The following is a 55,672-nucleotide window of genomic DNA, read 5'->3' as shown; positions in this document are numbered from 1 at the left end:
CACCCGCCCCCTCTGGTGCTATCACGGCCTCGAGCGCGACTGCGGCCGGCCCCGCTCGGGCCCGCGCCGCCCTCGCTGTGCGGGCCCCGCTCAGGGAGTTGACCCTGTGGCACCTCCTCCACGAATCGGGAGCCCCCGTCGAGCGGGTGCTCGCTCTCGACATCGACCGCCTCGACCTCCCCGGTCGACGCACCAGGGCGGGCGCGACGGATGATCCTCATCGCCCACGAGCGGACCCATTTCGCAGCTTCCGATAGCCGAACTTACCCATGGCGTCGTCGCAGATCCGCAGCCGACCAAGCTGCTCGTGGCCGTGCCACGCGAACTTCGCGATGACGGGCTCCGAAACCTCAAGCTGCGGCAGGGGCGGTCGACGGCGACGTACCTGGCCTGCGTACCAATGCAACTGCACCGCGCCCTGAACCGGAAGAACGTGTTCGCCGCGCCGTCCGACGGGTGCTCCGATGTCACAAACCGCGGGGCTGTCTCGTCCCAAGTCTCGGAGACGGACTTCGGGATCAGGAAGGTGATGGTCATGCGGGTGTTCGTGGCAGGTGGGACCGGAGTACTGGGGCGGCGGCTGGTGCCGCAGCTTTTGGCTCGTGGGCACCAGGTGACGGCCACGACGACGAGCGCGGCCAAGCTCGGCCTGGTCGAGCAAGTGGGCGCGGACGGCGTGGTGATGGACGGATTGGACGCGATGTCGGTCGGTGAGGCAGTGGCTGCAGCCCGACCGGACGTGATCGTGCACCAGATGACCGGGATCAGCGTCGCTCACGCCGGCAAGCCTGACCTCAAACACTTCGACCGGTGGTCCGTCCCCACCATCAGGTTGCGCACGGAGGGGACGGATCATCTGCTGGCCGCGGCCGAGGCGACCGGCGTCTCGCACTGCGTCGCACAGGGCTACGCCAACTGGAACGGGATCCGCGAGGGCGGATGGGTGAAGACCGAGGAGGACCCGCTGGACCTGCACGAGGGGACGGCTGCGCACGCGGCGATGGCGGCGCTCCGCCATGTCGAGGACGTGGTCGGCAGGGCCGGCGGCGCGGTGATGCGGTACGGCGCGTTCTACGGGCCTGGCGCCACCGACGACCAGCTCGTGCTCGTGCGCAAGCGGCAGTTCCCGCTGGTCGGGGACGGCACCGGCTACGCCTCGTGGGTGCATCTCGACGACGCGGCCAGTGCCACCGTCCTGGCCGTCGAACAGAAGGCGAGGGGTGTGTTCAACATCGTCGACGACGAACCGGCCCCGGAGAGCGAGTGGCTGCCGTATCTGGCCGCCTGCGCGGGGGCGAAGCGGCCGATACGGGTCCCCACGTGGCTGGCCCGGCTGCTCGCCGGGGAGGTGGTGGCAACGATGATGACCGAGGGACGCGGCTTCTCCAACGCCAAGGCCAAGCGGGAGCTCGGCTGGGAATTGCGCTACCCCTCGTGGCGGCAGGGCTTCAAGGAGGGGCTGGCGTGACCCGGGTCGAGGAGTTCGAAGAGCTGCGGCCGCTGCTGTTCTCGATCGCCTACCGGATCCTGGGCAGCGTGAGCGAGGCCGAGGACGCGGTCCAGGAGACCTGGCTGCGCTACGAACTCTCCCCCACCCGGCCCGCGTCGGCCAAGGCGTTCCTGTCGGCCGTGGTCACCCGGGTCTCGATCGACGTGCTGCGCTCGGCCCGCCTGCGGCGGGCGGAGTACGTCGGGCCGTGGTTCCCCGAGCCGCTGCTCACCGACCCCTACGAGGACCCCGAGCGATCGGCGGAGCTGGCCGACTCGCTGTCGATGGCATCCCTGCTGCTGCTGGAGCGGCTCAGTCCGCTCGAGCGGGCGGTCTTCGTGCTGCGGGAGGTGTTCGCCTTCGGCTTCCCGGAGATCGCCTCGGCGGTGGGCAGGTCGGAGGCGGCGTGCCGCCAGCTCGCGGTGCGGGCGCGCCGCCACATGGACGAGGGTCGGCCCCGGTTCGAGGCCGACCGGCGGGAGCGCGAGGAACTCGCCGGGCGGTTCTTCGACGCCTTCCGAGAGGGGAAAGTCGACGGTCTGCGGGAACTGCTCGCCGCCGACGTGTCGTTGGTCGCGGACGGCGGTGGCAAGGCCCCGCAGTTCGCCGGGGGCTTCTTCGGCGCCGACCATGTGTCCCGGCTGCTCGCCGACCTCCTCCCGCCGTTCTTCCGGATCGGCGGCGTTATGGAACCCCACCACGTGAACGGCCGGCCGGGAGCGATCTTCCGCGACCGGGACGGGAAAGTCCTCAACACCTGGACACTCGAGATCCTCGACGGGCGGATCCAGACGATCCGCACGGTGAGCAACCCCGACAAGCTCGCGCACATGGGCCCCGTGGCGGACGCCTGGGCAGTCCTGCGCGAAACGCAGCAGGTTCGCCTGGACGCGGACTGACCCGGAGAGCTCACTGCGCTCCAAACCTGCGGTGCCGGGTCCGCCGGCGGGCCGGGAAATCCACCGCAGGGACAGGGATCTCGGCATCACGTACCTGCGCACCGCGGTCGAGGAAGCAGGCTACGAGCCCACCACGGACAGGAAGTCGCCGCCCACACGCCCCACAAGCCGCCCGGTGAAGCAGCGGCGGACGGCAACAGTTTGCCGTGTCCCAAGCAGGAACCAAGCAACAACAGGTTCATCACACCAGAACCAGGAGAATCAGACATGATCAGGATCGGCATCATCATCGGCAGCACCCGCCCCGGCCGCAACGGCGACCGGGTGGCCCAATCGGTGCGGGACCTGGCGGCTGAACACGTCGGCGCCGCCGCGGAGTTCGCGCTCGTGGACCTGAAGGAATACGCACTGCCGCTCCTCGACGAGCCCGTGCCGGCGCAAATGGCGCCTGGCCGGCGGCCGCACACCCGGCGATGGGCCGAGCGGATCGGCTCGTGCGACGCCTTCATCGTCGTCACGCCCGAATACAACACCGCCCCCCGCCGCCCTGACCAATGCCATCGACTACCTCTACGAGGAGTGGGGCGGCAAGCCGGTCGGTTACGTCGGCTACGGCATCTTCGGCGCGGTCATGGCGGTGCAGAAGCTGCGCGCGCAGGCGGGCCCGTTGCGGATGGCGGACATCGGGCCGCAGGTGGCGCTGTCGCTGCGCGAGGACTTCGTGGACTTTGCCGAATTCCGGCCGCAGGAGCTGCATGTGGCGGAGGTGCACGGGCTGGTCGACGAGCTGCTCGCGTGGGCGCGGGCGCTCGGCCCGCTGCGCGGAGCTTCCCGGGCTGCTGCCTGACCGGCCGAAGGCCCGTCCTCTGCAACGTCAGAGCCGCGGTGCGAAGGGTGCGGTCCACACCTGGTCCCGGGCCGGCGGCGGACCGGGCTGTCGGTCGTCGAGGTGGCCGGCGCTACGGGAGATGAGCGCGATGCTGTGGCCGGCGACCCCGAAGCCTCGGGCGGTCGCCAGCCCCAGGCCGGGGCCGGCGCCGACGAGAGCAAAGGTCGTCACAGTGAGTCCTTCACGGCAACGGTCCACGGGCAGGTGCGGGGCCGGGCCGCAAGGTACCCGGCCCTGGCCCTGCGTCGGGAAGTCAGGGCTTGAGGAGGGCCTTGATGGCGCGGCGCTCGTCCATGGCCTTGTAGCCCTCGGCGACCTGCTCCAGGGGGAGAGTGAGGTCGAAGACCTTGCCCGGGTTGATCCGGCCGCTCACGACGCGGTCGATCAGGTCGGGCAGGTAGCGGCGCACGGGGGCGGGGCCGCCGCGCAGACCGACATGGGAGAAAAAGAGATCCTGGCCGTCAATGGCCACGTCGTGGGGGACGCCGACGAAGCCGACGTTGCCGCCGGGCCGGGCCGCGTGCAGGGCCTGCTGCATGGATTGCGCGGTGCCGACACACTCCAGCACCGCGTCGGCGCCGATCCCGTCGGTGAGGTCCTTGATCCGGGCGACGCCCTCTTCGCCACGCTCGGTGACGATGTCGGTGGCACCGAATTCCAGAGCGAGCTTCTGGCGGGGCTCGTGTCGGCTCATCGCGATGATCCGCTCCGCACCCAATTCCTTCGCCGCGATCACACCGCACAGGCCCACCGCGCCGTCGCCGACCACCACGGCGGTGGAGCCGGGCTTGACCTCGGCGGCGTCGGCGGCGTACCAGCCGGTGCCCATGACGTCGGAGAGCGCCAGCAAGCTGGGCCAGAACTCCTCGCCCGGCACCTCGTCGGTGGCGACCAGCGTGCCTTGGGCGCTGGGGATGCGGACGTACTCGGCCTGGCAGGTGCTCATGAACTCGCGGTTGAGGCAGCTGGACTGCCAGCCATTGCGGCAGTTGGCGCAGGTGTTGTCCGAGGTGGCGAAAGAGCCGATGACGAACTGGCCCGGCTTGACCGAGGTGACCTCGCTCCCGACCTCCTCAACGATGCCTATGTACTCGTGGCCCATCGGGTGCGCCTCGTCGACCGGATCCAGGCCACGGTAGGGCCACAGGTCCGAGCCGCACACGCAGGAGACGGCCGTGCGGATGATCGCGTCGGTCGGCTGGAGGATCTTCGGGTCGTCGAGGGTCTCGAAGCGCACATCGCCGGGGGCGTGGATCACTGCTCCGCGCATGAGAGGGGTTCCTTACGTGCTGAGGGGCGGGCCGCGGGTGCGGTCGGGGCCCCGATGGGCCGCTCTTGCCCGTGTGCAGTTGCCTACCGGGCGCACGAAACGACACCGCTGTCATCGGCGCGCGTCCCGGACGGGCACACCCGACGTGCCGCCTAGCGTCGCGGCCGGGAGTGCCACGTCATCCAGGTAACCGGCTTTCCGCGCGGGCAGCGAGTTACCAGCAAGGGGTGTACTGCCAGTACACCCCTTTCAGGGCCTGCGGCACGTACGGTCGAGGAGTGGACAACCGTGAAGAGGTCCGCGAGTTCCTCACCTCGCGGCGAGCGAAGATCGCCCCGGAACGGGCCGGCCTGCCCGCCGGGGCGCGGCGCCGCGTGCCGGGGCTGCGCAGGAGCGAGGTCGCAGCCCTGGCCGACGTCAGCGTCGAGTACTACGCCAAACTCGAACGCGGCAACCTCGCCGGCGTCTCCCCCGCCGTCCTCGAAGCCGTCGCCCGCGCGCTCCAGCTCGACGACGCCGAGCGCGCACACCTCCTGCACCTGGCCCAGGCCGCCGACGGCTCCGACGTACTCACCCGCCGTCGGCGCCGGGCCACCCGGCAGTGGGCCCCGCACCGCAGTCTGCAGTGGACCCTGGACGCGATCACCGCCGGGCCTGCCTTCGTACGCAACGGCCGCATGGACCTGCTCGCCGCCAACCAGCTCGCCCGCGCCTTCTACACCGACGTCTACGCCGCGGCCCACAATCAGGCGAACCTCGCCCGTTTCAACTTCCTCGATCCCGTCTCCCGGCGCTTCTACCCCGACTGGGACACCTTCGCCGACACCGCGGTGGCCATCTTGCGCACCGAAGCCGGCCGCAACCCCCACGACAAGGACCTGCACGACCTCGTCGGCGAACTGTCCACCCGCAGCGAGGAGTTCCGCACCCGCTGGGGCACCCACAACGTCCGCCACCACGGCACCGGGGTCAAACGGTTCCACCACTCGGCCGTCGGAGAACTCACCCTGGCCTACGAGGGCTTGGAGATGACCGCCGAACCCGGTCTCACCCTCACCATCTACACCGCCGAACCCGGCTCGCCCTCCGAAGAGCGGCTGCGCCTGCTCGCCTCCTGGACCGCCACGCAAGAGGACCACTCGCCCACGCAACCATCCACAACAAGCTGAGGCCACCCTCAACGGCCGGCCCGCAGACGGGGCCACCGAGAGGACATAGCGCTCCCTTCAGCGGTCACCGCGCCCCCGAAGGCAAGGAGACACTTCCATGCGAGGAGCAGTCATGCACGCTACCGGAGCCGGCCGCGTCGGCGACCGGGACAAAGCGATTGTCCGAGCGCCGCTCGGCTTTGCGGCGCCCGCCCCGGCCTCGCGCGTGCGAGAGGTGGTGCGGTCGTGAGCCGGATCCTGGTGACCGGTTCCGCGGACGGCCTTGGACGTGCCGCGGCGGATGCGCTGCTGTCCGCCGGACACGATGTCGTGGTGCACGCCCGGAACCAGGAGCGCGCAGCGGGCCTCGACTCGCTGCTCGACCGCGGGGCAGACATCATCGTGGGTGACTTCACGGAGCGCGACGCCGTCCGGCGCGTCGCCGCCGAGCTGAACGACGCGAAGCCGCTCGACGCGGTCATCCACAACGCCGGCGTATGGAGCGGGCCGGCGGTCATGCCGGTCAACATCGTCGCACCGTACCTGCTCACGGCCCTGCTCCGCGGGCCGCGCCGACTGGTATACCTGAGCAGCAGCTCCCACCTGGGTGGACGCCCCTCGCTCGGCGGGGTCGACTGGCGGGGCGAGAGCGCGGGCTCGTACGCCGACAGCAAGTTGTTCGTCACGACGCTCGCGGCAGCGGTGGCCCGCCTGCGCCCCAACGTGCTGAGCAACGCCGTGGATCCGGGCTGGGTACCGACCAAGATGGGCGGACCGGGCGCACCGGACGATCTCGAGCTCGGCCATCAGACACAGGAGTGGCTCGCCTCCAGCGACGAACCCCAGGCCCTGACCACCGGCGGGTATTGGTACCACCGCCGACGGCTGCAGCCGCACCGCGCAGTCCACGACGAGGCATTCCAAAACCGCCTCCTGCAAGCGTTGGCCGAGCAGACGGGCACCGCGCTCTGACTGACCTCGGCCATGTGCCGCCTGCGCGCGGTGTGCCGCTGACTCTCCCCCGGCCAAGCTCGTCGGCAGCTCGCCGCTGAGCGATCATTCGCGATTCCTCACCGGCACGACGAGACGCAGCCGACCCCCAGCTCCCGTGTGGAGCGACGGGGTCGAAGTGCGCGGCTACCAGGCGTATGCCTCCGGGGCCTCGCCACCGGGGCCGGGCCAGATCTCGTCAAGCTTGCGCAGCGTGTCCTGCGACAAGGTCACGTCGAGGGCACGCCGACTGGTGGCGAGCTGTGCTGCGGTGCGGGGACCGACGATCGTGGCGGTGACAACCGGGTTGTGCAACAGCCAGGCCAGCGCAACGTAGGCAGGCTGTGCGCCGAGCTCGGCACACAGCGCCTCGTAGGCCTCCAGCTGGGGACGGTACCGTTCGACGCGGGCCAGGGCCTGCGGCGTCACACGGCGACCGCCCTCACCCTGCGCCTTGTGCAGCGCGCCGCCGAGCAGCCCGCCGCCCAGCGGGCTCCACGGGATCAGCCCGAGACCGTAGTGCCGCAGCGCCGGGATCACCTCGAGCTCGATGGTGCGCGCGGACAGGTTGTACAAGCTCTGCTCGGACACCAGGCCCAGGAAGTTGCGGGCAGCGGCGGTGGACTGCGCGGTCGCGATGTGCCAGCCCGCGAAGTTGCTGCTGCCGACATAGATCACCTTGCCCTCACGCACCAGCTGCTCCATCGCCTGCCAGATCTCCTCCCACGGGGTCGACCGGTCGATGTGGTGCATCTGGTACAGGTCGATGTGGTCGGTCTGCAGACGCCGCAGGCTGTCCTCCGCGGCCCTGCGGATCCTGTACGCGGACAGGTACTTGTCGTTCGGGCCGGTGCCCATCGGCTGGTACGCCTTGGTCGCCAGCACGATCTGCTTCCGCCGCCCGCCGCCCTGAGCGAGCCAGCGCCCGATGATCTCCTCGGACAGGCCGTACCCCCGCACCATGTCAGGAGACTGCGGCCCACCGTAGACGTCGGCGGTGTCGATGAGGTCGATGCCCGCCAGCGCAGCATCCATGATCTCAAAGCTAGTCGCCTCGTCCGTCACATGCCCGAAGTTCATCGTGCCCAACGCGAGGCGACCGACCTTCAGACCACTGCGGCCCAGGTGTGCGTATTGCATGTTTCGTTGACCTTTCTTGGGGGGGGGGCGCGAACAGATACCCCTCCCGAGAAGAACTGGCGGGTCAGGAGTTCGCTGCCACACTGTCGAGCGGTTTGCTCAAGGCGACGGTGTGCTCCGAGACCCGGGTGTGGTGGCGGATCGCAACGACATAGACGACCGCCGCGAGTGCGGCGGAGGCGACCGTGACCAGCCCGAGCGGGACGGCGGTGCCGGCGCCGCCGAGTCCCACGAGCGGCGCGGCCAGCCCGCCGAACGCGAAGCGCGCCATGCCAAGGAGTGAGGACGCGGTTCCTGCGATCTCGGGGTAGTGCGCCAGGGCGAGCGAAGTGGACGGCGGAGTGGTGGCGGCCACGCCGCTGACCATGGTGAGCAGGGACAGCACCATGGCTGCCAGCGGCAGGTGGAGAGCCGCGGTGACGAGCAGCCCGGTCGCGCCAAGAAGGGTCATGCCGAGGCCCAGGACGAGGGTGCCCTGCTCCGACCATCGTTCCGACAGACGTCCTGCGGCGAAACCGAACAGCATGAAGCCGAGGGAGTTCAGCCCGAACGCGAACGAGTAGCCCTGCGGCGAGAGCCCGTAGATGCCCTGCAGGACATAGGTGGCGCCGCTGAGATAGGCGAACAGGGCGGCGTTGACGAGACCCGTGATCAGGACGGCGCCGAGGAAAAGGCGGTCGGCCAGCAGCCGCCGGAAGTCGCGCCCGCTCTGGGAGAGCCCGCCGCCGGTGCGCTCCTGCGGGGGCAGGGTCTCCCGGAAGACGGCCAGGCACGCGATGAGGATCGCGGCGCCGAGCAGGGCGAGGAAGATGAAGATGCCGCGCCAGTCGGTGAAGGCGGCGAGCTGGCCGCCCGCAACCGGTCCGATGATCGCGGCCAGCCCGCCGATCACGGTCAGGCGGCCGTAGTAGCGGACGAGCTTGCCCCCGGAGTACAGGTCGCGACCTGCGGCCTGGGCGATCACGATGCCCACCGCGCCGGCCAGACCCTGCACGAAGCGGGCGGCAACCAGGGTCTCGACGCTCGGGCTGATCGCACACAGCACCGAGGTGGCGATGTAGGCGACGGCACCCACCAGAAGAGGGCGGCGTCGACCGAACCGGTCCGACAGCGGCCCGGCGATCACCTGGCCGAACGCCAGGCCGAGCAGACAGGCGGTGACGGTCAGCTGCGCGGCCGACGTCGACGCGTGCAGCTCGCCGGTGAGCGCGGGCAGTGCCGGCAGGTAGAGGTCCATCGAGATCGGCCCGAAGACGGTCAGCAGAGCGAGAACGACAGCCAGGGCACGGCTGACCGTCCGCTCGCGCGGCGCGCTCGGGATCACGGGGGTACTCACTTGGCTCCAATCGAAGAAGGACGACAAAGCGCCGCGAGAGGAAGGGGCGCCGAGGGCGCCCGACACGGCGGAAATCTCGCCGTTCTCAAGAAAACCGCCTTCCACGGCGGTCAGGGAGCTTCTCTCGAAGGGTGTACTGGCAGTGCATGTCAGGCCCTGGCACACCGGGCGTAGGGGCGAGACATGGACAATCACCGGGAAGTCCGCCTTCCCTGCGTCGCGGCGAGCCAAGATCACACCCGAACAGGCCGGACAACCCGCCGACACCAAGCGCCGCACCCCTGGACTGCACCGCAGCAAAGTCGCGACGCCCCCCAGACGCCCATCACGAGCAGCAACCGCAGGGGCGGCCGGTGCGGCGGCTGACGACGAACCCGGCCCTCAGGGCGCCCACAACACCTTGCGAGGCCGTGCGGAAGTGTCATGGCCGTGAGACTGAGCGACTGTGTCATCGCCCTGAGACAGCGGAAAAACCACTGGTCAGCAAGCCCGGCCTGGCCACAAGCCGCGAGATCCTACCCAACCTCAGCCGAGGAGCGCCGCGGCAGCATCGCACACGCATGTGACGGACGCAGCCCGGTGGCGCGCCGGCCGGCATGACGATTGGCTGACACTGCCGCTCTGCGCGGATCTGTTTTCTTGTGGCAGCGGCCCGCTCACGGGTGTATTCGGCAAGGGTGGGCAGAGAATTGAAGGGAACCGGCCGGGTATCAGGTCTGACCGCGGAGGCCATGGTGACTGTGAAGGGGAGCGAGCCGGAGCGTACCTTTGGCACGGAGGCTGCGGAGCGTATGGAGGAGCTGGAGGACGAGAACGCTCAGCTTCACGAAGCGATACGCTCGCACGCCGTGGTGGACCAGGCGATCGGCATCGTGCTCGCCACAGGGCAGCTGACGCCCGACCAAGCCTGGGATGTCCTCAAAGAGGTGTCCCAGCGGACGAACATCAAACTGCGGCATGTGGCGGAACTGATCATCGAATGGGCCCGGACGGGAGACTTGGGCGCCGACGTCCACGCAGAGCTGGAGCGGCAAATCGCGCAGCACTCCCCACCCTCGCAAGCCGACACCTGACCGCGCCGAGTCACCCGGTCGACGGAACCCTGGCGTCGGCACAGGCCGAACCTGGTGTTTCAGCCGCGCGCTGACCACACCTCAGGCCCGCCGCCATGCCACTCGATGACAGGCGAGTCAGCCACATCGATCTCGTCGATACCCGCCCAACCCGCATGCTGCAGCATCTCCGCCAGTCCACGCAGACTGCAGGCCGCCCCCACGATCTCCCCATCAATCCGCACCCGCCGGCCCTCGTCCTTGATGGGCGGATAAACGATCACGGAACGCTCGGTCATGCACACAGCTTGACGCGCATCCCCCACTCGGCGCACCTGGAGACCCGCCCACTTGCCTACCGGGGGCCGGACCGCATCCGCCTGTGGTAGGCGTTAGAGCCCTTGCAGTGACCGACAGGCTCCAGCGCCTGGTTTGTACATCGTTTCGCCGTGCTCCCGGCCGGTGCGGTTGACGCAGACCGTGTCCGGCGCAATGTCCCGGTCGATGAGCGCCTGACCGACGGCGTGCGCATCGGGCCAGTGGGGCAGCATGTCGAGCTGCAGGCCCAGGGCGCCCGACGGATGCAGCAGCACGACGTGCGCCTCCAGCTCGGATGGTCAGGACGCGTGCCAAAAGGCGGTGGCCGGGCCGATCGCGCCGGCGCCGTACTTGTCGCGGATGCGGTCCATGGCCGATTCGGCGACCAGACGGGCTTCACGAGCCTGATCGAGACTGATCTGCTGGGCGACCTGGTCGGCGCGGACCACGTCCTCGCCCTTGAGGACGATCCTCGTCAGGCGGCCGCGTTGCAGGCCGGCCGCGTCCATCAGCCGGTAGGCCATCGAGCGCAGGTCGTCGTCGTGTGCCGACGCCTCCGGCAAGCGACGAGTCTTCTCCCATCGGGTGCCGCCGGCGAACGTGAGGGTCAGGGTCACGGCACGGGCCACCTGGTCGCGGCGGCGCAGCAGCCGTCCGAGCTGGACGACGAGCCCGAGCAGCGCGGCGCGAGCTTCGCTCCCATCGAGGGTGTGACGGGGGAAGACGCAGCGGACGCTCGCGGAGGCAGGCAGGGCGCGGGGGACGACGGGGCGCGGGTCGATGCCGCGCGCCCGGTCGGCGGCCAGGCGGCCCGCTTTGCCGCCCAGCAGGCGCTGCACGGTGACCGGTGGGACGGCGGCGAGCAGGCCGACGCTGTGGATGCCGTAGTCGCGCAGAGCCTCGGCCTGGCGGGGGCCGATGCCGTGCAGGGCGCCGACCGGCAGCGGCCCCAGCCACGCGGTGACGTGCTCGGGGTCGATGGCCAGGACACCGCCGGGTGCGGGGAGCTGCGCGGAGGCGGTGGCCGCCACGGTGATCGACGGGCCGATCCCGACCCGCACATCGACACCCAGGCGGGAAAGGGTGCGCACCCGCAGCACCTCCCCCAGGCGGCGAGCATCAACGCCGTGATAGCGCAGCGCGCCCTTGAGTTCCACCAGGGCCGCGGACGGCGGCAGTGCCTGCACCACCGCAGACAGCTCCGCGAGCTGTTCAAGGACCTGCCGGTAGACGTCCTCCGGCAGCCGGTCCGGGCAGCGCACATGCATCACCGTCGACGCCCCCCGCGTCCCCCGCGCCAGCATCGCACCCGTGGTCATCACCGTCACCTCCCACACCCCATGTTATCGAACATAAAATCGAACACGCGAGGAGGTGAAGAGTGGATCACGGGGGTCACGGAGCATCGTTGTCTGCGAGCGGAGCCCCACAGTCTGCGAGCGGGCTCTTGATGCGATCAGATCACGGCGAGTTACGAATACTTTCGGTGATAACCACGGCGCGTACGCGGTGCTGCTCCTGTGGATCCATGGCTGTCCCGACCAAGGCGGTCGTCCGTCCGACTCGTGCGGGCTGGAGATGCTGTTCACGGCGTACGCGGGTGACGAGGCGGTACGGGGCCGGCTGACGCTGTCCGAGGGGTGGCAGCGGCGGTGGATCACGCCGGGCAGGTCGACGGCGGATCGGTGGCCTGGCCGGTGAGTGAGCTCGGTTCGGTGCCTGTCGGCTCGTCGTCACCGGTTCGCGGGTTCACCTGCCGGTCGGGGCACGGGCACCAACCGGGGTTGCCGGTTCATGGTGTCTACCGGTCCCGACCATGGCTTGGAGTCCCTGGAAGAGCAATATCTGCTGCTCGCACTGGACTTCGTGCGGGTCGTTGACGTGCTGGTCCGGCCGTTCGAGCTGGACTTCAAGCACGATGGTGGGCGCGGCCGGTACATCCCGGACTCCTGGATGCCCGGCGAGAGCGGTTCGTTGTTCGAGGTCCGGCCGGAGCGGCTGATGGCGCCTCAGGACGCCCTGAAGTTGCGGCGACCGGGCAGGGGGCCGGGGGTCGCGGTACTCGGCGGTGGCCGGCTGGCGCCCGCACGTCCACAGTGTCCTGGACTTCTTGTCGTCCCAGCGTCGTCCGCTGCAGGAACCGATGCGGCTCCAGGGCGAGTTCCTGGCCGCCGTTCCGGGAGGAAGGGATGCTCACGTTCGGGGAGTTGGTCGAGGCGACGAGGCTTCCGGTCGTCCCCCACGCGCACGCGACGCATCTGCTCTGACGCCGGCAACTGGCCACGGATCTGGGCCGTCCCATGAGCGACGGTTCGCCTGTCCGGGTCGGCTCTGTCCTCCGGCGGCAGCCGCGACTGGCAGGGGCAGGGGCTTCGCGATCTCGCCGTCGGGGCCCGCGTTCTTCTGAACGGGATCAGGTGGACGGTCGAGCCGCAGCTCGGCCGGCTCCGCTTGATCCACTTAATCCACGAGGACGGACGGGTTGAGGAGCAAACGATCCGCCGGCTGATCCAGCACCCGGCCGTCCACCGGGTCAGGGCACCCAGCCCCGCGCAGATACACAATGGGCGCGGTGAGGAGACGTGGCGATGTCTGAGCACATGATTGACACAGACGGTGTGGCACTGTGCACCGAGCCCTTTGGCGATCGGTCGGACCCACCGATCCTGCTCATCATGGGCACCGGCGCTTCGATGCTCTGGTGGGAGGAGGGCTTCTGCCGGATGCTCGCCGAGGGCGGACGGTTCGTGATCCGTTACGACCACCGCGACACCGGTCGATCGGTCACCTCCGAGCTGGGCCGGCCCGGATACACCGGCGCGGATCTGGTCGGTGACGCCGTCGGCGTGCTCGACGCCTATGAGATCCCGGCCGCACACGTGGTGGGTGTCTCGGCTGGAGGGGCGTTCGCGCAGCTGGTCGCGCTCGACCACGCCGATCGAGTCCTCTCACTCGTCCTGATCAGCACGTCCCGCGCAGTGCCTGGCGACCGCGAGCTGCCCTCGCCGACCGAGGAGTTCGTGCGGTTCGTATCGTCCGCACAGGTCGATTGGTCGCAGACCGCCTCGGTGATCGATTACCTGGTCGACTACGCGCGCGTGCTCGCGGGAGGCTGGCGCCTGTTCGATGAGACCGCCGTCCGCGACCTTGTCCGTCGCGACGTTGAGCGTGCGCACAACTTTGCCGCCGTGCGGAACCACGACTCGCTTGAAGACGGACGGCAATCGCGAGAGTCCCTGTCGTCGATCGCCGTGCCCACGCTGGTGATCCATGGGACCGCGGATCCGATGTTCCCGTTCGGGCACGGCGAGGCGCTTGCAGAAGAGATCCCCGCCGCAAGGCTGTTGGCCTTGGAAGGTGCAGGTCATGGGGTCGACCGAGCCGACTGGGAGACGATCGTCCGCGCCGTCATCGCGCACACCGCTGCGGATGAACAGGGTTAGAGCGGTCGCAGTACCAGACAGCAGGCGTACGCCGGCCGGACGGACGCGGGCCGGACTGTGCACCGGTGCCGCGCCCCTCCCCGAGGAGACCCCGCCACGGTTTCCTCGCCGGATCATGTCCGGCGGCGGGGTCCCCGACGGAACCGGGGCGCCCGTATGATCGCGCGATGATCGTGGGGGTCGTCATATTCGCCGTTCTCGGCGCGGGCATGATCGTGGCGCAGATGATCAAGCGCCGGTGGGTTCCATGCCTCGGCCTGGTGCTGAACCTCGTCGGTGTGGAGGCGGGCTACGCCTCGATCATCTGGCATCAGGTCTGGCTGACCGTCTCGGCCACGTTCCTGCTCCTGACGGCATCCGCCGTCATGTGGCGGGACAACCGGCAGATGGCTGCGAGGGCGACCGCGAAGGAACCGGAACCGTCCTAGGGCCCCTGTCGGAAGTGGATCAAGTCGTAGCGGCGAGCTCGACGAGGTGCCGGGCTGCGCCGGCAGGATCGATGATCTGATAGAGGTGTGCGCCGGGCAGGTGTGCCACACGCCAGCCGCGTTCGCGCGCCTCGGCCGCAAGGTCGCCATACGGAGGGCCGAACAGCAAATAGGAGCAGGGATGTTCGTCCCAGCCGTCGGGGACGGGGATGTGCTGTTCGTAGTAGGACAGCGGCAGGGTGGGCTGCCTCAATGACTGTCTCCCGCACCATCGGATCAGAGAACATGGGGGCGACGTCTGCCTCGTCCCACCAGTCGGTCCAGCGCGGCAGCCTGCCGTTCACAGCCATCGGCCGGAGGAACTCCAGCAACTCGGGCGAGGCGACCGGGGTCGGCCCGATCCGGGCCGGCAGCGGGGACGGTTCGGTGGGCCGCCTCTCACGTCGCCGCCTCATCGCGCCACATGCTGTGCTCGCGCGTGATCCCCCATGAACCGAGAAGAAGCGAGAGGGCGGGCGGTACCCACGCGTCCAAGCGTGTTCTAGGCATGGCAAAGCTCCGGGTCGGCGTCAAGGAGGCGACCGGAACCCAGGCGGCCGCAGCACGCTCCCGATCACGTGCAACACGCTACGCGGCGTGATGATCTCGGTCGTCACCTGCGGTGACGACTCCAAAGTTGCGTCGCAGGAGCTACTGTGGGCCCAGCGTGGGCCGTAGGGCGTACGCCTTGAGTGCCCCGTGGGCCGGACAGCGGAAGACCGCCATCCAGGCGCAACCAGCCCGCGAGCCGGACGCGGTAACGGCACCGATCGCTGTCACCGCACTCCAACCGCCAGGCACAGCAGGTCGGCCGGTGCCCGCCAGCCAGCCGGCAGAAGCGGGTGATCACGACAGTTACGGTTCTCGCCATGAGGTGGGCGATCGTTCGATATGGGTCCGGTGCGCAGCGACGACGAAGCCGCAGGGCCCGCCGTGACGGGGGCCTGCGGGGTGGACACGGAGGCCAGTGTGACGCGGATCACTGGCAGGACGGCCGTATTCCGCTTAACGTGTCCGGGCGGCCCCGCCGTCGTTCGCAGCGGCCCTTCGGGGTATGGGGGTAACCTCTCCGGCGGGCCGCACCAAACGACGCACGCCCCCGTAGCCAAACCGGCTGGCGGGGGCGTTCGCATGCCGGGGCTACCGCTGGCTGCGGCCGGGCGCGAGCAGGCTGGTCAGTTCGGCGATGGCTGCCGGGGAGACAGCATGCGGCTCCTGCCACGCCAACTCCAACTCCCAGGTCCGTTGTAGGCAGGCCACCGCGCGTGCTGGATCTGGCGGGTTCCAGTAGCGCCGCACCGTCTTGGGGCCAGTGCAGGCGGTGGGCGATGGCAGTGAGGGACAGTCCCGCGGCGGCCAATTCGTTGACCTCCTGGGGGCGTTGGCGTACCCGTTCCAGAAGGGGAGTCGCCGGTGCACTGGACGGCGGCTCGGCGTCCGTGGCGGCAGGCTGGCGTAGGCTTTCGCGGTGTCGGCGGCACGTGTGGGATGCCGGCAAGCGCCAGTGGGTCCTGCCCCCGCTGGAGACCACCCGTGTTGACGGCCTGGAGGTCACCCGGACCGGGCGTCGCTTCCTGGGGCGGTGGCTGCGGGTGCGCGGGCCGACGTACTGCTCGTCGGTGCCGTGCTCCAGCCAGGCCTCTCGGGCCGGTCGTCGTCAAGCGCAGTTCGTCCCACAGGGCGAGGGGCTGCGTGAATCCGCAACGACGGCAGGCGTTCAGGACTGAGCCTGGGTGGGTGCCTGGAGGTCTTCGGTGGCGGCCCAGGCGGACAGCAGGACCAGCGCGTCATGATCGCGCGTACCCGGTTCGGCGCTGTAGACGGTGAGGGTGAGGCCGGGTTGTGCGGGCAGGTCCATGGCGTCGAAGTCGAGGCGGATTTCGCCGATTTCGGGGTGCCGGAAGGGCTTGCTGCCGGTGTGGTGGAGGCGCACATTGTGCTTGGCCCACGCGGTGCGGAACTCCTCGCTTCGGGTGACCAGTTCGCCGATCAGACCGGTCAGATCGCTGTCGTGCGGGGCACGTCCGGCTTCGGTGCGCAGCAGTGAGACGGTGGTGTTGAGCGAGGTCTCCCAGTCGGGGAAGAAGTCACGCCCGGCGGGCGAGAGCAACTTGAAGCGGGCGATGTTCACCGGGCGCGGCGCGTCGGCTGCGAACAGGGGTGCGTAGAGGGCGCGGCCGAGCCTGTTGGTGGCCAGGATGTCCAGGCGCCCGTTGCGGACGAAGGCCGGAGTGTCGGCCATGGAGTCCAGGACGCGCTGGATGCTGACGGGGATCGGGCCGCGCGGCTTCTTGGCACGGCGGGCGGGTCGCCGGCGCTGAGCGGCCGCCAGGTCGTAGAGGTGGGCACGTTCGGCCTCGTCGAGCTGGAGAGCGTTCGCTACCGCGTCGAGGACTTCCTCGGAGGCTCCGGCGAGGTGCCCGCGCTCCAGGCGGACGTAGTAGTCGATGCTGACACCGGCCAGCAGGGCGACTTCCTCGCGGCGCAGACCCGGCACGCGGCGGTTGCTGCCGAAGGCAGGCAGGCCCGCCTGCTGCGGGGTGATCTTCGCGCGGCGGGTGGCGAGGAATTCGCGGATGTCGTGGGCGGTGTCCATACAGCCAAGCTAAGCGCGAAGCGCGGGGTGTGAGGGGTCCTGTCAGTACCTGTAACGACAGTACCTTCCGCGCGCGTGTGACCTGCGATTTCCTCGATATCGGCGGTGCTCGGACACCCGGCCCGGACCGGTTTCGGAGCTGTCTGCGGCTGCCGAACAGTTCCGCGACACCGAGGGCGGATCTGCCAGGAACATGTTCGAACCATCGCAGGGAGTCATCACATGGCGAAGCAGTCCGCGCCCCAGGAGCTGGCTGGTATCGCGCCGAAACTGGTCGAGGTCACTGACACCGTCCTGTTCGGCGACATCTGGGAGCGCCCCGGCCTGTCGCCGCGGGATCGCAGCCTGGTCACGGTGAGCGTGCTGGCTGCTCTCTACCGCGGCGAGCAGCTGCCCCATCACCTGGGCAAGGCCCTGGAGAACGGGCTGAGCGTCGAGGAATTGTCCGAGGCGATCACGCATCTCGCCTTCTACGCGGGCTGGCCCAACGCCATGACGGCGATCAACCAACTCAAACAGCTCGCCGTCCAGCAGTCGTCCGCCTGACCACCCCTGCGGCCAGATGCCGCGGCCGCCCTGTGCAACCGAGGAGCTTTCCATGGAACTGTTGAAGAAGCAGGCAACGATCAAACTGCCGGCCGACGCCTTCACCGGCGACGCCTGGGCCGATGTCATCTACCGCGGCGAGAACCCGTCGAAGGCGCGTGCCAACGCGGTGCACTTCGCGCCCGGCGCCCGAACCGCCTGGCACTCCCACGGCCTTGGCCAGACCCTCTACATCGTCGAGGGCATCGCCCTGATCCAGTCCCGCGGCGGCGAGATCGTCGAGGCCCACCCCGGTGACGTGATCTGGACGCCACCGGGCGAGGAGCACTGGCACGGCGCCGCCCCCGGTCACTTCATGACGCACCTCGCGCTGTGGGAGACCGACGACGTCACCTGGCTCGAGCACGTCACCGACCACGCATACACCAGTGAGCGGCACAGCACCCGCTGTAGCTGACCGTCCAAGGCACCACGGACAAGGAACACCGTCATGCGCGGAGCCATCCTTCACGCCCCCGGTGACGTCCGCTTCGAAGAGCGCGACGACCCCACGATCCAGAACCCCACCGACGCGATCATCAGGACCGTGGCGACCTGTGTGTGCGGCTCGGACCTGTGGGACCTACCGCGGCATCAACCCGGTCGACCAGCCCACCCCGTGTCGACGATCCGCACTGGCCTGGCTCTTGCCCCAGCGCCCGCGGATCGCGCCCCTTCCCGGAACACGCCGGATCGAGTGCGTCGAAGAGAACGCCGCATCGACCCAACTCGCCCTGCCTGCCGATGAGCTGGCGGACCTCGACGAGCTCGCCGTGCGCATCGGCGGGCAGGGCAATCGCTACAACGAAATGCACATGGGCCTCGTCCGCAAGTAGGCCCACCCTCCCGAGACACCCCCTGGCTTTGTCGCTGGGAGCCGACAGCACATGCAGCTGAGGTCGACAGCACTTCGCGATCGGTCGGCGGAGGAATGCCGGTCAGTCTTGGCAGCACCAAAGCTCCGCCCGGTCTGCTCGCATGGTGCGATCCTCGTGTCTTCGCCGCCCGCCATGGAGTGAGAGGACGAAAAGAAGTGGATGTGTATGAAGCAGTGGACAGTCGCAGAGCCGTGCGGGCGTTCAGCGATGAGCCGGTACCCAAAGACGTACTCGAACGAGTGCTGGCTGCAGCGACGCGGGCTCCGTCGAGTGGGAACCTCCAGCCGTGGCATGTGTATGTCGTGACCGGTGAGCCCTTGGCCGAACTGAAGAGACGCGCGACGGCCCGGGCACTGGCGGGAGACCCTGGTGATGAGCGGGAGTATCCGATGTACCCGGCCGAACTGACCTCACCGTATCTGGATCGTTTTTCCGCCGCGGCCGCCCAGCGGTACAAAGCGCTGGGAATCAAGCGCGACGACCTCGACAGGCCCACGAAGATCGCCGCCTTGAACTCGGAGGCGTTCGGGGCGCCGGTCGTACTGTTCTGCTACCTCGACCGGACGATGGGGCCCGGGCAGTGGGGGGACGCGGGGATGTACTTGCAGACGGTCATGCTGTTGCTGAGGGCGGAAGGGCTGCACAGCTGCCCCCAGGTGATGTGGACGATGTATCGCAAGACCGTCAGCCACATGGTCGGAGCCGATGACGGGCTCGTGCTGTTCTGCGGTGTCGCGGTGGGATTCGAGAAGGACGGCGTGCCACGGCTGCGTACGGGGCGGGCGGACATGGCAGAAACAGTGAGCTTCATCGGAGTGTGACCCGCTGACCGGTGATCCTCACGACTTTGGAGGACTTCGGCGGCATCCATGCCCCCTCGCCACGCAGAGCACTTCGATGCTCCCACCGCAAACACCCAGTTGGTGTCAAAACTCAGCGATACCGCTCCCCGATGAGACCGGGTGGGGTCGTCGCTGACCGACAGGCGGTGTCACTACTCACGCACACAGCCGGCCCCGCTGCGTCTCCCGGCTACCCACGGACAACTCCGGATAACTCATGCGCCGGCGCGAGGAGATGCCATCCCCTCGCGCTGTGTGCTGCGGGCCCCAGGGGGTTCCGTCAGTACCTGGAACAACGGTGCCTTCCGCGCGTGCGTGGTCGGCGGTTTCCTGGAAACCGCCGGGGAAGCCGGCGCCTGCGACCCGGCCGCCGGAGGCAAGGACGCCGCGCAACGCGCCGCCCCGCCTGCCAGCACCTGTTGGTGCTGGACGCCCCTCCCGCTTTCGGAGCTTTGCATCATGTCTCTGTCCCCTGCCACGCCCGACGGCGCCACCACCGGGCGGCGTGGGCACCCGGCTGCCTCCCTGGCAGCCGCGCTGCTGGGCTTCTTCGTGATCACTTTGGACGCGCTGGTCGTCAACGTCGCCCTGCCCGCCATCCGCACCGACCTGGGCGGCGGCATGAGCGGGCTGCAGTGGGTGGTCGACGGCTACACCCTGGCCTTCGCCGCACTGCTGCTGTCGGTCGGCTCCCTCTCCGACCGCATCGGCGCTCGCCGTGCCTTTGGTCTCGGTCTCGTGGTCTTCGTCGCCGCGTCGGCCGCCTGTGGTCTCGCCGCCGGCCTGCCGGTCCTGGTTGGTTCGCGGCTGGTCCAAGGGGCTGGGGCGGCTCTGATGATGCCGACCTCGCTGGCACTGATTCGCGAGGCCTACACCGACACAGCCAAGCGTGCCCGCGCAGTGGCGCTGTGGGCGGTCGGCGGTGCGGTCGCCTCGGCGGCCGGGCCGGTCGCAGGCGGTGCGGCCAGCCTGATCAGCTGGCGGATGATCTTCTTCATCAACCTGCCCGTGGGCATCGTCGCCCTGGCGCTGCTCGCCTTCATCGCCCGTTCCTCGAGCCGGAAGGTGCCGTTCGACCTGGTCGGACAGGTCACCGCCGTGGTCGCGATGGCCGCCCTGACGTTCGCCGCGATCGAGGCCGGGGCACAAGGCTTCGCAGCGCCGCAGGTCTGGGCCGCAGTCGTCCTGATGCTGATGTCCGCCGCCGTGTTCGTGCGGGCGCAGGCCCGCGGGGCCCATCCGATGGTGCCCTTGCGGCTGCTGCGCGAACGGACCGTGGTGATCTCCTGTGGTGCCGGGTTCGCGTTCATGGCCGGCCTCTACGGCGCGGTGTTCCTGTTCAGCATCTACCTCCAGCAGCAGCGGGGCCTTTCAGCCCTGGCCACCGGGCTGGCGTTCGTGCCGATGACCGTGCTCTCGGCGTTCATCAACCCGCTCTCCGCCCGCGTGGCAGAACGCTTCGGCGCGCGGGTGCCGATCTCCTTCGGTATGTTCCTGATGAGCGCCGGGCTGGTCCTCCTCGCGGTCGTACCCGCCGGGCTGCCGGTATGGACTCTGGCACTGCTGTTGCTGCCGGTGGGTCTGGGCGGCCCGCTGGCGATGCCGACCACCACCGCACTGCTGGTCAACAGTGTCCGTGCCCAGCACACCGGCACCGCAAGCGGCATCTTCAACACCAGCCGCCAGCTCGGCGGCGCGCTCGCCGTGGCCGTCTTCGGCGCGCTCATCGCGGACCGAGGCCACTTCATACCCGGGCTGCGCACCAGCCTCATCATCGCCGCCCTGGCCACCCTCACGGCCGCCACCGCCGCCCTCTACCTGCGCATCACACCCACGCTGGCATCCGGGACGGACGCCACCGACGAACAGCCACCCGCCGCGCACGCCCCGTGAAAGAGAGCACCCCATCATGACCGCATGGACACCTGAGGAACTGACCCGCATCGACCACGCCGACGAACTGCGCATCCAGCCCCGGCACGCGAACGGCTCGAGGCGCCGACCGACCACCATCTGGGTGGTCCGCGACGGCGACAGCGTCTTCGTCCGCACCTACAACGGACCCGATGGCGCCTGGTTCCGCACCGCCACAGCCAGCCACCGCGCCCGCATCGACTGCGGCGGCATGGCCACGGACGTCACACTCACAGAGACCGGCGACGACAGTACGCTCAACGACCGCATCGACGCCGCATACCGGTCCAAGTACGCCCGCTACAGCGACTATGTGCCACCCATGACGGCCGAAGGCGCCCGTACCACCACCCTCCAGCTCACCCCCACACGCGACTGAGCTGCCTGCGTCGTCGACAGCCCCGCCCCGGCATGGCACACCGTGCTCGCCGGCCCCGGTCCCCTGCTGTGGACCGGCAGGTGCTGCTCGCCCGGCCCGGCGGCGGGTTCTGGGCCGCCCGCATCGGCCTCGAGGGCGAGCCCGGGCACGGGATCGCCGTGGAAGGGGTCGGCACGGAGACGACGGCCTCCGTCCCGTCCTGGGTGCGGTACGAACTCGCGCGGCCTCGACATCGAAGACCGGGTCTGCGCCGAACTGGAGGAACTGACGATAAAGGCCCGTAGTTCCTGGCGGACGGTGCCCGGCAAGTGGGCGGGGCGAGCAGCACGGGGCGCGTGTGCGTTCCGTGCTCCCCTCATGCGCCCTTGCGAACAACCCGTCATCGCGTCACTCTCTGGTTCCTGACGACGCTTCAGGATTGCCGAGTAGCATGGCGCCCATGACCGAGTTGTTCGCGTTCATCGACGACGCCATGTCCAGCTCGCACGACCCGGAAAAGATCATCGTGGCGGTATGTGAAGATGGCTGGCTGCGCGAGCATCTGACGGCAGCGACAAAGGACAGAGCGCACCTTTCCGACACCCTGTGCTATCGGCATCCCAACGGTTTCTACAAAATGAAGCTGCTTTCTCCGGGCGCCGATTCCTGGGCTCTGCGAGTTCACATCTGGGACGGCCCCGTGCCGCAATCCGATGTGCACGACCACCGATGGGACTTCTCCTCGTACATCCTGTCCGGCCAGTTACTGGAAAAGCAGTTCGCCCTTGACCGCGACACCGGTACGACGCCCGTCTTCGAATTGGCGAAGGGTGCGTCGTCGGGCGAGTACCGGTACATGCCCGACGGAGTGGGACGCCTGAGTGAGACGTCCCGCACCCGGCGCACACCGGGCGAGTCGTACACCCTGGACCACCGTGTCCTGCACCGCGCCGATCCCGCGGGTGGATACCCCGTCATCACGGCCGTTCTGCAGGGCAGAGACGTGCGGCGCACCACCACGGTCGTCCCCGCCGCCGAGCGCACCGAGTCGACCACGGTCACCCGGCTCGGCTCCGAAGACGTCATGGATCTCATGGAATGGGTGGCAGAAAGGCTGGTCGCATGACCACTTCCGCTTCCGGTGGTATCGACGGCGTCCGAATATTCGCCAAGTACGCACGGTTATGGGCCGTCATCGTGATGCTGGCGTCCACCGTGGTGGGAGTTCTCCTCACGATGTGGGGCGTCTTCTTCGACCTGGACGAGGACCTCTCGACCGCTCTCGCCGCGATCGGGGAATCCGTCATCGCCTCGGTCCTCGTCTATGTGATGGTGTCGCTGTTTCTCGATCCCATACGACAGCGACTGCAGGCCCAGGAACTCGCCGGCTATGCCATCGACGTCGCTCACTCACAGTTCCAGGAGCGTTTCGAAGCCTCTTTGCCGAGTGGGGTCTTCGAGTCGGCCGATGTACCGAAACTGGCTTTCCGCGAGGCCTTCGAGGCACTGCTCGTCACGTCCACGCGGTACGACAGCAAGGGCTCGGCCGCCGAGTTCGCCACCTTTCGTCTGGCCCAAGGAAGTCAGAAACGTGTCTTTCGCCGGCTGGAGATCAGACTGTGCATCCTCGATCCGCGCGCCGAGGAATGCCTACGGGCCCATGTGATCATGCGTCAGCGCGAACAACGCGGCACCAGAGCGCCGGATTCCATCGAGGAGGGCATCGAGGCTCTGCGGCGGCAGGTCTTCATCTCACTCACCGCCCTGCACGATCTGCGCGCGTCCCTCCCGACCCACGTCTACCTCCACCGTGACCTGCCGTTCTTCCGGTGCGAGATGTTCGACGGCGGCATGTTCCTCACGTACAACCTCGACGGCACGGAGTACCCCGAGAACCTGCAATTCTCGTCGCAGACCCGCCCCTACCGCGCGTACCACACGAGTCTCGACATGACGCGGTGGTTCACCTCGAAGGAGATCCACTTCGGCTCGCAATCGGCACTCGGCGTCGACTCGGATCCACGCTTCCTCGACCTGCTGGAGGAACTGGGCTGCCAAACACCGCTGGACGAACTGCGCACGGACCGGGACGAGCGATTCCGGCGATTCCGCGCGCAGTTGCGGGAGGCGGGGATCGATGAGGGAGACATTTTCTGACGGCCAGAAGTCGGCTCGGGCTCCAAGAGTTCCGAGGGTCCCCAGGGCTCCGGGTGTTCGCCGTCAGCGCCTATCCCAGGCTCCCGCTTGGGCGGCTGATGCCAAGTGACGAGGTTGCGCATGCGACCGGGATGCGGGACTCCTCGACGCGCGAGCTCACCAGTGTCAGCCCCGGGTAGCCGAAGAGCCCATGGTGCGTCTGGCCTCTGGATTGTGGCACGGAAGCGGGCGGAACCTGGAGCCGATACGTCCCTGGCGACCACGGCCGAACCCAATCCGCCCGGAGATCCACTGGTCATCCCTCCCACCAGGGCTCCTCGCTCTGCATGGCGACGAACTCGTCGAAGTCCATGTCGCCGATCTCGAGGTTGCACGCCATCGATCCGACCTCGCGGCACGGAAGGACTGCGGAATGCCCCGGGGTGTCGTACAGGTCGACGACGGTCAGCGGTCGCCCGGGCTCGGCAAAGGTCCTGGCGTCGACGAGCGCCACCAGCGTGGTGTGCTCCTCGGGCGGGACCAGCGCAGGAACCTGGCCCGGCTCCGCCGCCCGGGACAAGCGCCGGTACGTTGCCGCCGTGCAGGTAGTCCCATCCGCGGCCTTCGATCAGGTGCAACCGCACCTCGCCGCCCCCGATGACGAGCACGTCGCCTTCCCGGCGGCCCCCGATCTCGTCGAGCAGCCCGCCCCACAGGGCCTTGCCGTCCTCGTAACACGTGCAGACCAACAGCATCACCACGCCCAGGCTGGGGAAGCTCGGGAAAGGATGACTCTCCGTCAAAGGACTGACGCGGGCCCACGGCGAGGGTAGTTGCACCGTACGAGATCTCAACGCCTTCGCGGCTGACGCGCGTTCACCCGGTGTGCTGGGCAGTGGCATCGTCCGGGACTGGCCTGCATGTCGGTGACGGGGCGGCTGCACGGCTCTTCCGATGAGTACTCGCGCCGGCATGTCTGATACGTCAACCGTCGAATTGTGTCCACTCGACCTCGGCACCGAGCAAGGGCTGAAGCGCACTGCGGTACGTGGCGCCGGCCCACACGTCGAACCCGTCGTCTTCCCGCGCACCGGATACGCACATGACAGGTCCAGGAGCGACACCGTTCTGGACAGGGTCCGGCCACAGCGTTCTGCGAGGGCCTCGCCGTCCGGGTTGCCCAGCCATGTTCTGGCGATGGCTGCCGGGATCTGGCACAGCATCAGGATCGGTGCACCGGCCACCCGCTCGCTGGTCGCCTACGATCCCTGATCGCCACGGCGGCCCGCGTCAATCATCGGGCCGACATCCCTCCGTGCGGGCCGTTGACCACGATCGGCAGAGACCCTTCAACCAGGTAGGGGTGCTCGGGAAAGTAGTCGATGTGGAGGTGGCCACCGTCCTCGGCAGTGGCCATCCTCTGGAGGTTGGCTGCGAGAATCGCCCTGGCGCCGGGATCGCCGCTGATCACCAGGATCTGCCGCGCGGCGTCCAGTTCGATCAGAACTCCGGGGCCGGAAGCCTTCCTGGCTTCAACCCCTGCCAAGGTGTCACCGTCCAGCGGTGACGTGGAGCCGATGAACCCGGCGCCCTCGGCCCCCGCGCTTGCCAAGCCGGCCAGTTCCTCCAGTGAAGCGGTGAGATCCACTTCGCCGAACACGGGATCGGAAACCAATCGCACAGGTGGAACTCCTTCCGGGTCGGACCTCCATGATGCCGTTGGAGGTCGTCGGCCCTGCGTTCACCCCCTCAAGCCGACCAGACGCGACCAGGCGAACGAGGCTCGGCCGGCGCTCCCCCTCAGGTGCCGACAGCCTCACCTACGACCAGCTCTACGCGGAGGCCCGCCGCCCCAACTTCCGCGGCCGCTCGTCGATGAACTCGGCGGGACTCAAGCCCAAGCTCGGGCGCTGACACCGACGAGCGAACCCCGGCCTCACTCGAGTGGCCGAGCGGCTTGGCGCCAGGACGCACGTGGTCAGAGGGGCTGGAGCCGGGTGTGCAGGAGGCAGAATTCGTTGCCTTCTGGATCGGCCAGGACGTGCCAGCTCTCGGTGCCGGTCTGGCCGACGTCGACGGGCCTGGCGCCGAGAGCGAGCAGCCGCTCCAGCTCGGCGTCCTGGTCGCGGTCGGTGGCGTTGACGTCGATGTGCAGTGGGAGCTTCCCGGTCCGCGGGTCGCTGCTGGGGCTGAGGACGAGGGTGGGCTGCGGCCCGCCGAAGCCGGCGTCGGGCGGCCCGATCTCGATGCTTCCGTCGTCCTCCCGGCCGAGTTCGACGTAGTCGAGTACCTTGCTCCAGAATGCGGCGACCCGGACGGGGTCGGCGCAGTCGATGACGAGCTCACTGATGCGGCATGCCATGCCCGGCAGTGTACGTAGACAACCCGGGAGTCGATCGTCGGCCGCGTGCTGGAGGGCGACGCGCTACGCGGTCCATCTCCCGGTCTGTGATGGTGAAGATGGCGGCCTTGGACACCTCCGCGCCGTAGACCTCCGCGAGGCGGGCGGAGATCTCCCCGTGGGTCAGGCCGTTGGCGGACAGCGAGAGCACCAGGTCAGATCGCCAACAGCCGGCGCTGCCACTCGCGGACGATCTGCGGCTCGAAGGTGCCCTCCCGGTCCCGCGGGACCTCGACCCGGACCGGTCCCACCTCGGTGGCCGGCGTCTTGGCCCGCCGGCCGTTACGGGAGTTCCCGCTGCCTGCCCCGGCACGGTCGTGCCTGGCACAGCCGAGATGGTCGTCCATCTCACCCTCCGAAGCCGCTTCCAGCACCAGCTTCCTCAGGTGCTGCAGCAGACCACCCTTCCCTGTCAGCTTCAACCCCTCCGGCCGGGCAGGGTCGGTAAGCCGGACGATCAACTCCCGGTCCAGTACACCCAGTTGCTGCTGCCCGGCCGGCTCCGCGGCCGCAGCCTCCACAGGCTCAACCGACCCGAGCATGTCTGTCACCGGGTGCTACTTCCTTGATCAGGAGTTACCCCGTTCTTTGTGCAGTCCCGTGCTGGAAGGCGCGGCGATACGCCGTGGGCGTGATGCCGACGGCGTCACGGAATCGAGCGCGCATGTTGGCGCCGCTGCCGAGGCCGCACCTGGTGGCGATCTGTTCCACCTGGAGGTCGGTGGTCTCCAGGAGTTCTCGCGCACGGTTGATGCGGGCGGTCACGAGCCATTGGTGGGGGCTGACGCCGGTCTCCTGGCGCCATAGGCGGGTCAGGGTACGTGGGGAGACGCCGGCATGGTCGGCGAGCTCGGGGATGGTGAGGTCTTCTTCGAGGCCGTGCAGGGCCCACTCACGTGTATCGGCGAGCGTGGTGGCCTGGGGGGCGGGGAGGCTCCTCGTGATGTATTGGGCCTGTCCGCCGTCACGGTGTGGGGCGGCGACGATATCCCTGGCGATGTCGTTCGCGACGGCTGCGCCGAGGTCTTTGCGGACCAGGTGCAGACACAGGTCGATGCCGGCCGTGACGCCCGCCGAGGTCAGGATGGTGTCGTTGTCGATGTAGAGGACGTTCCGGTCGACGCGTAGCCGGGGGTAGAGCTCTTCAAGGTCATCCGCGCTGGCCCAATGGGTGGTAACGGTGCGGCCGTCGAGCAGTCCGGCCGCGGCGACGGCGAAGGCGCCGGTGCAGATGGAAGCGATGCGTATCCCGGCGCGGCCGGCGAGTTTGAGAGCGGCCCTCACCCGTGGGTGCGGAGGGCGCCGGAAGTCCTCGAAGCCCGGGACGATGATCGTGTCCGCTTCGGCGAGCGCTTCGAGTCCCGCGGTCAGTCCGAGGGTGAAACCGGCGCTGGTGGTCACGGCCTCGTCGGTGTCGCCGCACACGGTGAGCTCGTAGGGGGTGTTCGGACGGGCGTTGAAGATCTGCGTGGGGATTCCCAGATCCATGGGCAGCACGCCGTCCACCGCCAGAACTATGACGCGGTGCTTGTTCATGGCCGTAACGTTACGGCCAACACCCATTTCGCAGGGAGAGTCAATAGGCCGCCTCGCCCATCGAATCCAAGGGTTTCCCGGCAAGATTCCCTGTTCAGCCTGCAGTTCGTGTGGCCGGAGAGTATTGGCTCATCCGGACCATCGTGGCCCAAAAAATGCGCATGCTGGCAGATGAGCCGTGGCCCGGAAGGGAGGTTCCGGAGCAGGATCGGATACCGAGCGCGGGGCAACCGGCTCCACACACCGGTGGAGCGGTCAGAGAGCCCCGGCCGTGGACGAGGAACTGACAATGACAGCTCAGAATGTGGTGGGCCGCTTCTTCGACGTGCAGGGCGGCCAGGTGTACGCCCACGTCCGCGAGGGTGACGGCCCGGCGCTGATCTTCCTGCACTACTGGGGAGGCTCACGGCGCACCTGGATCCCGGTGCTGCAGCATCTGGAGCCCGGGTACGGTTTCGTGGCCTACGACCAGCGCGGATGGGGCGACTCCACGAGCGTGCCGAGACCTTATGACCTGGAGCAGCTCGCGGACGACGCGCAGCGGGTCATCTACGCGCTCGGATACTCCCGCTATGTGCTCGTCGGGCACTCCATGGGCGGCAAGGTGACTCAGATGCTGGCCGCACGCAAGCCCGAGGGCCTGACCGGAGTCGTCCTCGTGGCGCCCGCGCCGCCCGCACCGGTCGGGGTGACCGAGCAGGTGCAGGAGACGGTTTCCCATGCCTACGACAACGAGGAGGCGGTTCTTCAGAGCATCGACCTGATGCTGACCCACGGCGGGCTGACTCCCGAGCTGCGCCGGCAGGTGGTCGAGGACAGTCTGCGCGGCGGCGACCAGGCGCGTCTCGCGTGGCCGCGCCAGGGCCTGGTCCAGGACGTGTCGGCCGGCGTCGGAGCCATCGAGGTGCCGGTGCTGGTTCTCGCGGGCAGCCACGACAAGGTCGACCCGCCGGCCGTGCTCACCGACCACCTGCTGCCGCTGATCCCGACCGCCTCGCTGACCCTCCTCAAGGACACCGGCCACCTCTCCCCCCTTGAGGTGCCCGACCAAGTGGCCGCGCACATCGGCGCGTTCGTCGCCCAGCTGTAAGCACAGCACGCCAGCCGCACATCGCCTCGGTGGGGGCGATGGGCCGTCGCTCCACGGCCGTACGGCCGCAACACCAAACACCTGGCACGCATGAGCGCGCCGCCCGACCACCGTACCGATCTGCCCCGGGCCGGGCACCACCCGACGAAAGAGACGCTTCGTGACCACCGACGCGCCCCGTCCGTCTTCGAGCAGCTCGACCTCCCCGACATGAGCCTCACCCGGGACACATACGCCTATGCGAGGGATTCGCCCTGCCCGGCACTGTGATTGCGGACTGCCAGGAGCGCCGCGCCGAGGTCCGCCACTGCCCGCGGATCGGAGAGGGCGCGGCCGGTCAGTTCCTCGATGCGGCGCAGCCGGTAGCGGACGGTGTTGGGGTGGACGAAGAGCGTTCGGGCCGCTTCCGCGGCGGAACCGGCGGCGGCGAACCAGTGTTCCAGGGTCGTCAGCAGCCGGGCACGTTCCGCGGCAGGGAGGTCGAACACCGGCTTGAGGACCACCTCCGTCAGGTGCGCGGCCTCGGCCGGAGCGGCGGCCACGACCATCGCCAGCAGGTTGTCGTCGAACCGCGCGACACCGGGCCCGGTACCCGGCAGGCCGGCCAGGGCCAGCCGGGCGAAGCGCAGGGCCTGCGGAACATCCCGCAGCGAGGGAAAGCCGGGGCTGACACCCACCCGGGCGCGGGCGCGGCGCAGCGTGCGCAGACAGGTGGACTCCGCCGTCGGCGTGGCCAGCGCGACCACACCGATCTGCTGGTCGGGCAACAGGCGCCATGCGGAGGGGAGTTGAGCCTGACGCAGCGCGGCCTCGATACCTGCCAGGGGTTCCTCACCGGGAGCGTCCGCCACCGCCACGGCGACCGCGTAGGGTCCCTGTTCAGGCAGGCCCAGTTCGCGGGCGGCCTCCCACAGCGTGGTGCGATCGGAGATGACGCCGGTGAACAGCGCCTCCACCAGGGCCGAGCGCCGCGCCTCGCGCTGCAGCGTCAACTCGGCCGAGGTCTCCCGGTGAGCTGCTGCCACGGCCTCGGCGTACCGGCCGAACAGCGCCCAGATCTCGGCCGATTGGGACACCAGCTGGGCGTCGGTGACCTCGGGATGAGTGCGCGCCTCCGCGATGAATTCCGACCAGAGCAGTTCGAAGCCGATCCGATAGGCGTGCAGGGTGTCGGCCAACGGCATGCCCTGCTCGGCGCGGATGCGACCGGTCTCCCGGGCCGGGCTCGGTTCCGGGGCGTCCGCGGTGTGGAAGTGGCTCAGTATGAGGTCGGCGTTGGCGGTGCACGAGCGACGCAAGGAGTCGAAGGGGATCAGGGACGCGTCCTGGTAGGCGTCGACTTCGGCGCGGATGCGCTGCGCCATCCGCTCGCCCAGTTCCGGCAGCCGCGCGAGGAGCGCCGAGGCCACGCCCGAGAGGTCCATCATCGCAGCCTATTCCACCCATCTTGTTCCCAGGAACAATTCAGGAGCACAGACGCAGTGCCGCTGCCCATAGGCCGTCGCCACTGATGGCATCACCATGTCGTCCACGTGAACGGCGGATTTCGACGGCGACATTCCTGGAGGCGGACCCATGGCCAATCTGGCGGAGTTCCTGGTGGAGACGGCCGCGCGCCAGCCGCAGCGTCCCGCGCTGCGCCTGGGCGGGCAGATCACCTCCTACGCGGAACTGAACGAGCGCAGTGCCCGCGTCGCGGCGCTGCTGCGGGCCGAGGGGGTGCAGCGCGGTGATCGGGTGGCTCTGATGCTGCCCAACGTCCCCGAGTTCGTCGTCCTGTACTACGGCGTGCTACGCGCAGGCGGGATCGTCATACCGATGAACCCCCTGCTCAAGGCGCGCGAGAGCGAGTACCACCTCGCCGACTCCGGGGCAAGGCTGCTGTTCGAATGGCATCAGGCGCCCGGTGAGGGAACACAGGGCGCGTCCGCGGCCGGGGTGCGGCACCTGGCCGTCGAACCCGCCTCCTTCGCCGCCCTGCTGGCCGGACACGAACCGCTCCCCGAGGTGGCGCAAACAGAGGACGACGAGGTGGCCGTGCTGCTGTACACCTCGGGCACCACCGGCCGGCCCAAGGGCGCCGCGCTCACCCACGGCGGGCTGCGGCACAACACCGAGGTCAACACGGTGCACGTGCAGCAGATGACACCGCAGGACGTGGTCGTCGGCTGCCTTCCGCTGTTCCACATCTTCGGCCAGATCTGCACCATGAGCGTGGCCGTGCGCGCCGGCGCCTCCCTCACCCTCATCCCCCGCTTCGACCCGCAGACCGTGCTGGACGCCATCGCCCGCGACCGGGCCACCGTCTTCGAGGGCGTGCCCACCATGTACGCCGCCCTGCTCCAGCACCCCTCCGAGGCGGACGTGCCGACACTGCGGATGTGCATCTCCGGCGGGGCATCACTGCCGGTGGAGATCCTGCACGGCTTCGAGCGGCGCTTCGGCTGCGCCGTGCTGGAGGGCTTCGGCATGTCGGAGACCAGTCCGGTGGTCACCTTCAACCACCCCGCCCGGCGGCGCAAGGCCGGCTCCATCGGCACCCCGATCCGGGACGTGGAAGTGCGGCTGCTGGACGACAAGGGCCAGGACGTCGCCCCCGGGGAGATCGGGGAGCTGGCGGTGCGCGGCCCGAACGTGATGAAGGGCTACTGGAACCGGCCGGAGGAGACGGCGGCCGCCATCCCGGACGGCTGGCTGCGCTCCGGCGACCTCGCGCGGCAGGACGAGGACGGCTACCTCTACATCGTCGACCGCAAGAAGGACATGATCATCCGCGGCGGCTACAACGTCTACCCGCGCGAGATCGAGGAGGTGCTCCACGAGCACCCGACCGTCGCTCTGGCCGCTGTGGTGGGAGTGGCCGACGCCCACCTGGGCGAGGAGATCGCGGCCGCGGTCGTCCTGCGCCCCGGGGCGCACGCCACCCCCGACGAACTGCGGGAGTTCGTCAAGGACCGAGTGGCGGCGTACAAGTACCCTCGCAGGATTTGGCTCGTGGACAAGCTGCCCACCGGCCCCAGCGGCAAGATCCTCAAGCGGGAGATCACCGCCCCGACAGGATGATTACCCCCTGAGAGACGGCCCAGGACGCCCCCCAAGAGCGCCGGGCCGTCCGGAGTCCTTCGGCGGCCGACGACTTGTGACGGCCGTGACCGAGCGCCTGCCGCGTGCTGATGCCCCCTGCGGGAAGAGGAGACCACGCTGACGATGCTCCGGTCGATCCGGCTGGACCAGCCTCGACCTCGCGCAGCCGGTCGGCTCCACACCGCACCCTCCGGATCCTGCTCAGCCGTCCTGCTCAGTGGCTTCGCCCTGGTGACTGTGCCGTAGCCGGATCGGTGTTCTTCGGCTGGCAGGACTGGCTTCGGTCGGCGTGGGCGTCGGCGCATCCGGCCCAGGCGTGTCAGTTCAGGTAGGCGGGTGCGATGGCGGAGGTCATCAGTCGGCGGGCTGTGCCGGTGCCGTTGGCGGGGACGGTCCACAGGTCTGAGCCGTAGTCGCCGGGAAGGGCGTAGACGAGGGTGGAGTCGTCGGCCCACAGGGCCTGGTCGTCGATGTTGCGCTGTTCGGCGGTCGCGGTCTCCTTCATGGTGCGCAGGTCGAGGACGTACAGCCGCCAGGGGGCGTCGGGAGAGGCTCCCTTGACGCGTTTCTTGTAGGCGATCTGGGTGCCGTCTGGCGAGAGGGAGGGGCATTCGACGTTTTGGTGCAGGGTGGTGAGGGTGCGTGCGGCGACGTCGCCGCGGACCAGGTAGGTTCGGCCGCCGGTCGCCAGCGTGGCGTAGAAGCGGGCATCGTCGGCGAAGGTGACGCCCCAGATGTTGATGTCCGCGGCCTGGTAGGGGCGGTCGTCCTTGATGATGCGGAAGGTCTCCAGGTTGTCGTCGATGGCCCCGGTTCGGGTGTCGACGATGGAGGTACGGGTGGAGAAGTTGGTGCCGGCATAGGAGTCTCCGCTGACGAAGACCGTCCAGGCCGCCATGTGCCCGGAGGGAGAGACCCTGGCCCGGGTGGGGATGCCCGCTGCCGGGAAGCGGTGCCGCTCGTGCAGGTGCGAGTCGAGCACGACTGCTCGGTAGGTGTCCGTCAACCGGCCGTGCACGGCCTGCAGGCAGATGCCGGTACCAGCTGCCGCGTGGAATCGCAGGCACTTGACGCCCGACACGGTGCGCGGCCCCTGAGGATCGTCGGCGGGCACGGTGGCGATCTCGTCGCGGTGCGGGCCCCAGGCCAGGTTGCGCACCAGCAGGGGACGGTCGGCCGTCGGCCGGAGCGTGACGGTACCGGCCCGCACGGTCGGACCGTTCGCCTGCTGCTCGTCACGCATGCCCGACCGGTGGGCGGCATACAGCACCGCCCCGGTGCCGACACCTCCGAGCAGCAGGACGGCGACCAGCAGGATCACCAGGCGGGTCGTTCTGGTCATGGGGACACCTCATCGGCGGGACGAAGGACGAACGAGGCCACGAGGGCGCTGATGGCCAGTGCGGCGGCGGTGGCGGCGAGTGCGGTGCGCCCGCCCCACAGGCTCCAGGCCGCGCCGAAGGCGAGGGAGCAGATGAACCGGGCCAGCGCCTGGCCGGTGCCGACCAGTGCCTGCCCGGCGCCTTGGTGCTGAGCGGGCACGGCGCCGGCGGTGGCGGCCGCGAGGACTCCGTCGGTGGCGGCGTAGAAGGTGCCGTGCAGGACGAGGAGGGCGGCCACGGCCGGGACGCCGTGCCACGGGGAGAGCACCAGGCCGTAGCCGAGCAGCAGGACGCCGTGGCCGGCCAGGAAGAGCCGGCGGCGGCTGATGCGGTCGGCGAGTGCGCCGAGCGGGACGGCGAGCAGCAGGAAGACGGCGGCGGTGCCCAGCGGCAGCAGCGGGAACAGATCGGCGGGCAGGTCGCCTTCGCGCTGGAGCAGCAGATAGAGGAAGGAGTCGCTGACGGTGGTGAGACCGAGCAGGGCCGCACACAGGGTGAGCCGGCGCAACTCGGGGCGGCGCAGCAGCCCGAGTGAATCGCGCAGTGCAGGCCGGGCCGTTTCGGGCAGCCGTACGGAACTGTCGGGGGTGATGTGGCGGGGCACGAAGAGCACCAGCACCAGGACGCCCAGGACGGCGACGCAGCCGCTGACCGCGAAGACCGCGTCGTAGCCGTCGACGGTGGCCCGCAGGACGGCGAAGGCGACGAGCGGGCCGAGCAGGGCGCCGGTGGTATCCATGGCGCGGTGCACCCCGAACGCCCGTCCCCGGTGCTCGGGTTGGGTGGCCAGCGAGATCATCGCGTCCCGGGGGGCGGTGCGCAGCCCTTTGCCGGTGCGGTCGGCCGCGAGCACAGCACTGATCACGGGGAGGGTGTGGGCGAGCAGCAGCAGCGGCTTGCACACCGCCGACAGGCCGTAGCCGACGCCCGCTATGACCTTGTGCCGGCGGCCTCCCCGATCGGCGAGGTGACCGCCGGTCAGCCGGACCAGGGCCCCGACTCCGTTGTTGATGCCGTCAAGGAGCCCGAAGCCGAGCGGCGACAAGCCTAGGCCCGCGACCACGTAGAGCGGCAGGACGGCCGTGACCATCTCCGAGGAGATGTCCGTGATGAGGCTGACCGCACCCAGGGCCAGCACGGTGCCGGGTACAGCGGCCGGCCGCCGCCCCGGACGGGTGTCCGGGGCGACGGCGGCCTTGGTGCTGCGGGAGTCCGCGAGATACACGGGCGTCAGTTCCAGATGCCGGTGATGTCGGACGCCGAGGCGGCGTTGCCCGCGTGCGCGGACAGACCGGCCAGGTCTTCCACGGTGCGCAGGACGTTGTAGTGGTTGTAGGTGGTGGAGGTGGAGCTGCCGGGGGTGACGTGCTGCCCGTAGAAGACGGTGGGGATGCGGTTGCCGGACTGCTTGTTGTCCTCGTCGAAGGTGACGGCGAGGATGCTGTTGTGCGTCTGGGCCCAGGTGGCGTACGCGCCGAGGTTGTTCTGGATCCAGGTGTCGCCGGTGGAGACCGAGCAGTCGTGCATGTCACTGCACAGGTTCGGTACGACGAAGGAGACCTTCGGCAGGGTCGTGTAGTCGGTGGGGAACTGCGTCATGGTCATCGCGGTGTTGGTCGGCACGTTGGAGAAGCCGAACCACGGGTTGTGCTTCTGCGCGTAGTTGCCGCTGCTGCAGGTCGTCGAACCCTGGCTGGGCAGCGACTCGTTGTAGCTCTTCCAGGTCTTGCCCGCGGCGATCAGCTCGGAGGCGAGGTTCGGCGCGGAGATGGAACCGACCGGGACACAGCTGTCGTCGGTGCGGCCCTGGTTGGAGCCCGAGAACAGCATGTAGTAGTTCGGCTCACTGGGGTGGGTGAGGCCGTAGGACTGGGTGAGGTTGGCGCCACCCGCCTTGAGGGTGTTGTTGATGTACGGGGCGCTGGAGCTGCCGATCACCTGCGAGTAGGCGTGGTTCTCCATCACCACGACCACCACGTGGTCGGGGGTGGGGAGAGCGACGGCCTGAGCGGTGGAGGCTGTTGCGGCCCACACGCCGATCGACGTGGCGGTGAGGGCGACAGCCCCGGCGAGTGCGGCGAGGGGACGTCTGTTGCGCTTGGAAGCCTTGACGGCGGCCATGACTGTCCTCCGGACAGTAGTGACGGACGTTCGGGGAGCGGCGCCGCAAACCCTAGAAGCCCCAGGCCGGTACTGCGTGAAGCACAGACGAACGGTGGGCCCCACCAGGCAAAGTTCGCGCCAGGCACAGGTCACGCACAGCAAAAGTCGCACCGGCGAGTCTCACCCCACCGCCGGAAACTGCGGGCATGGGAAGGCGGCTTCGGGCGGGGAATGATCGCTCGTGACGAGCAGGTGTTGAGCCTGCGCTGCGGTGCCGGATGCCCGCTGCTCGAAGCCGTCGTCGTCCTCCTGCTGGAGCCGGCTGACGGCCGCTCAACTGGGCCGTCGGCGCTGCGGGCAGAGCGACCACGTCCGTCTCGGGTGAGGGCCTCACCGGTCCTGCCGGGGAGGTCGGTGCTGGACGCGGGCCGGCCCCGAAGGCGACCGGCCGGCCGAGAACGTCGTGCACTGGCATCGATGCATGGGCACCCACGAAGTGCAGGCCGGCCAGGGCACACTGGTGGGACATCACGCAGCGGCGGGTAGTGAGGCGCGCACCTCACTCGTGATCCGGTGCCCTGCCCTGTGCACAACGAGCCGCGGCATGCACAACGCGCCGCTCAACGGGCCATAGCGCGCGCAATCGCCAACTGGCCCGTTGCACGGGCGGCGTGAAGCGTCGGGGACGAACGGGGCGACGGCCTCCGCACCAGTCCCCGACGCTTGCGACGGATGGGGCCACTGCATCCGACCGGCGCTGTCAGGCCGCTCCCCTGCCGGGTATGCGCTCCCGCACCATCGCGTGCAGGCCGACCGAAACTGCCATCACACCCGCCGCCGTGAAGACGCCCGGCGCCCAACTGCCCGTCGCATCACGCAGGATGCCGCTGACGACCGGGCTCGCCACCGCGCCGATCTCGGCCACCAGATCGAACAGGCCGAACAACTGGCCGCGGTGCTCCTCGGCGGCCAGGTCGCCCAGGATGCCGTGGACGATCGGCTGCAACGCGTTGAAGAAGAGGCCGGAGCAGAACAGGATCAGGCCGAGCAGCAGCAGGGACGGCTTGCCGTCACCCAGCAGGCTCACCCCGAACGCGACGGCGAGCACCGTGTGCACCGCCGCGCAGGTCACGGCCAGCGGCTTGCGGCCCTTGCCCGCACGGACGCGGCGGTCGGCGATCCAACCGCCCCCGGGGAAGCCGAGGATGCCCGCGCCGACGTTGAACGCGGCGGTCAAGGCCGCCGCGCCGAGGCTGCTGTGGGCGCTCTCCGCGACGATCTGCACCGACCAGAAACCCCGCATTTGGACCGGCGGACATATGCGTCAGCGCCACGACGGACGGACCCACCCACCGCCCCCGGTGCCAGGGCGAGTTGGAGCCTCGGCACCGGGGCCCGCGTCACTCCTCGTCGCGCAGCCGGGCCGCCAAGGAGGTCAGCGGCTCGGTCTCCTCTGTGTGGCCCAGTGCGGTCAGGCGGGAGATTGCCGCGTCGAGGCGAGTGAGGGCGGGGGCGGGGCGTTTGAGGTAGATGCCCTCCACGGCACCCGCGAGGCGGACGCACTCGGCCCACTCGCCGGCGTGGTCCTGCTCGGGTCCCGGCTCGCCGAGCAGGGCGAAGTCCTTCTCCAGGGCGGACAGGGCGTCCTCGTACTCACCGGCGTAGGCGTTGACCCGCCCGTGTTCGTAGGCCAGGGCGGTGTCCAGTGAGCGGCCGCGGGCCTCGTAGTCGGCGGCGCGGGCCTCGTCGGCGATCCGGCCGGCGTCGGCGAGGTGGGCGAGCGCGGCGGGGAGGCCGTCGGAGCCCTGTTGCTGGGCCTGGAGGCGGGCGAGTTCGCGTAGGCAGTTGCTGAGGTGCTCGTAGCGCGGGGCCCGGGCGTGGGCGGCGAGTGCCTGGTCCGCAGCCTCGCGGGCTCGTTCGAACTCGCCGGACTCGCCGAGGAGTACGGCCGTCTCCGCGGCGATCATGGCGTGGCTCCCCGCGTCGTCGTCCCAGCCGGCCGACTCGGCCGCGAGGGCGACGAACTCCGTCGTGGCGGCCTTGAGATCCTCCCCCGCGTGCAGGGCGCGGGCGCGGGTAAGGCGCAGCTGAGCGATGAGTCGGTCGTCCAGCTCTTTGGCGGCAACGTCCGGTTCGGCCAGGAGGGAGTCGAGCAGAGCGATGCAGTCCTCGATGCGGCCCAGGTCCAGGCTGAGCTGGGCCGCGTTGCTGTAGGTGCAGAACGCGTCTGTCCGGCTGCCGCGGCGAAGGTCCAGCTCCGCCGAGCGCGTCAGGTGCCGCAGTGCCTCGTCGGGGCGGCCCAGGTGCATGCAGGCCTCGGCCAGATCACTGTGGAAGCGGCCGGTGTTGACCGCGTCGGCCGGCCAGTCGGCGGCCAGTCGCAGACCTTCGGCCAGGTCCGCGTGCGCCGCCTGCGCGTCCTGGAGGCCGAGCTGGAGCCGGCCACGCAGTCCGAGCGTGCGGGGCACGTGCCAGGCGGGGCCATGCACCTTCAGCCGGTCGAGTAGGCCGTCGATCTCGCTGACCGCGGTGGGCAGATCGCCGGAGAGGGCGTGGGTGCTGGCCCGCAGCAGCAGGGCGCCGGAGATCTGCCCGGCGATGTCGTGCCGGGTGGCGAACGCATGCAGCAGCTCCACCTCGGCGAGGACCGGCGCGACGTGCTCTTCGCTCCCCGACGTCTGCAGGCGCAGGCCGAGTACGGTCGCCCGCAGCTGCAGGAGGCGGGCCTCTTGGTACGGGGCGAGGCCGGCCGTCTCCTCGTGCAGGCGGGCCATGGACGCGTGAGTGGTGGTCAGCGCGGCGGCCTTCGTCTCGGCTGCGTGGGCACCCTCCGCCGCGGGGATTTCGGCAGTGGCGAGCAGGGCGCAGGCGTGGGCGAGCGCCGCGTGAGCCGGCATTCCGGCGTCGTCGTACAGGCCGGCGGCCTCCTCGTGGAGGTCGGCGGCGACGGCGAACTCGTCCTTGTGGCCCGCGCGGCTCGCTTCGTTGTCCAGCAGGTCCGCGCGCAGCTGTACGAGCGGGCCCACGGCCGGGTCGTCAGGGTGGGTGTAGTCGCGGGCGGCGACGAGCGTGCGCAGCCGCGCCCAGCAGGCCTGTGCGTCAGGGTGCCCCTGCTCGTCCAACGCCCGTGCCTGGAGGATGAGTTCGGGCAGCGAGTCGGGGACGGCGGCGGCCGTACGGGCGGCGGGCGCGGCAACCGGGGCGGCCGGAGCCACGTCGTCGAGGCTGCGGGTGCGCAGGGTCAGTTCCAGCGCGTCCAGGAGTGGGGCACGGTCGAGGCGGGCCCTGCGGCGGTCGGTGTGGGCCGTGGTGCCGTTGCGGGCGTCGAAGCGGGCCGCGAGGTCGTCGGCACGGTCCCGCACCTCGGCGCGCAGACCGGCCACCGTCCAGGTCCGGCCCGCGTATCCGGCGGCGGGCAGTTCGCCGTGGCCGAGGAGCTCGACGCGCTGGAGGAGGACCTCCACGCCGGTGAGGAAGTCGAACAGGTCCTGCGGCGAGTCCACCTCCTCGAACAGGCTCCGGTTCTCGGCGAGCAGTTCCAGGCCGCGGGCCTCGTTGCCGGTCAGCGCGCAGAACTCCAGGTGCCGGCCGACCTCTCCGGACATCGAGGGATTGCGGCGGCAGGCGCGGTACCCGGTGAGGTGCAGTTCCCGGGCCCGGTCGGCGTCGCCCGTGCGCAGCAGCGGCAGCAGCGCGTACGAGACGGAGCGGGCGGGCTCCTCCTGGCAGGATTCCTTCCCGGCCAGGACGGGCTCCCACGTGCGCAGCGCCCGCTCGTCGTCGCCCGACGCGAGGTGGCACAGGGCGCGCTCGCAGATCTCGCAGGCCTCGCAGTCGCTGAGCCGGCTGCGGGTGCGGCCGGCCCACAGTTCGTACGCGAGGGCGGTGTCCTCACCGACGTGGGCGGCCAGCTGGTACGCCTGGCCGTAGTACGGCTGGAGATCGAGGTCGGCCTTCACGTACCGGTCGCGCATCTCCGTCAGCCACTGGCGCAGGCTCTCCAGCGGCACCTCCGGCAGCGCGCGCAGCGCGTTGGCCACCCACTTGAACCGCCAGAAGAGCATGTGGCGCAGGCGCTCGTCGAAGACGTCGGGCTGCTCGTCGAAGAGGTTCAGCAGTCGCGCGAAGACGACGGGCGACTTCCGCGGTTCGGCGCCGTAGGTGTAGGCCTCCTGGAGTTCCAGGAGGGCGTACGCGAGCGGCTCCGGCTCCCCGAACTGCTCGGCGGCGTCGACGAGTTCCTCGGCCGTGACGGTCCGGGTGCGTCCGTACGGGCGCCGGTCGTTCTCGCTCAGGGCCTGGAAGAGCTCGTCGGTGGTCTGGGGTGCGGTCGGCATCGTCAGCTGTCCTTGCGGAGGGCGTGGGCGAGGAGGTCGAGGAAGGAGCGGTTGATGAGGCTCGATTCGGCGGGCCGCAGCGGGCGCCGGGACAGCATCGCGGCCTGCCCGTAGAGGGCTTCGGCGCTGGTGCGGGCCAGTTCCGGCTCGTCGATGATGACGGCGGTGCGGACCAGCGGGTTGAGCTGGTTGAGGATCAGCTGGGCCCGCGGGGCCTCCTGGCGCAGGGCGCCGAGGATGTCGCCCCACAGGCCGCCTTCCTGCTCACGGGCGAGCTGGGAGCGGGTGCGCTCGTGCCGGGCCTCGCGGCTGTCGACGAGGAGGGCAGGCGCGGAGGCGGGCTGGAAGGCGCGCAGCGCGACGTCGCAGTCGAAGACGGCGAGGGCGTCGCGGGCCAGGGCGAGATAGGCCGCGGCGGCCAGTTCCGTCTCCCGGTCGACCGGGTCGAGATGGGCGGTGAGGGTCGCTGGGTCGAGGTCGGCGACGGTGTTCTCGGGCCTGATCTCGGGCAGCCGGTGGACCAGTTCACGGTCGTACGTGTAGCCGCCGTTGACGACGCCGAGCCCGGCGGCGGAGGCGATCGCGGCGACCTGCCGGAACTCTTCCACGCTCGACGTCACGAGCACGGTGCGGTGGGTGCGCGCGAACTCGTCGAGGGTGGCATGCCCGTCGGTGGTCTCGAACGGCAGCCAGGGCAGCAGCATCCGCAGGATCTCGTCGTCGTGCACCGCCAGCGACTTCACGGCCAGGTGGTGGACCTGGAGGAAGCGGGCGAGCAGGTCCGGGTCGCTGGCGGCGGCCCGGGCGATCCACGCGCGCAGCCGCTCGGCGAGGGCGTCGCGGACGGCGGCGAGGGTGTCGTCCTCGTACAGGGACTCACGGGACGCCGTCGGGCGCAGGCTCTCGGCGTCGACGACGCAGCGGACGAAGAACGCCCACTCGGGCAGGATCTCCTCGGCCTGCTCGGACAGCAGCATGCCCTTGACGTGCACGCGGTGGCCATGGCGGCGCCCGGCCGGTACCGCCTCGGGCAGCACGCACGCGATGCCCTTCAGTCCCACGGCCGGCAGGTCCAGCTCGATGGTGTCCAGCGGCGTGAACCCGAAGACCTCCTCGCCGTACGCGGCCAACGCACGGGAGCGGGCTCCCGGCGTGGGGTGCGTACGCGCCCAGGGTGCGGGCTCGGCGTTGACGGACGCGCCCGGGCCGCCCGTGCCGTCGTCGAAGGTCACCGGGTGGCGCAGCAGTGAGCCGAAGTGCCGGGCCAGCGAGTGCACCTGCGTCGGCCGGGTCCACTCGCCCGCGTCGGCGCGCGGCGTCAGCGTGACGGTGGTGCCGGGCCGGGGGCGGGCGGAGGCCGGCAGGGTGCGAACGGTGTAGATGCCGTCGCCGCGGCCCCGCCATTCCACGGCGGGGGCGTCGGGGGTGCGCGCGGAGCGGCTCAGGACGTGGATCTCGTCCGCGACCAGGAAGCAGGAGAGCAAGCCGATTCCGAACTGGCCGATGAAGTCGCCGCGTTGCTCGGCGATCCGCCCCCAGCCTCGAATGGGCTCGTCCGAGGGGACCCCCATGGCGCGCTTGCTGCTGCGGCCGATCGTGGCGAGGAAGGTGTGCACGTCGGCCTCGGTGAGACCGACGCCGTCGTCCTCGACGCGTACCACCGAACCGTCGGCGTACAGGCGGATGCCGAGGGCGTCGGCGGGGGCAGCCGGGTCGAGACCGTGCCGGGCGGTCAGCGCGTCCACCGCGTTCTGCAGGAGTTCGCGCAGATAGACACGGGGGCTGGAGTAGAGGTGATGGGAGAGGAGATCGACGAGGCCGCGCAGATCCACCTGGAAGGTGCGGTCGGCGCCGGCCGGGTTCGCGGCGGTGTCGGGCAGAGTCATCGGGCAGTCCTGGGAGGGGCGACGGTGGCGGGCGGGACCAGGGATCGGCGTGCGCTCAGGCGCGGCGGTGGTGGCGGGCGAACTGCTTCTCGGGCTCCGCGAAGTAGGTCCAGGGCCATCTGGTGTAGGCGCCGTCGAGCGTTTGGAAGACCCGCCGGACCGTGTGGCGCTCACCGGCCAGCGACAAGGCCATGGCGAACATGTTGAAGTCGTGCTGCCAGCCCGGGCGACGCGCATAGGCGGGGTGGAGGATGCTGTGGTCGGCCGCGTTGCGCAATTCGGCCTGGATCTCGGAGGTTTGGAGGCAGTCCTCACCGTCCGACTCGACCCAGTCCTCAATGTGCGCCATAGCGACCACGCAACCCAGGCGGTGCCCCTGCGGGGCCCGGGCGAGCGCGTCGCGGGCGAACGCCAGGGCCTGGCCGGGCTCACCGCCCCAGCGGGGCTGCAACTGCGACACCCACTCGACGTGGGTCTCCAGGTCCAACGGGTCACGGCGCAGGGCGGCGTCGAGCCGCGCCTCGTTCACGGCGGGGCCCAACGACATACCGCGGCCGGAGGTGAGGAGGCGGCGCCACGGCGTGACCCATTCCGGCCGCAACTCGGCGGCCTCGAGCAACTGCTCCTCGGCGATGTGGAGCCGCTCACGGAAGACCCGCCACTGCTCCTGCGTGACATTCACGGCAAGCGCGGTGGTACGCGCCTCCCAGCCCCAACTGACGTGGCGCGTCCCGGATATCAGCAGGGCCGTCGCCCGGTGCTCCTTGTCCTCCTCGACGGCCCGGCCGATCCAATCCTGCACACCGTCCAAGTCGGCCAGCTCACCCAGGACTTGGTGGTCTCGGCCGACATCGAATGGGGCCAGCGCCGCCTTGACCGCCTCCCAGTCACCAGCGTCGGCCGCCTCCACCAGCGCGAGCACCCGGTCATCCCCCAGCGCGCGCAGCGTGTACATGCCGTTCTTCTGCCTGCGCGGGACGGGAAGGGCGTGCGAATCCGCCTCCGGTCTCGCCCCACCCCTGCCGAACAGTTTGCCGAACATGCTGCGCCCTCCCCTGGTCCCGCGTGATCGTCCGGTGCAGCATAAGCGGCCCCGCCGACACCGCTTCCACAGAGTTCTCACCAGCGCTTCTCGGGCCCTGCCGTAGGTACGGATGCGGCCGTCACGGCCCTGGACGCTCGCCAGCGCGGCAGGCACGCCGTCGGTGTGCACCAGCGTGTTCAGGTCCTTCTGGACGGAGTCCGGCCTGGCGTCGGCAAAACGCCGCGGGCGGCGTCAGGGCGCTCATCGTCATGACGCCGAGGGCCACCGCGGCCGCGGCCGGCACGACTCTGCGCCGACCACTCCGCCGCCCGGACGAACGAAACCTCTGCCATGCCTGCTCACGCACGAGTGAACTCCTACGGATTCATTGGGAAACCGGCTGCCTATGCCGGACCCGGCGTCTCGGGATGCGAGCGCGCGGGACGATCGTGCTACCCGGTCAAGTCGTGGTAGGGCTAACCTCCAGCACACTCAGTCGGCGGGGAACGGGGCAGGGGACGCCTGGGTGTGATGGCAGCATCAGGAGAGCGGACGCGACGGAGCCTGGAGTCGCCGACTCCGACCCGTCGGACACGCCCTTGCCGTCGCCGCGACGGTGAGGGTGTTCGCGTTCTCGAGGGGCGCATGGTGGGAAGTGGTGAGCCCTGTATGCGCCCCCGCGTGCGTGGGCAGAATGCGCCATGTCGGCGGCCACATGGCTGAGACATCGTGGCACTCGTGGCCAGCGTTCGAGGAAAGCAGGTCGGCTCCCGTGCTGTTGCGTCTCCCCACGTCCGTGTCCGAAGCGCAGGAGTGCCTCGCCGAAGGGGCGGTGCCCATCGGCGGCGCCACCCTGGTGTGGGCCGCCTGGCAACGGGACGGCTTTCCTGAGCAGGCCGTGTCATTGCGTGAAGTGCCGGAGGCCAACGTCATCGGACGTGAGGTGCTGGGTTCGGCTGTGATGCTGCATCAGGTCGGAGGCCCCGTAGCGGAAGTGCTTCGCCGGGCGGCGGCCTCGGTGGGGACGGGAGCGGTGCGCCGGACGGCCACGGTCGGCGGCAACCTCGTGGGCAGCACACTGCGCTGCCTGCTGCCCCCGGCCCTCGTGCTGGACGCCCGGTGCACCGTGCTCGAACCGCACACCGTCTACGAGACCGATCTGGCCGAGGTTGTGGCGAAGCGCCATCTCCTGCTCAGCCTCCGCTGGCGCGAACCGATCGCCAGCGGCTACCGCAAGCTGTCCGCAGAGGCGGGTGAAGAGCCGCCCCTCGTCGTCGCCTGCGCCGTGCACGCCGACGGCGACGCAGGCAACCGCCTCCGTGTCGCCGTCCGCGACGGCTACGAGGTACTCAGCGCCGGCACCGCCTACGACACCGACGCCGAGCAAGTCCTCCACGCCCTGCAGGGCACGGAGCTCGGTTCACTTCACACCACGGCTCGGGACGTCGTCCGCCAGGAAGTCACCACCCTCCTGGACCGTCTGACCGACCAGTGAAGGCCGTGGCCGGGGGTGCCGCACCGCCCAATAACGCCCGGCTCAATGGCGGGTGACGTGCCGGACTGCCGACTGCCGACTGCTGACTGCTGACTGCTGACTGCTGATCGAATGGCCCGTCGGCGCCGAGGCACCTACCGATGACTGGGTGTCCTGCCAGCCCGCGTCCGCCTCGATCATCCCGCGCCGACCGGTTGTAGCCTCAGCCCTTGTGAGTTGGCTGCCTGACGACTTCGTCCACCCCGTCTACGTACCCGTGCCCGACACCGCGCTTCACCTGCGGCCGATCCGGGAGGCGGACACCACGCTCGACTACCCCGCCGTCATGGGCTCCCGAGAGCGCTTGTGGGAGATCTTCGGCCCGGCTTGGGCTTGGCCCAAGGAGACGATGACTTACGAAGCGGACCGCATCGACTTGCTGCGGCACGAGAAGGAGATAGCCGCGCACCAGTCGTTCAACTACGCGCTGTTGGACGAGGAGGAGACGGTGATCCTCGGCTGCGTCTACATCGACCCGCCTGAGCGCACCGGCTCCGACGGAGAGGTCTCCTGGTGGGTGGTGGACGACCTCGTCGGCGGCGAAGTGGAGCGCGCGCTCGACGCGCTGGTGCCGCAGTGGATCGCCGCCGACTGGCCCTTCCAGCAGCCCCGTTGTCTGGGCCGCGACATTACCTGGCAGGACTGGCTCGCGCTGCCGCGCGCCTCGTGACACGTCCGGGGCGGTGCCTGGATCGCGTCTTTGGAAATTGTCTGAGGGTTGCGTGGATGTGCCGCTGACGGATGCCCAGTCGGCGTGGATCGAACCGTTGCTCCCCGACCGGTCGCCGCGTCGGGGCCCGGTGACGCGATCACCGACAGGTGATCGAGGACGCCCCGCCGCTATTCAACCGATTGGTTGACAACCCGGAACCTCGAACCTAGGGTATTTAACCAATCGGTTGAATATGCGAGGTGAGACGTGACCGACGGCCGACTGTCGCTGGTGTTCTCCGCACTGGCCGACCCCACTAGACGCGACATCGTGGCCCGGCTCGCCGCAGGGGACGCCACGGTCAACGAACTGGCCGAGCCCTACGACGTCACGGTGCAGGCCGTGTCCAAGCACATCAAGGTCCTGGAGGACGCCGGTCTCGTCAGTCGCAGCAGAGTAGCCCAACGGCGGCCCTGCCACCTCGAGGCAGAGGTCTTTGACCTGATGACGAAGTGGATCGAACGCTATCGGCGTGAGGCGGAGGACCGTTACCGCCGCCTCGATGCCCTCCTTGAACAGATGGGCGAGCGGCCGGCGACAGGCACCCCGACAAAAGAGGCGGCATCATGAGCACCACCGACGCACACCACCGCAACGAGACGCGGATCGTGGCCGACCCGGACCTGCCCACCATCCTGATCATCCGGGAGTTCGACGCTCCGCCGGAGCGCGTGTTCCGGGCGTACACCGACCCCGATCTGGTCATCCAATGGCTCGGCCCGCGTCGGCTCACGATGGAGATCGACCAGTACGACGCGCGCACGGGTGGCTCCTATCGCTATGTCCATCGCGGCGACGACGGAACCGAGTACGGCTTCCACGGTGTGTTCCACGAGGTGCGCCCCAACGAGCGCATCGTGCAGACCTTCACCTACGAAGCCTTTCCGGACGGCGTCAGCCTGGAGACGGCCGTGTTCGAGGACCTCGGTGGTCGCACCCGTGTCACCGGCAAGTCGCTCATGGACTCCATCGAAGCCCGCGACTCGATGCTCAGGAGCGGCATGGACTACGGCGTCCGCGAAGGCCACGAGCGGCTTGACGAGCTGCTCGGCGGCCAACGCGGCGACAGAGCCGACCGACACACCGAGACGGGATCTTGATGATGGCGAGAACAGCAGCCGATGAGCATCGCACCGTGGCACGCGCGTTCACCGACCGCGTACACGGCACGGATCCAGAGGCATGGGACAACCCGGCACCGTGCGAGGGGTGGGCCGCCCGGGACGTCGTCCGTCACCTCGTCGAGTGGTTCCCCGACTTCCTGAAAGCCGGCGCCGGAGTCGAACTGCCGAAAGGACCATCGGTGGACGACGACCCGGTGGCCGCCTGGGCGAAGCACCGCGACGGGGTGCAGGCCCTCCTCGACGATCCCGCCACCAAACACAAGCTGCTGTCGAACCCGCACATCGGAGAGATCCCACTGGACCAGGCGGTCGACCAGTTCTACACCGCCGACGTCTTCATGCATACCTGGGACCTCGCACGGGCCACCGGCCAGAGCGAACACCTCGATCCCGCCAAATGCGCCCAGTTGCTCGAGGGGATGCTGCCGCTCGACGACGTGCTCCGTGCGAGCGGGCAGTACGGACCGCGGGTCGAGGTGCCGGAGGGTGCCGACGTCCAGACTCGCTTGCTCGCCTTCATCGGCCGCAAGCCCTGACGAGCGCCGGGCGCACGACACGATCGGCTTGAACAGCGAACCCGGGTACGGGATCGCTGTCATCGCCCTCCGGATCCATCAGCATCGGCTTGCCCAGCCGTGGACCGATGTCCCGCGGGATGCGGCAGGGGAGATCGAGTCGCTCCTGGCCCGGAAGCTCCGGCAGGTCCACCTGGAAGTCGGTCCCTCGCTCGGCCAGGCCATCGCGGTATCGCAGGCCGTCCGGCCTGCCCAGCCGCCGATGCCCGACCGCAAGACCAACGAGTACGCCGAACCTCCGGCCCCGCCGCCAACGGCGAGCGAGCCCCGGTGGCACTTCGACCTCGGCCACGGCTGGTGCACCTACATGCACCTACACCTTCTTCGAACAGTGCCGACACCGAATGGCCTGCGCGCGGCGGAGCGTACCGCTGCGCCGCGGCACCCCCGCTTGCGAGACAGACGAATCGAGCAGGACCCCAGCCTGGGCCCCGGCGCTGAACCGTCGTCCCCGCCGGCCGCACTCCGCGGCGGGCGCGGGACCCGGGTTCCCCCGCCGGGGCCCGCGCGGCCTCCTCCCGCCCCTGGCTACGAACCCGCCTTGGGCAGCACGGGCTTGATCCGGAAGAGCTCGCCGCCGATCTGGCCGATGAGGCCGTGATCGTAGACCATCAGCTCCGGAGCGATACCTCCCTCCGCCGGGCTCTTCGGCACGTGTACCCGACCGCGCCAGCGCACCGCACCGCTGTCCAGGTCGAGGCCCACCAGATGCCCGGACGGATCGAGGTAGTACGCCACCCGGCTACCAAGATCGACCGCGGCGGCAGAGGCCAGTTCCCTCATCATGGGGTCGCGCGAGTCCTTGCGCAGTTTCAGCCCGAGGTCGCGCGACCACAGGCGCTTGCCGCTGTCGGCCGAGTATGCGACGGCGCTCCCGTTCCGGCCGGGCGCCAGGACGATGCCGTCCGCGACCACGCCCATCGGCGGGCCGTCGACGCGGTGTTGCGACACCTTGCCCGAGCTGAGGTCGACGCGGGTCAGGGTGGCGGGCCCGGGGTCGCTGGAGAACCTCTGTCCGCCGGCAATACCGCCCAGCAGCACGGCATCCCCGTCCGAGCCGAGGTAGGCCGTCGGACCCTTGACGGTTGCCACCGTCCGGGGCTTGCCGGTCGCCGGGTCCAACCGGACGACCGTGCTGCGTTGCGGGGCTTTCTCGCTGTCCGGCGAGCACATCAGGTACGGGACGCCACCGATTGTGGCCCGGTCGCAATCGGCCTGCTTCCACGAGTACGTCCACAGCGTCCGGCCCGTCTTGTCGTCCAGCGCGACCACGCTCTTGAAGGTCGGGGCATTGGCGAGGATCCCGCCGTCGAACAGCACGGCAGAGGCCCGGTTGCGGCTGTCGTCGGCCAACTCGTGCTTCCACAGCACCCGCCGACTGCCGATATCGAGGGCGACGAGGTCGGTTCCGGCTCTGGGCGCCCCCGGGGCGTGATCGGCGTAGGTGTACAGCACCCCGTCGCGGACGCCGGGCAGCGATCCTGCCGGAGAACTGCCGCCGTTGACGTCCTTGGCCTTCTGCTGCCACACGACCTTGCCGGTACGGGCGTCCACGCCGATGCCGTCGTACTTCACCCCCCGGCAGTAGACGGCACCAGGACCGGTGGTGCAGGCGTCCCAGGACTTGCCGGGCAACGTGGTCTGCCACAGCAGCTTGCTCTGCTTGCTTACCCGCGAAGCCGGCGGCTGCGCCCCGTTGTCGCCGCCCGTATTGGTGACAAGGACCGCGCCGAAGGCAATACCGGTGAGGCCGAGGGCCGCGCCGGTGGCGCGCACGAGGGTCCGCCGTCGGCGGCGGCGCACGATGCGGTCGGCGATGTTCGCGGGAGCGCTGGTGTTGTCGGGGGTCCACCTGTGCAGGACGTCCCGGATCGCGCGGTCCAGCTGGTCGGCGTTCATGTGTGGGCTCCCTTCGGCGAGTTGATGCTTGGGGCGGCGGCCTGAGCCGGGGCACCCAGCTCCGGTGCGAGACTGCGCAGCCGGGCCAGCGATCGATGGGTGGTGCTGCGCACTGTGCCCACCGAGCAGCCCAGGGCGCTCGCCACCTCTGTCTCGGACAGGTCTTCGAAATAGCGCAGTACGAGCATCGTGCGCTGCCGCGGGGTCAGCCGGGCGAGCGCCTGGCCTACCGTGATCCGTAGATCGGCGGCGGACGTGCCGTCAGCGACGCCGAGATCCTCCGGCGGCGCGGCGAACGTCGCCTCGCGGTGCGGACGACGCAGCCGCCAGCGGCTGATCTGGTGCCGGTACATCACCTTGCGCACGTAGCCCTCCGGGTCGTCGATATGCCGCCAGCGACCCAGCGCCTTCATCAGAGCGATCTGCACAAGATCCTCGGCCTCGTGCCGGTCGCCGCCGGTGAGCAAGTTCGCCAGGCGCAGCAGCGCGCTCCACCGAACGTCGACGAAGTCCCGGAATCTCTCGTGGTCCTGCGGGTCCATGGGCCCTCCCGTTCTCTAACGCTCACAAGGACGCGCGGGCCACAGACGATCTATGCCTGCCGTTCCGGGTTTCTTCCGCCGGACTTTGCTCGCACGCTTCCGATCCCGCCTTGAGTCCCACGGCAGCAGACAAGCGACGGCAAGCCGGCCAAGCGACCCGAAACCCCCGATCCCCACCGCCACCTTGAAGATCTTGCCCCACAGGTTTTTGCCGGTAGCTCCGGGCGGGGAGCCAACTCGAGCAACTCCGAGGGACTCCAGACCAATTGGCGGCCGGGTTCCAGCAGGCGCCATCAAGGCGGGGGCGTCCCAGGTCACAGACGAGTGGTGAACCGGCCATCGAGCAGTTTCCGCAGCCGGCCGCGGGTGACCGCCTGACCAGCTTTCCCCGCAGCGGATCCAGCTTGGCCCGGACCCTGACATCCACTCCCGGCACCTCGCCGACCTGCCGCGCCATGACCGGCCCGGCGGTCTTCCGCACGGCGGCGAGGATGCGCTGGTATTCCGGCGGGAGCGTGACCTCCTCCGCACCCGTCACGCCTGCGGGACCGGCATCACCGCCAGTCCACCCACCTGCCCGGCCGTCGGCGCGGCCGGGACGCGCTCGTGGGCGAGTTGCTTGCTCATCCGCTCAAGGACGCGTTCGGCCAAGGCGAGTTCGTCCCGCTCGCCCCGCACCTCCGCCAGCTGCTGGGCCAGCTGTTCTTCGAGTTCGCCCCGTGCCGTACGCCGCGCCGCGATCCGTTCCAGCAGCTCGGGATCCGGCATGCACCGGATCGCAGAAGGCCGCCCGGTCGCAGCGAGCAGGAACCGGCGAGCTGCTCCGCCAGACGCGGCGCCGCCCCCTACTTCACCGTGCTCGCGGCCGGCCGCCCCGGCGACGAAGTCGCTGTCTGGGACCACCTCAAGACCGTCGCGAGCGACGTCCTCCACCGCTACCGAGCCACCATCACCCACCACCACGCCGTTGGCCACGATCACCGCCCCGCCTACGACCGCCAGCGCCCCCAACCCTTCGCTCTCGCCCTGCACGCCGCCAAACGTGCCCTCGACCCTCACCACATCCTCAACCCTGGTGTACTCCTTGATGAGCGTGTGGAGTGAGGGCCGGCGGAACGCAGACCGGATCACACCGACAACGCCAACTGTCGCCCGTCGTATGCCCTCACCTGGCCGACGTCGGCGGGGTCAGCGGCTCGCAGGATGGGCTGCGATGGTCGGCGACCGGCAACTGGCCCCCGAGACGACGCCATGGCGACGGCATGATCCGCAGCTGAGCCCGTTGCATCGAGTCAGGGCGCCGGCGGCGACGTCTTGGCGGCGCCTATGCCGATTCCCGCAGCTGCAGCTCTGCTGTGACCACCAGTTCGTCGCGACTGAGCGGAGTGCTTCGGGTCAGCATCCGGGCGGCCTGTTCGACGGCGAGCGCACCGAGCCCTCGGGTGTCCAGGGCAACGGTGGACAGCGGCGGCTCGACCAGCCTTCCGAGCTGGAGGCCGTCGAAACCGATCACGGCAAGGTCTCGGGGAATCTGCCGTCCGAGCCGGCGCGCGGCACGCAATGCTCCGATGGCGATGATGTCGTTGAACGTGAACACGGCGGTCACGTCGGGATGAGCGACGAGTAGTTCCTTGAGTGCGTTCTCCCCGCCCTCAACGCTCTGGTCTGCGCGGCTCACCGATCCGGCGTCCAGTCCGCAGGCGTTCATCGCGCCGACGAACCAGTCGTGGCGGATGCTCGACTCGGACCGGGCGGCGTGATCAAGCATGCCGATGCGCTGGTGCCCCGACTCGACCAGATGCCTGATCGCAGCGTGGACGCCCTCCTCGCCATCGATGCGGATCGCACTGAACCGCTCGACGTGGTGCTCCCGGTCGATGAGCACCACGGGGAGCCCCCGGGTCAGTTTGTCGATCTGGTCCTCCGGTTGGCTCAGGTATCCCACGACGGCATCCACCTGCGAGGCGATCACCTCGAGCGTGCCCCGCTCTTCCTCGATGCGGTCACCGGTGTCGTACACGACAACGTGCCAGCCACGTGCCCGCGCCGCGTCCAGCGCGGCAGCGGCGACTTCGGTGAAGAACGGGTTGAGCAGATCGGGGATCACGAGCCCGACGCTGATCGTGTCCTGCCGGACGAGTCCCCTGGCGAACCGGCTCGGCCGGTATCCCAGCGCGAGGGCGGCATCAAGGACGCGCTGCTTGGTGGAGATATCGATCTCGCCCTTGTCGTTGAGCGCCCGCGACACGGTTTGCCGGGACACTCCGGCGCTGCGGGCCACATCGTCGATCGTCACCCTTCGGGTGCCGGTCCCCGACGACGCCATCACTCACCTCCGCGTATGTGTCGACGCGGGCGCGTCGCAGGGACACCGAGTATGCCCCGGGCTGAAGCCATGGTGCGACCTTACGGGCGGGCGCTTGATGATCTCGACCGGGCAGAAGTCGGCCGAAGGGCTGCCGACTTCCATGAGCCAAAACCCGAGGCATTGCATGAGGCCACCTCGCCTGTCGGGCTCGTGCGTGACTCGAGAGCCTTGACACTCCGCTGTACCGGAGCGCAGACTCCGAATCGCTCCACCACCATACTCCCGTGAGCGCTCCCGTGAGCGCTCACGGGAGCGCTCACGGCCTCTTATTCCAACCAGAAGGCATCCGCCTGAGGTGTCATCGTCGACCCGCCTAGCACCCGCCGCTAGTCGTTCTCTGGAACGGAAGATATGAGCAACACAGTCACGCGCACTCGTCTCGCCGTCGCCGCCGCGGCCGCCAGTATCGCCGTACTCGCCGGGTGCTCGTCGCCCGCTCCGTCAGGCAAGGCGTCCGCAGCCTCCTGCGCGCCCGCCAAGGGGAAGGTCACTCTCCAGTACTGGAACACCGTTCCGGGCATGGACAAAGTCGTCGCCCTGTGGAACAAGAAGAACCCGAACATCCAGGTGGAGACGAAGAACATCTCCAACGACCAGTACGGCACTCTCGGCAACGCCCTCAAGGCGGGCAAGGCGCCGGACCTCGCGCAGGTCGGATACGACGAGCTCCCCAACCTGCGCTCCCAGAACGCCTTCGTCGACGCCTCGGCCTGCTCGGCGGCCACCGCGGCCAAGTCGAAGTTCGTGCCGTGGACCTGGTCGCAGACCAGCTTCGGCGGCACCGGCGTGTTCGCCCTCCCGCAGGACACCGGCCCGATGGCGCTCTACGTGCGCAGCGACATCTTCAAGAAGCACGACATCGCGATCCCCAAGACCTGGGACGAGTACGCGGCGGCCGCGCAGAAGCTGCACAAGGCGGACTCCGGTCTCACCATCACGTTCTTCGACCCGAACAACGCCGAGTGGTTCAACGGGCTCCTCTGGCAGAACAGCGCCGAGATGTACAGCTACTCCGGCGACAAGTGGCACGTCACCGTCGAGTCGGAGCAGAGCAAGCAGGTTGCGGAGTACTGGCAGAAGCTGATCTCCGGCAAGCTCGTGCGCACCGACCTGGCCAACGGTTCGACGCAGATGTACGCCGCGTACCAGAAGGACCAGATCGCCAGCTACGTCGGCGCCGCCTGGGGCTACAGCATGTTCCGCGACAACCTGCCCAAGCAGGCCGGCAAGTGGACGATCGTCCCGATGCCGACGTGGGGCTCGAACGGCGCGTCCGGTGACTGGGGCGGCTCGACCGTCGCGTTCATGAAGGGCGGCAAGCGCCTGTACGAGTCGGTGAAGTTCAACACCTGGCTGAACACCGACCCTGAGGCCCTCGCACTGGAGAACGAGCTGGGCGGGCTCTACCCCGCGGCCAACGCCGGGCTGCAGCTTCCCGCGCTGTCGAAGGGTGTTCCGTACTACAACAACGAGAAGATCTTCGACGTCTTCGCCGCCTCGTCCAAGGACATCGACACCAGCTTCGCCTGGGGTCCCACCCAGAAGACGGTGAACCTGGCGCTTCAGGACGCGATGGCCAAGGCGGCCGCCGGCGACGGAACGCTCGCCGATGCGCTGTCGGCCGCCCAGAGGACCGCACTGAAGTCGATGAAGGACCAGGCGATCCCGGCTACCGCGGGCAAGTGATCGCAGCATGGCCGACACCGCAACCCGGGCAACTCCCGCAACCCGCGTGAGGGCGTCACGCGGGGGGCGCCGCCGTCTCCATGGCGGCGGCCCCCGCGCGGGCACCATCGCCGCGTTCCTGACCCCGTTCTTCCTGCCGTTCGTGCTGTTCTACCTGGTGCCGATCTGCTACGCGCTCTGGCAGAGCTTCCGCGCCGTGCGCCGCACCGGAGGCCAGTACGGCACGTCGTACACGACGTTCGGCGGATTCGAGCAGTACGAAAAGGTGCTGGAGAACACGGAGTTCTGGTCCAGCATCGGACGCATCGCACTGTTCGGCATCGTGCAGGTGCCGGTCATGCTGTTCGTCGCGCTGATCATGGCGCTGCTGCTCGACACTCCCCTGCTGAAGATCAAGCCGTTCTTCCGCATCACGGCGTTCATGCCGTACGCCGTGCCCGGCGTGATCGCCGCGATCATGTGGTCGTACCTCTACTCGCCGCAGCTCAGCCCCGTCGTCGACCTGCTCAATGACATCGGCCTGCAGCCGGACTTCCTCGGCCCGGGCGCGGTGCTGTGGTCGGCGGCGAACGTCTCCACCTGGCTGTGGACCGGCTACAACATGCTGATCATGTATGCGGCCCTGCAGTCGATCCCGCAGGAGCTGTACGAGGCGGCCAAGCTCGACGGCGCGAGCAACTGGGCCACTGCGTGGCGGATCAAGGTCCCGATCATCGCCCCGTCGATCGTCCTCACCACCGTGTTCTCGATCATCGGCACCCTGCAGCTCTACGCCGAGCCGGCCGTGCTGCGCCAGATCTCCTCCAACATCTCGAGCACGTTCACGCCGAACATGCTCGCCTATGCGGTGGCCTCCGGGAACAACTACCAGCAGGCAGCGGCGATCTCCGTGGTCATTGCCGTCATCACCTTCGTCTTGAGCTTCGGGTTCATGCGACTGACCTCGAAGAAGGCCGGACTGTGAGCACCCCTTCCGTGAACCGTGAAAGCCGCCTCAGCCGCACGGCCGCCATGGCCGTGATGTTCCTCCTGGCGATCTACTTCCTGCTGCCGATCTACTTCCTGATCGTCGCGGCCACGAAACCGCAGGGCGCTCTCGCCTCCACCAACGGACTGGCCTTCTCGCACTTCAACCTGCTCGAGAACCTGCGCATCCTGTTCACCCGCAGCGACGGCATCTTCGGCCGGTGGGCCCTCAACACCGTCATCTACGCGGTGCTGGGCGCGGCCGCCGGAACCCTGATCTCCGCGCTGTGCGGGTACGCACTGGCCAAATTCCCCTTCCGGGGGCGCGAGTTCTTGTTCTCCGTCATCCTCGGCGGCGTCCTCGTTCCCACCACCGCCCTCGCGCTCCCGCTGTTCCTGCTGTTCTCGGCGACCGGCATCGTCAACACCTACCTCGCGGTGTTCCTGCCCAGCATCGTCAGCCCGTTCGGCGTCTACCTCGCGCGCATCTTCGCCAACGCCGCCGTCCCCCAGGAGCTCATCGAGTCGGCGCGCCTGGACGGCGCCGGCGAGTTCCGCACATTCTTCTCGGTGGCGTTCAAGCTGATGACGCCGGCGCTGGTGACGATTTTCCTGTTCCAGTTCGTCGCCATCTGGAACAACTTCTTCCTGCCGATGGTGATGTTGCAGAAGGAGTCACTCTTCCCCGTCACGCTCGGCCTCTACGAGTGGAACGGTCAGACCGCCCGTGCCCCGCTCCTGCAGGAGTCCGTGATCACCGGCTCGCTGGTGTCGATCGTGCCCGTGATCATCGTGTTCATCCTCCTCCAGCGGTTCTGGCGCACCGGGCTCGCCGCCGGCTCCCTCAAGTGACCGCATACCGCCGCTCTGCGTTCTCCGCCTCTCCCCCGCCAGCACAGAAGGTCCCTGTCGTCATGCAGAACTCCGCTGTCTTCGTTCCCCATTTCCACTGGGACCGGGAGTGGTACGAGCCCTTCCAGGTGTTTCGGCACCGGCTGGTCGCCGCCCTCGACACCGTGCTGGCCACGGCCGAGGAGAACCCGGACTTCAGGTTCACCGTCGACGGGCAGATGGCCGCGATCGAGGACTACCTGGAGATGCGGCCGGAGAACCGCGATCGCGTCGCGGCCCTGGTCACCGACGGCCGGCTCGCCATCGGCCCCTGGCTCATCCTGCTCGATGAGTTCCTCTGCTCCGGTGAGACCATCGTGCGCAACCTGCAGATGGGGTGGGCGGCCGCGGCGGGACTCGGCGGCGCGATGCCCATCGGCTATCTCCCGGACATGTTCGGCCACATCGCGCAGATGCCGCAGATCCTTGCGCGCGCCGGAATCGAGCACGCGGCGCTGTGGCGCGGTGTGCCCGGCTCCGTCGACGGTCATGCCTTCCGGTGGCGCGCTCCCGACGGCTCCGAAGTACGCACCGAGTTCCTCTTCGACGGCTACGACAACGGCCTCGACGTCCTGCTGGTGCCCGACCAGATCGGCCGCGCGCTCGGCGAGTACGCGCAGATGACCAAGGAGCGGTGGGGTGGTGACCCGGTGCTGGCCATGGCCGGCACCGACCACAGCGCGCCCGACCCGCATCTCGCGTCCTGGCTGCGGCGTGCGTCCGGCACAGAGCGCGCCATCACCATCGCCACGCTCGACGAGTACATCCGCAAGCATGTGCGC

At 69.4% G+C, this 55,672-nt stretch carries 55 protein-coding genes and 4 pseudogenes (2 of these 59 only partly in view); 32 read left to right on the top strand and 27 right to left on the bottom strand.

The annotated features are described in order from the left end of the window. Positions 1-3, bottom strand: partial view of an MFS transporter gene (locus ACIBK0_RS38655; RefSeq protein WP_399090594.1) — the beginning only. The gene continues 300 nt to the left of window position 1, outside the view; 3 of the gene's 303 nt are visible here — the first part of the coding sequence; its start codon is at positions 1-3; its stop codon lies off the left edge, out of view. 526 nt (positions 4-529) lie between these two features. Here ACIBK0_RS38655 and ACIBK0_RS38650 point away from each other — a divergent pair. From ACIBK0_RS38650 to ACIBK0_RS38635, 4 genes and pseudogenes are all read left to right on the top strand, one after another. Beyond that, positions 530-1,468 carry an NAD-dependent epimerase/dehydratase family protein gene (locus ACIBK0_RS38650; protein WP_399090630.1) on the top strand — a complete coding sequence of 313 codons (939 nt, stop codon included), beginning with the start codon at positions 530-532 and terminating at the stop codon, positions 1,466-1,468. Continuing rightward, positions 1,465-2,388 (top strand): RNA polymerase sigma-70 factor, encoded by a 924-nt coding sequence (locus tag ACIBK0_RS38645; protein WP_399090591.1) that lies wholly within the window; start codon positions 1,465-1,467, stop codon positions 2,386-2,388. Before ACIBK0_RS38650 ends, ACIBK0_RS38645 begins: the two co-directional genes overlap by 4 nt. A gap of 267 nt (positions 2,389-2,655) precedes the next feature. Continuing rightward, positions 2,656-2,862: pseudogene (locus ACIBK0_RS38640) on the top strand (NADPH-dependent FMN reductase); the annotation flags it as partial. Then, positions 2,837-3,235, top strand: a complete 399-nt coding sequence (locus tag ACIBK0_RS38635) for an NADPH-dependent FMN reductase (protein WP_399090627.1) — start codon at positions 2,837-2,839, stop codon at positions 3,233-3,235. The pseudogene ACIBK0_RS38640 and the gene ACIBK0_RS38635, both read left to right, overlap by 26 nt. Positions 3,236-3,262: 27 nt before the next feature. On the opposite strand, the gene ACIBK0_RS38630 is transcribed toward ACIBK0_RS38635, so the two are convergent. Both ACIBK0_RS38630 and ACIBK0_RS38625 read right to left on the bottom strand, forming a co-directional pair. Continuing rightward, positions 3,263-3,448 carry a hypothetical protein gene (locus ACIBK0_RS38630; RefSeq protein WP_399090639.1) on the bottom strand — a complete coding sequence of 62 codons (186 nt, stop codon included), beginning with the start codon at positions 3,446-3,448 and terminating at the stop codon, positions 3,263-3,265. Positions 3,449-3,530: 82 nt separating this feature from the next. Continuing rightward, entirely contained in the window at positions 3,531-4,547 is a 1,017-nt protein-coding gene (locus tag ACIBK0_RS38625; RefSeq protein ID WP_399090588.1) for a zinc-dependent alcohol dehydrogenase family protein, read from the bottom strand. 278 nt (positions 4,548-4,825) lie between these two features. Here ACIBK0_RS38625 and ACIBK0_RS38620 point away from each other — a divergent pair, with 278 nt between their 5' ends. Continuing rightward, complete coding sequence (locus tag ACIBK0_RS38620) at positions 4,826-5,716, top strand: helix-turn-helix transcriptional regulator (RefSeq protein ID WP_399090585.1); 891 nt, start codon at positions 4,826-4,828, stop codon at positions 5,714-5,716. A 225-nt stretch (positions 5,717-5,941) separates the two neighbouring features. Next, on the top strand, positions 5,942-6,667 hold the full coding sequence (locus ACIBK0_RS38615; RefSeq protein WP_399090582.1) for an SDR family NAD(P)-dependent oxidoreductase: 726 nt from the start codon (positions 5,942-5,944) through the stop codon (positions 6,665-6,667). Between the two features lie 165 nt (positions 6,668-6,832). Here the strand turns inward: ACIBK0_RS38615 and ACIBK0_RS38610 are convergent, their stop codons facing one another. After that, positions 6,833-7,825 carry an aldo/keto reductase gene (locus ACIBK0_RS38610; RefSeq protein WP_399090579.1) on the bottom strand — a complete coding sequence of 331 codons (993 nt, stop codon included), beginning with the start codon at positions 7,823-7,825 and terminating at the stop codon, positions 6,833-6,835. A 64-nt stretch (positions 7,826-7,889) separates the two neighbouring features. Next, the gene (locus ACIBK0_RS38605; protein ID WP_399090576.1) at positions 7,890-9,161 is read right to left on the bottom strand and encodes a multidrug effflux MFS transporter; all 1,272 of its coding nucleotides are present in this window, start codon (positions 9,159-9,161) and stop codon (positions 7,890-7,892) included. A gap of 183 nt (positions 9,162-9,344) precedes the next feature. On the opposite strand from ACIBK0_RS38605, the pseudogene ACIBK0_RS38600 reads away from it, so the two are divergent. Then, positions 9,345-9,468: pseudogene (locus tag ACIBK0_RS38600) on the top strand (transcriptional regulator); the annotation flags it as partial. Positions 9,469-9,952: 484 nt separating this feature from the next. Next, a complete protein-coding gene (locus ACIBK0_RS38595; RefSeq protein ID WP_399090573.1) occupies positions 9,953-10,234 on the top strand; it encodes an ANTAR domain-containing protein in 282 nt (93 codons plus the stop codon). A gap of 59 nt (positions 10,235-10,293) precedes the next feature. Here ACIBK0_RS38595 and ACIBK0_RS38590 read toward each other — a convergent pair whose 3' ends face one another. From ACIBK0_RS38590 to ACIBK0_RS38580, 3 genes are all read right to left on the bottom strand, one after another. Continuing rightward, positions 10,294-10,512: a hypothetical protein gene (locus ACIBK0_RS38590; RefSeq protein ID WP_399090570.1), complete on the bottom strand. Its 219-nt coding sequence runs from the start codon at positions 10,510-10,512 to the stop codon at positions 10,294-10,296. 93 nt (positions 10,513-10,605) lie between these two features. Next, positions 10,606-10,806, bottom strand: coding sequence for a hypothetical protein (locus tag ACIBK0_RS38585; protein WP_399090567.1), 201 nt, complete (start codon positions 10,804-10,806; stop codon positions 10,606-10,608). Positions 10,807-10,830: 24 nt separating this feature from the next. Next, positions 10,831-11,850, bottom strand: coding sequence for a hypothetical protein (locus tag ACIBK0_RS38580; RefSeq protein ID WP_399090564.1), 1,020 nt, complete (start codon positions 11,848-11,850; stop codon positions 10,831-10,833). Between the two features lie 1,269 nt (positions 11,851-13,119). On the opposite strand from ACIBK0_RS38580, the gene ACIBK0_RS38575 reads away from it, so the two are divergent. Next, a complete protein-coding gene (locus ACIBK0_RS38575) occupies positions 13,120-13,974 on the top strand; it encodes an alpha/beta fold hydrolase (RefSeq protein WP_399090561.1) in 855 nt (284 codons plus the stop codon). Between the two features lie 167 nt (positions 13,975-14,141). Further along, complete coding sequence (locus ACIBK0_RS38570) at positions 14,142-14,402, top strand: hypothetical protein (protein ID WP_399090558.1); 261 nt, start codon at positions 14,142-14,144, stop codon at positions 14,400-14,402. Between the two features lie 19 nt (positions 14,403-14,421). Here ACIBK0_RS38570 and ACIBK0_RS38565 read toward each other — a convergent pair whose 3' ends face one another. Together ACIBK0_RS38565 and ACIBK0_RS38560 are read right to left on the bottom strand one after the other, a co-directional pair. Continuing rightward, positions 14,422-14,655 carry a hypothetical protein gene (locus tag ACIBK0_RS38565; protein WP_399090555.1) on the bottom strand — a complete coding sequence of 78 codons (234 nt, stop codon included), beginning with the start codon at positions 14,653-14,655 and terminating at the stop codon, positions 14,422-14,424. 1,503 nt (positions 14,656-16,158) lie between these two features. Continuing rightward, complete coding sequence (locus ACIBK0_RS38560; protein WP_399090552.1) at positions 16,159-17,037, bottom strand: helix-turn-helix transcriptional regulator; 879 nt, start codon at positions 17,035-17,037, stop codon at positions 16,159-16,161. A gap of 222 nt (positions 17,038-17,259) precedes the next feature. Here ACIBK0_RS38560 and ACIBK0_RS38555 point away from each other — a divergent pair, with 222 nt between their 5' ends. The 9 genes and pseudogenes from ACIBK0_RS38555 (at position 17,260) to ACIBK0_RS38515 (ending at position 23,771) form a co-directional block, all read left to right on the top strand. Beyond that, a complete protein-coding gene (locus ACIBK0_RS38555; protein WP_399090549.1) occupies positions 17,260-17,583 on the top strand; it encodes a carboxymuconolactone decarboxylase family protein in 324 nt (107 codons plus the stop codon). A 52-nt stretch (positions 17,584-17,635) separates the two neighbouring features. Continuing rightward, a complete protein-coding gene (locus ACIBK0_RS38550) occupies positions 17,636-18,040 on the top strand; it encodes a cupin domain-containing protein (protein ID WP_399090546.1) in 405 nt (134 codons plus the stop codon). Between the two features lie 33 nt (positions 18,041-18,073). Further along, positions 18,074-18,242 (top strand): annotated as a pseudogene (locus ACIBK0_RS38545) (IMP dehydrogenase); the annotation flags it as partial. Between the two features lie 27 nt (positions 18,243-18,269). Continuing rightward, entirely contained in the window at positions 18,270-18,458 is a 189-nt protein-coding gene (locus ACIBK0_RS38540; RefSeq protein ID WP_399090636.1) for a hypothetical protein, read from the top strand. Between the two features lie 197 nt (positions 18,459-18,655). Then, positions 18,656-19,321, top strand: a complete 666-nt coding sequence (locus ACIBK0_RS38535) for a nitroreductase (RefSeq protein ID WP_399090543.1) — start codon at positions 18,656-18,658, stop codon at positions 19,319-19,321. 480 nt (positions 19,322-19,801) lie between these two features. Then, a complete protein-coding gene (locus ACIBK0_RS38530; RefSeq protein WP_399090540.1) occupies positions 19,802-21,235 on the top strand; it encodes an MFS transporter in 1,434 nt (477 codons plus the stop codon). A 16-nt stretch (positions 21,236-21,251) separates the two neighbouring features. Beyond that, on the top strand, positions 21,252-21,635 hold the full coding sequence (locus tag ACIBK0_RS38525) for a DUF2255 family protein (protein ID WP_399090537.1): 384 nt from the start codon (positions 21,252-21,254) through the stop codon (positions 21,633-21,635). Positions 21,636-22,074: 439 nt separating this feature from the next. Further along, positions 22,075-22,740 (top strand): hypothetical protein, encoded by a 666-nt coding sequence (locus tag ACIBK0_RS38520; protein WP_399090534.1) that lies wholly within the window; start codon positions 22,075-22,077, stop codon positions 22,738-22,740. Beyond that, positions 22,737-23,771, top strand: a complete 1,035-nt coding sequence (locus ACIBK0_RS38515) for a hypothetical protein (RefSeq protein ID WP_399090531.1) — start codon at positions 22,737-22,739, stop codon at positions 23,769-23,771. The genes ACIBK0_RS38520 and ACIBK0_RS38515 overlap by 4 nt, the downstream gene beginning before the upstream one ends. A gap of 295 nt (positions 23,772-24,066) precedes the next feature. On the opposite strand, the gene ACIBK0_RS38510 is transcribed toward ACIBK0_RS38515, so the two are convergent. Next, a complete protein-coding gene (locus tag ACIBK0_RS38510) occupies positions 24,067-24,330 on the bottom strand; it encodes a DUF6924 domain-containing protein (RefSeq protein WP_399090528.1) in 264 nt (87 codons plus the stop codon). 714 nt (positions 24,331-25,044) lie between these two features. Further along, entirely contained in the window at positions 25,045-25,431 is a 387-nt protein-coding gene (locus ACIBK0_RS38505) for a hypothetical protein (RefSeq protein WP_399090525.1), read from the bottom strand. Between the two features lie 29 nt (positions 25,432-25,460). On the opposite strand from ACIBK0_RS38505, the gene ACIBK0_RS38500 reads away from it, so the two are divergent. Continuing rightward, positions 25,461-25,664 carry a hypothetical protein gene (locus ACIBK0_RS38500; protein ID WP_399090521.1) on the top strand — a complete coding sequence of 68 codons (204 nt, stop codon included), beginning with the start codon at positions 25,461-25,463 and terminating at the stop codon, positions 25,662-25,664. 64 nt (positions 25,665-25,728) lie between these two features. Here the strand turns inward: ACIBK0_RS38500 and ACIBK0_RS38495 are convergent, their stop codons facing one another. The 3 genes from ACIBK0_RS38495 to ACIBK0_RS38485 form a co-directional block, all read right to left on the bottom strand. Next, a complete protein-coding gene (locus ACIBK0_RS38495; RefSeq protein WP_399090518.1) occupies positions 25,729-26,112 on the bottom strand; it encodes a VOC family protein in 384 nt (127 codons plus the stop codon). A 194-nt stretch (positions 26,113-26,306) separates the two neighbouring features. Then, entirely contained in the window at positions 26,307-26,693 is a 387-nt protein-coding gene (locus tag ACIBK0_RS38490; RefSeq protein WP_399090624.1) for a transposase, read from the bottom strand. 34 nt (positions 26,694-26,727) lie between these two features. Continuing rightward, on the bottom strand, positions 26,728-27,687 hold the full coding sequence (locus tag ACIBK0_RS38485) for a GlxA family transcriptional regulator (protein WP_399090515.1): 960 nt from the start codon (positions 27,685-27,687) through the stop codon (positions 26,728-26,730). Positions 27,688-27,976: 289 nt separating this feature from the next. On the opposite strand from ACIBK0_RS38485, the gene ACIBK0_RS38480 reads away from it, so the two are divergent. Beyond that, entirely contained in the window at positions 27,977-28,777 is an 801-nt protein-coding gene (locus ACIBK0_RS38480; protein WP_399090512.1) for an alpha/beta fold hydrolase, read from the top strand. Between the two features lie 236 nt (positions 28,778-29,013). Here ACIBK0_RS38480 and ACIBK0_RS38475 read toward each other — a convergent pair whose 3' ends face one another. Further along, positions 29,014-30,201 (bottom strand): PucR family transcriptional regulator, encoded by a 1,188-nt coding sequence (locus ACIBK0_RS38475; RefSeq protein WP_399090621.1) that lies wholly within the window; start codon positions 30,199-30,201, stop codon positions 29,014-29,016. 151 nt (positions 30,202-30,352) lie between these two features. Between ACIBK0_RS38475 and ACIBK0_RS38470 the strand changes: the two genes are divergently transcribed. Then, positions 30,353-31,840, top strand: coding sequence for a long-chain fatty acid--CoA ligase (locus ACIBK0_RS38470; protein WP_399090509.1), 1,488 nt, complete (start codon positions 30,353-30,355; stop codon positions 31,838-31,840). Positions 31,841-32,180: 340 nt separating this feature from the next. Here the strand turns inward: ACIBK0_RS38470 and ACIBK0_RS38465 are convergent, their stop codons facing one another. From ACIBK0_RS38465 to ACIBK0_RS38435, 7 genes are all read right to left on the bottom strand, one after another. After that, a complete protein-coding gene (locus tag ACIBK0_RS38465) occupies positions 32,181-33,203 on the bottom strand; it encodes a TolB family protein (RefSeq protein ID WP_399090506.1) in 1,023 nt (340 codons plus the stop codon). Next, positions 33,200-34,468, bottom strand: a complete 1,269-nt coding sequence (locus ACIBK0_RS38460; protein WP_399090503.1) for an MFS transporter — start codon at positions 34,466-34,468, stop codon at positions 33,200-33,202. Before ACIBK0_RS38460 ends, ACIBK0_RS38465 begins: the two co-directional genes overlap by 4 nt. Positions 34,469-34,473: 5 nt before the next feature. Continuing rightward, positions 34,474-35,364, bottom strand: coding sequence for an alkaline phosphatase family protein (locus tag ACIBK0_RS38455; protein ID WP_399090500.1), 891 nt, complete (start codon positions 35,362-35,364; stop codon positions 34,474-34,476). Positions 35,365-36,106: 742 nt separating this feature from the next. Next, positions 36,107-36,649 (bottom strand): MFS transporter, encoded by a 543-nt coding sequence (locus ACIBK0_RS38450; protein WP_399090497.1) that lies wholly within the window; start codon positions 36,647-36,649, stop codon positions 36,107-36,109. 97 nt (positions 36,650-36,746) lie between these two features. Next, positions 36,747-39,683 carry a hypothetical protein gene (locus tag ACIBK0_RS38445; RefSeq protein WP_399090494.1) on the bottom strand — a complete coding sequence of 979 codons (2,937 nt, stop codon included), beginning with the start codon at positions 39,681-39,683 and terminating at the stop codon, positions 36,747-36,749. A gap of 2 nt (positions 39,684-39,685) precedes the next feature. Next, complete coding sequence (locus ACIBK0_RS38440; protein WP_399090489.1) at positions 39,686-41,569, bottom strand: HSP90 family protein; 1,884 nt, start codon at positions 41,567-41,569, stop codon at positions 39,686-39,688. Positions 41,570-41,624: 55 nt separating this feature from the next. Continuing rightward, on the bottom strand, positions 41,625-42,611 hold the full coding sequence (locus ACIBK0_RS38435) for a hypothetical protein (RefSeq protein WP_399090485.1): 987 nt from the start codon (positions 42,609-42,611) through the stop codon (positions 41,625-41,627). Positions 42,612-43,365: 754 nt separating this feature from the next. Here ACIBK0_RS38435 and ACIBK0_RS38430 point away from each other — a divergent pair. The 5 genes from ACIBK0_RS38430 to ACIBK0_RS38410 all read left to right on the top strand — a co-directional run bounded on the left by ACIBK0_RS38430 (position 43,366) and on the right by ACIBK0_RS38410 (position 46,499). Further along, positions 43,366-44,088 carry an FAD binding domain-containing protein gene (locus ACIBK0_RS38430; RefSeq protein WP_399090482.1) on the top strand — a complete coding sequence of 241 codons (723 nt, stop codon included), beginning with the start codon at positions 43,366-43,368 and terminating at the stop codon, positions 44,086-44,088. A gap of 211 nt (positions 44,089-44,299) precedes the next feature. Continuing rightward, positions 44,300-44,797 carry an N-acetyltransferase gene (locus tag ACIBK0_RS38425; RefSeq protein WP_399090479.1) on the top strand — a complete coding sequence of 166 codons (498 nt, stop codon included), beginning with the start codon at positions 44,300-44,302 and terminating at the stop codon, positions 44,795-44,797. Between the two features lie 249 nt (positions 44,798-45,046). Continuing rightward, the gene (locus ACIBK0_RS38420) at positions 45,047-45,409 is read left to right on the top strand and encodes an ArsR/SmtB family transcription factor (RefSeq protein WP_399090476.1); all 363 of its coding nucleotides are present in this window, start codon (positions 45,047-45,049) and stop codon (positions 45,407-45,409) included. Next, positions 45,406-45,939: an SRPBCC family protein gene (locus ACIBK0_RS38415; protein WP_399090473.1), complete on the top strand. Its 534-nt coding sequence runs from the start codon at positions 45,406-45,408 to the stop codon at positions 45,937-45,939. The genes ACIBK0_RS38420 and ACIBK0_RS38415 overlap by 4 nt, the downstream gene beginning before the upstream one ends. Before the next feature lie 35 nt (positions 45,940-45,974). Continuing rightward, positions 45,975-46,499 carry a TIGR03086 family metal-binding protein gene (locus tag ACIBK0_RS38410; protein ID WP_399090470.1) on the top strand — a complete coding sequence of 175 codons (525 nt, stop codon included), beginning with the start codon at positions 45,975-45,977 and terminating at the stop codon, positions 46,497-46,499. 567 nt (positions 46,500-47,066) lie between these two features. On the opposite strand, the gene ACIBK0_RS38405 is transcribed toward ACIBK0_RS38410, so the two are convergent. The 3 genes from ACIBK0_RS38405 to ACIBK0_RS38395 form a co-directional block, all read right to left on the bottom strand. Next, the gene (locus ACIBK0_RS38405; RefSeq protein ID WP_399090467.1) at positions 47,067-48,437 is read right to left on the bottom strand and encodes a PQQ-binding-like beta-propeller repeat protein; all 1,371 of its coding nucleotides are present in this window, start codon (positions 48,435-48,437) and stop codon (positions 47,067-47,069) included. Continuing rightward, a complete protein-coding gene (locus ACIBK0_RS38400) occupies positions 48,434-48,979 on the bottom strand; it encodes a SigE family RNA polymerase sigma factor (RefSeq protein ID WP_399090464.1) in 546 nt (181 codons plus the stop codon). Before ACIBK0_RS38400 ends, ACIBK0_RS38405 begins: the two co-directional genes overlap by 4 nt. A 534-nt stretch (positions 48,980-49,513) precedes the next feature. Continuing rightward, positions 49,514-49,747, bottom strand: a complete 234-nt coding sequence (locus ACIBK0_RS38395) for a hypothetical protein (RefSeq protein ID WP_399090461.1) — start codon at positions 49,745-49,747, stop codon at positions 49,514-49,516. A 66-nt stretch (positions 49,748-49,813) separates the two neighbouring features. Here ACIBK0_RS38395 and ACIBK0_RS38390 point away from each other — a divergent pair. Further along, positions 49,814-50,083, top strand: a pseudogene (locus ACIBK0_RS38390) (FAD-linked oxidase C-terminal domain-containing protein); the annotation flags it as partial. Between the two features lie 220 nt (positions 50,084-50,303). Here the strand turns inward: ACIBK0_RS38390 and ACIBK0_RS38385 are convergent. After that, entirely contained in the window at positions 50,304-51,305 is a 1,002-nt protein-coding gene (locus ACIBK0_RS38385) for a LacI family DNA-binding transcriptional regulator (RefSeq protein WP_399090458.1), read from the bottom strand. A 393-nt stretch (positions 51,306-51,698) separates the two neighbouring features. Here ACIBK0_RS38385 and ACIBK0_RS38380 point away from each other — a divergent pair, with 393 nt between their 5' ends. The 4 genes from ACIBK0_RS38380 to ACIBK0_RS38365 form a co-directional block, all read left to right on the top strand. After that, positions 51,699-53,033: an ABC transporter substrate-binding protein gene (locus ACIBK0_RS38380; RefSeq protein WP_399090455.1), complete on the top strand. Its 1,335-nt coding sequence runs from the start codon at positions 51,699-51,701 to the stop codon at positions 53,031-53,033. A gap of 7 nt (positions 53,034-53,040) precedes the next feature. Then, the gene (locus ACIBK0_RS38375) at positions 53,041-53,997 is read left to right on the top strand and encodes a carbohydrate ABC transporter permease (protein ID WP_399090452.1); all 957 of its coding nucleotides are present in this window, start codon (positions 53,041-53,043) and stop codon (positions 53,995-53,997) included. Further along, a complete protein-coding gene (locus ACIBK0_RS38370) occupies positions 53,994-54,851 on the top strand; it encodes a carbohydrate ABC transporter permease (protein WP_399090449.1) in 858 nt (285 codons plus the stop codon). The genes ACIBK0_RS38375 and ACIBK0_RS38370 overlap by 4 nt, the downstream gene beginning before the upstream one ends. 62 nt (positions 54,852-54,913) lie before the next feature. Beyond that, on the top strand, positions 54,914-55,672 hold the beginning of the coding sequence (locus ACIBK0_RS38365) for an alpha-mannosidase (RefSeq protein WP_399090446.1). 1,974 nt of this gene lie beyond the right edge of the window; 759 of the gene's 2,733 nt are visible here — the first part of the coding sequence; the start codon lies at positions 54,914-54,916; its stop codon lies off the right edge, out of view.

Source organism: Streptomyces sp. NPDC050564, from assembly GCF_044457265.1.
In the GTDB taxonomy this organism is placed as follows: Bacteria; Actinomycetota; Actinomycetes; order Streptomycetales; family Streptomycetaceae; genus Streptomyces.
This window is presented reverse-complemented; position numbering and strand designations above follow the sequence as displayed.

What these genes read in the sequence shown, in the direction of transcription:
- ACIBK0_RS38650 (WP_399090630.1), top strand. Translation starts at nt 530, where the DNA reads ATGGTCATGCGGGTGTTCGTGGCAGGTGGGACCGGAGTACTGGGGCGG.
- ACIBK0_RS38625 (WP_399090588.1), bottom strand. Translation starts at nt 4,547, where the DNA reads ATGCGCGGAGCAGTGATCCACGCCCCCGGCGATGTGCGCTTCGAGACC.
- ACIBK0_RS38610 (WP_399090579.1), bottom strand. Translation starts at nt 7,825, where the DNA reads ATGCAATACGCACACCTGGGCCGCAGTGGTCTGAAGGTCGGTCGCCTC.
- ACIBK0_RS38595 (WP_399090573.1), top strand. Translation starts at nt 9,953, where the DNA reads ATGGAGGAGCTGGAGGACGAGAACGCTCAGCTTCACGAAGCGATACGC.
- ACIBK0_RS38590 (WP_399090570.1), bottom strand. Translation starts at nt 10,512, where the DNA reads ATGACCGAGCGTTCCGTGATCGTTTATCCGCCCATCAAGGACGAGGGC.
- ACIBK0_RS38580 (WP_399090564.1), bottom strand. Translation starts at nt 11,850, where the DNA reads ATGACCACGGGTGCGATGCTGGCGCGGGGGACGCGGGGGGCGTCGACG.
- ACIBK0_RS38575 (WP_399090561.1), top strand. Translation starts at nt 13,120, where the DNA reads ATGTCTGAGCACATGATTGACACAGACGGTGTGGCACTGTGCACCGAG.
- ACIBK0_RS38570 (WP_399090558.1), top strand. Translation starts at nt 14,142, where the DNA reads ATGATCGTGGGGGTCGTCATATTCGCCGTTCTCGGCGCGGGCATGATC.
- ACIBK0_RS38560 (WP_399090552.1), bottom strand. Translation starts at nt 17,037, where the DNA reads ATGGACACCGCCCACGACATCCGCGAATTCCTCGCCACCCGCCGCGCG.
- ACIBK0_RS38555 (WP_399090549.1), top strand. Translation starts at nt 17,260, where the DNA reads ATGGCGAAGCAGTCCGCGCCCCAGGAGCTGGCTGGTATCGCGCCGAAA.
- ACIBK0_RS38550 (WP_399090546.1), top strand. Translation starts at nt 17,636, where the DNA reads ATGGAACTGTTGAAGAAGCAGGCAACGATCAAACTGCCGGCCGACGCC.
- ACIBK0_RS38530 (WP_399090540.1), top strand. Translation starts at nt 19,802, where the DNA reads ATGTCTCTGTCCCCTGCCACGCCCGACGGCGCCACCACCGGGCGGCGT.
- ACIBK0_RS38525 (WP_399090537.1), top strand. Translation starts at nt 21,252, where the DNA reads ATGACCGCATGGACACCTGAGGAACTGACCCGCATCGACCACGCCGAC.
- ACIBK0_RS38520 (WP_399090534.1), top strand. Translation starts at nt 22,075, where the DNA reads ATGACCGAGTTGTTCGCGTTCATCGACGACGCCATGTCCAGCTCGCAC.
- ACIBK0_RS38515 (WP_399090531.1), top strand. Translation starts at nt 22,737, where the DNA reads ATGACCACTTCCGCTTCCGGTGGTATCGACGGCGTCCGAATATTCGCC.
- ACIBK0_RS38500 (WP_399090521.1), top strand. Translation starts at nt 25,461, where the DNA reads ATGATGCCGTTGGAGGTCGTCGGCCCTGCGTTCACCCCCTCAAGCCGA.
- ACIBK0_RS38495 (WP_399090518.1), bottom strand. Translation starts at nt 26,112, where the DNA reads ATGGCATGCCGCATCAGTGAGCTCGTCATCGACTGCGCCGACCCCGTC.
- ACIBK0_RS38490 (WP_399090624.1), bottom strand. Translation starts at nt 26,693, where the DNA reads ATGCTCGGGTCGGTTGAGCCTGTGGAGGCTGCGGCCGCGGAGCCGGCC.
- ACIBK0_RS38485 (WP_399090515.1), bottom strand. Translation starts at nt 27,687, where the DNA reads ATGAACAAGCACCGCGTCATAGTTCTGGCGGTGGACGGCGTGCTGCCC.
- ACIBK0_RS38480 (WP_399090512.1), top strand. Translation starts at nt 27,977, where the DNA reads ATGACAGCTCAGAATGTGGTGGGCCGCTTCTTCGACGTGCAGGGCGGC.
- ACIBK0_RS38475 (WP_399090621.1), bottom strand. Translation starts at nt 30,201, where the DNA reads ATGGACCTCTCGGGCGTGGCCTCGGCGCTCCTCGCGCGGCTGCCGGAA.
- ACIBK0_RS38470 (WP_399090509.1), top strand. Translation starts at nt 30,353, where the DNA reads ATGGCCAATCTGGCGGAGTTCCTGGTGGAGACGGCCGCGCGCCAGCCG.
- ACIBK0_RS38465 (WP_399090506.1), bottom strand. Translation starts at nt 33,203, where the DNA reads ATGACCAGAACGACCCGCCTGGTGATCCTGCTGGTCGCCGTCCTGCTG.
- ACIBK0_RS38455 (WP_399090500.1), bottom strand. Translation starts at nt 35,364, where the DNA reads ATGGCCGCCGTCAAGGCTTCCAAGCGCAACAGACGTCCCCTCGCCGCA.
- ACIBK0_RS38450 (WP_399090497.1), bottom strand. Translation starts at nt 36,649, where the DNA reads ATGCGGGGTTTCTGGTCGGTGCAGATCGTCGCGGAGAGCGCCCACAGC.
- ACIBK0_RS38445 (WP_399090494.1), bottom strand. Translation starts at nt 39,683, where the DNA reads ATGCCGACCGCACCCCAGACCACCGACGAGCTCTTCCAGGCCCTGAGC.
- ACIBK0_RS38440 (WP_399090489.1), bottom strand. Translation starts at nt 41,569, where the DNA reads ATGACTCTGCCCGACACCGCCGCGAACCCGGCCGGCGCCGACCGCACC.
- ACIBK0_RS38435 (WP_399090485.1), bottom strand. Translation starts at nt 42,611, where the DNA reads ATGTTCGGCAAACTGTTCGGCAGGGGTGGGGCGAGACCGGAGGCGGAT.
- ACIBK0_RS38415 (WP_399090473.1), top strand. Translation starts at nt 45,406, where the DNA reads ATGAGCACCACCGACGCACACCACCGCAACGAGACGCGGATCGTGGCC.
- ACIBK0_RS38405 (WP_399090467.1), bottom strand. Translation starts at nt 48,437, where the DNA reads ATGAACGCCGACCAGCTGGACCGCGCGATCCGGGACGTCCTGCACAGG.
- ACIBK0_RS38400 (WP_399090464.1), bottom strand. Translation starts at nt 48,979, where the DNA reads ATGGACCCGCAGGACCACGAGAGATTCCGGGACTTCGTCGACGTTCGG.
- ACIBK0_RS38395 (WP_399090461.1), bottom strand. Translation starts at nt 49,747, where the DNA reads ATGCCGGATCCCGAGCTGCTGGAACGGATCGCGGCGCGGCGTACGGCA.
- ACIBK0_RS38385 (WP_399090458.1), bottom strand. Translation starts at nt 51,305, where the DNA reads ATGGCGTCGTCGGGGACCGGCACCCGAAGGGTGACGATCGACGATGTG.
- ACIBK0_RS38380 (WP_399090455.1), top strand. Translation starts at nt 51,699, where the DNA reads ATGAGCAACACAGTCACGCGCACTCGTCTCGCCGTCGCCGCCGCGGCC.
- ACIBK0_RS38375 (WP_399090452.1), top strand. Translation starts at nt 53,041, where the DNA reads ATGGCCGACACCGCAACCCGGGCAACTCCCGCAACCCGCGTGAGGGCG.